Annotated in this window: 48 protein-coding genes and 1 riboswitch (2 of these 49 cut by a window edge); of the genes, 31 read left to right on the top strand and 17 right to left on the bottom strand. The window is 60.2% G+C overall.

The genetic code is table 11. The features are described 5' to 3' along the window. The 10 genes from DCC25_RS05110 to DCC25_RS05065 all read left to right on the top strand — a co-directional run. Nucleotides 1-220: the 3' end of a cation diffusion facilitator family transporter gene (locus DCC25_RS05110; protein ID WP_110100854.1), read on the top strand. It extends 710 nt beyond the left edge of the window; 220 of the gene's 930 nt are visible here — the last part of the coding sequence; the start codon falls outside the window, past its left edge; the stop codon is at nucleotides 218-220. 496 nt (nucleotides 221-716) lie between these two features. Beyond that, nucleotides 717-2,549, top strand: a complete 1,833-nt coding sequence (locus DCC25_RS05105; protein WP_110100853.1) for an ABC transporter substrate-binding protein — start codon at nucleotides 717-719, stop codon at nucleotides 2,547-2,549. A gap of 129 nt (nucleotides 2,550-2,678) precedes the next feature. Further along, a complete protein-coding gene (locus DCC25_RS05100; RefSeq protein WP_110100852.1) occupies nucleotides 2,679-4,202 on the top strand; it encodes an ABC transporter permease in 1,524 nt (507 codons plus the stop codon). Beyond that, nucleotides 4,199-5,305 (top strand): ABC transporter permease, encoded by a 1,107-nt coding sequence (locus DCC25_RS05095; RefSeq protein ID WP_110100851.1) that lies wholly within the window; start codon nucleotides 4,199-4,201, stop codon nucleotides 5,303-5,305. The genes DCC25_RS05100 and DCC25_RS05095 overlap by 4 nt, the downstream gene beginning before the upstream one ends. After that, nucleotides 5,302-7,218 carry an ABC transporter ATP-binding protein gene (locus DCC25_RS05090; protein ID WP_110100850.1) on the top strand — a complete coding sequence of 639 codons (1,917 nt, stop codon included), beginning with the start codon at nucleotides 5,302-5,304 and terminating at the stop codon, nucleotides 7,216-7,218. Before DCC25_RS05095 ends, DCC25_RS05090 begins: the two co-directional genes overlap by 4 nt. 520 nt (nucleotides 7,219-7,738) lie before the next feature. Continuing rightward, nucleotides 7,739-8,638 (top strand): ABC transporter ATP-binding protein, encoded by a 900-nt coding sequence (locus DCC25_RS05085; protein ID WP_110100849.1) that lies wholly within the window; start codon nucleotides 7,739-7,741, stop codon nucleotides 8,636-8,638. After that, nucleotides 8,638-9,357, top strand: a complete 720-nt coding sequence (locus tag DCC25_RS05080; protein WP_110100848.1) for an ABC transporter permease — start codon at nucleotides 8,638-8,640, stop codon at nucleotides 9,355-9,357. Before DCC25_RS05085 ends, DCC25_RS05080 begins: the two co-directional genes overlap by 1 nt. 15 nt (nucleotides 9,358-9,372) lie before the next feature. Continuing rightward, complete coding sequence (locus DCC25_RS05075; protein ID WP_110100847.1) at nucleotides 9,373-10,434, top strand: sensor histidine kinase; 1,062 nt, start codon at nucleotides 9,373-9,375, stop codon at nucleotides 10,432-10,434. Then, nucleotides 10,431-11,033, top strand: coding sequence for a response regulator transcription factor (locus DCC25_RS05070; protein ID WP_110100846.1), 603 nt, complete (start codon nucleotides 10,431-10,433; stop codon nucleotides 11,031-11,033). The genes DCC25_RS05075 and DCC25_RS05070 overlap by 4 nt, the downstream gene beginning before the upstream one ends. Nucleotides 11,034-11,146: 113 nt before the next feature. Next, entirely contained in the window at nucleotides 11,147-12,250 is a 1,104-nt protein-coding gene (locus DCC25_RS05065) for a serine hydrolase (RefSeq protein ID WP_110100845.1), read from the top strand. A 3-nt stretch (nucleotides 12,251-12,253) separates the two neighbouring features. On the opposite strand, the gene DCC25_RS05060 is transcribed toward DCC25_RS05065, so the two are convergent. Next, the gene (locus DCC25_RS05060; RefSeq protein ID WP_110100844.1) at nucleotides 12,254-14,197 is read right to left on the bottom strand and encodes an aconitate hydratase; all 1,944 of its coding nucleotides are present in this window, start codon (nucleotides 14,195-14,197) and stop codon (nucleotides 12,254-12,256) included. A gap of 405 nt (nucleotides 14,198-14,602) precedes the next feature. Here DCC25_RS05060 and DCC25_RS05055 point away from each other — a divergent pair, with 405 nt between their 5' ends. The 4 genes from DCC25_RS05055 to DCC25_RS05040 all read left to right on the top strand — a co-directional run bounded on the left by DCC25_RS05055 (nucleotide 14,603) and on the right by DCC25_RS05040 (nucleotide 18,281). Further along, entirely contained in the window at nucleotides 14,603-15,844 is a 1,242-nt protein-coding gene (locus DCC25_RS05055) for a Na/Pi cotransporter family protein (protein ID WP_110100843.1), read from the top strand. 36 nt (nucleotides 15,845-15,880) lie between these two features. Beyond that, complete coding sequence (locus tag DCC25_RS05050; protein WP_110100842.1) at nucleotides 15,881-16,192, top strand: hypothetical protein; 312 nt, start codon at nucleotides 15,881-15,883, stop codon at nucleotides 16,190-16,192. Nucleotides 16,193-16,194: 2 nt separating this feature from the next. Continuing rightward, a complete protein-coding gene (locus DCC25_RS05045; protein ID WP_110100841.1) occupies nucleotides 16,195-17,172 on the top strand; it encodes a PstS family phosphate ABC transporter substrate-binding protein in 978 nt (325 codons plus the stop codon). Between the two features lie 98 nt (nucleotides 17,173-17,270). Beyond that, nucleotides 17,271-18,281, top strand: a complete 1,011-nt coding sequence (locus DCC25_RS05040; RefSeq protein WP_110100840.1) for a dipeptidase — start codon at nucleotides 17,271-17,273, stop codon at nucleotides 18,279-18,281. A gap of 32 nt (nucleotides 18,282-18,313) precedes the next feature. Here DCC25_RS05040 and DCC25_RS05035 read toward each other — a convergent pair whose 3' ends face one another. From DCC25_RS05035 to DCC25_RS05025, 3 genes are read right to left on the bottom strand one after another with little or no spacing between them, the layout of a single operon-like run. Beyond that, nucleotides 18,314-19,969 (bottom strand): ABC transporter permease, encoded by a 1,656-nt coding sequence (locus DCC25_RS05035; protein ID WP_110100839.1) that lies wholly within the window; start codon nucleotides 19,967-19,969, stop codon nucleotides 18,314-18,316. Between the two features lies 1 nt (nucleotide 19,970). After that, on the bottom strand, nucleotides 19,971-20,909 hold the full coding sequence (locus DCC25_RS05030; RefSeq protein ID WP_110100838.1) for an ABC transporter ATP-binding protein: 939 nt from the start codon (nucleotides 20,907-20,909) through the stop codon (nucleotides 19,971-19,973). Nucleotides 20,910-20,924: 15 nt separating this feature from the next. Next, a complete protein-coding gene (locus DCC25_RS05025; RefSeq protein ID WP_110100837.1) occupies nucleotides 20,925-21,665 on the bottom strand; it encodes a TetR/AcrR family transcriptional regulator in 741 nt (246 codons plus the stop codon). An 880-nt stretch (nucleotides 21,666-22,545) separates the two neighbouring features. Here DCC25_RS05025 and DCC25_RS05015 point away from each other — a divergent pair. The 5 genes from DCC25_RS05015 to thiC all read left to right on the top strand — a co-directional run bounded on the left by DCC25_RS05015 (nucleotide 22,546) and on the right by thiC (nucleotide 29,333). After that, nucleotides 22,546-23,538 carry a D-2-hydroxyacid dehydrogenase gene (locus tag DCC25_RS05015; protein ID WP_110100835.1) on the top strand — a complete coding sequence of 331 codons (993 nt, stop codon included), beginning with the start codon at nucleotides 22,546-22,548 and terminating at the stop codon, nucleotides 23,536-23,538. A 31-nt stretch (nucleotides 23,539-23,569) separates the two neighbouring features. After that, the gene (locus tag DCC25_RS05010; protein ID WP_110100834.1) at nucleotides 23,570-24,982 is read left to right on the top strand and encodes an amidase; all 1,413 of its coding nucleotides are present in this window, start codon (nucleotides 23,570-23,572) and stop codon (nucleotides 24,980-24,982) included. A 368-nt stretch (nucleotides 24,983-25,350) separates the two neighbouring features. Beyond that, nucleotides 25,351-26,358 carry a putative oxygenase MesX gene (locus DCC25_RS05005; RefSeq protein WP_110100833.1) on the top strand — a complete coding sequence of 336 codons (1,008 nt, stop codon included), beginning with the start codon at nucleotides 25,351-25,353 and terminating at the stop codon, nucleotides 26,356-26,358. Then, nucleotides 26,355-27,383 (top strand): methionine synthase, encoded by a 1,029-nt coding sequence (locus DCC25_RS05000; RefSeq protein ID WP_110100832.1) that lies wholly within the window; start codon nucleotides 26,355-26,357, stop codon nucleotides 27,381-27,383. The genes DCC25_RS05005 and DCC25_RS05000 overlap by 4 nt, the downstream gene beginning before the upstream one ends. 89 nt (nucleotides 27,384-27,472) lie before the next feature. Beyond that, nucleotides 27,473-27,584, top strand: a riboswitch (TPP riboswitch). Beyond that, nucleotides 27,582-29,333, top strand: coding sequence for a phosphomethylpyrimidine synthase ThiC (gene thiC / locus DCC25_RS04995; protein WP_110100831.1), 1,752 nt, complete (start codon nucleotides 27,582-27,584; stop codon nucleotides 29,331-29,333). It overlaps the preceding riboswitch by 3 nt. Before the next feature lie 10 nt (nucleotides 29,334-29,343). Here thiC and DCC25_RS04990 read toward each other — a convergent pair whose 3' ends face one another. From DCC25_RS04990 to DCC25_RS04960, 7 genes are all read right to left on the bottom strand, one after another. Continuing rightward, on the bottom strand, nucleotides 29,344-30,597 hold the full coding sequence (locus tag DCC25_RS04990; protein ID WP_158524726.1) for a HAMP domain-containing sensor histidine kinase: 1,254 nt from the start codon (nucleotides 30,595-30,597) through the stop codon (nucleotides 29,344-29,346). Then, nucleotides 30,590-31,294, bottom strand: a complete 705-nt coding sequence (locus DCC25_RS04985; RefSeq protein ID WP_110100829.1) for a response regulator transcription factor — start codon at nucleotides 31,292-31,294, stop codon at nucleotides 30,590-30,592. The genes DCC25_RS04990 and DCC25_RS04985 overlap by 8 nt, the downstream gene beginning before the upstream one ends. Nucleotides 31,295-31,336: 42 nt before the next feature. Continuing rightward, nucleotides 31,337-32,536, bottom strand: a complete 1,200-nt coding sequence (locus DCC25_RS04980) for an ABC transporter permease (protein WP_233487909.1) — start codon at nucleotides 32,534-32,536, stop codon at nucleotides 31,337-31,339. Continuing rightward, complete coding sequence (locus DCC25_RS04975) at nucleotides 32,533-33,252, bottom strand: ABC transporter ATP-binding protein (protein ID WP_110100828.1); 720 nt, start codon at nucleotides 33,250-33,252, stop codon at nucleotides 32,533-32,535. The genes DCC25_RS04980 and DCC25_RS04975 overlap by 4 nt, the downstream gene beginning before the upstream one ends. After that, on the bottom strand, nucleotides 33,249-34,307 hold the full coding sequence (locus tag DCC25_RS04970) for an efflux RND transporter periplasmic adaptor subunit (RefSeq protein ID WP_110100827.1): 1,059 nt from the start codon (nucleotides 34,305-34,307) through the stop codon (nucleotides 33,249-33,251). Before DCC25_RS04970 ends, DCC25_RS04975 begins: the two co-directional genes overlap by 4 nt. Further along, nucleotides 34,304-34,840 carry a hypothetical protein gene (locus DCC25_RS04965; RefSeq protein WP_110100826.1) on the bottom strand — a complete coding sequence of 179 codons (537 nt, stop codon included), beginning with the start codon at nucleotides 34,838-34,840 and terminating at the stop codon, nucleotides 34,304-34,306. The genes DCC25_RS04970 and DCC25_RS04965 overlap by 4 nt, the downstream gene beginning before the upstream one ends. A gap of 206 nt (nucleotides 34,841-35,046) precedes the next feature. Next, entirely contained in the window at nucleotides 35,047-35,967 is a 921-nt protein-coding gene (locus DCC25_RS04960) for a 3-hydroxyacyl-CoA dehydrogenase (protein WP_110100825.1), read from the bottom strand. 316 nt (nucleotides 35,968-36,283) lie between these two features. Between DCC25_RS04960 and DCC25_RS04955 the strand changes: the two genes are divergently transcribed. Genes DCC25_RS04955 through DCC25_RS04940 form a run of 4 tightly spaced genes read left to right on the top strand, consistent with a single transcriptional unit; the run spans nucleotide 36,284 to nucleotide 42,367 of the window. Next, nucleotides 36,284-37,762, top strand: coding sequence for a class I adenylate-forming enzyme family protein (locus DCC25_RS04955; RefSeq protein ID WP_110100824.1), 1,479 nt, complete (start codon nucleotides 36,284-36,286; stop codon nucleotides 37,760-37,762). 45 nt (nucleotides 37,763-37,807) lie between these two features. Then, entirely contained in the window at nucleotides 37,808-39,676 is a 1,869-nt protein-coding gene (locus tag DCC25_RS04950; protein WP_110100823.1) for a DUF3556 domain-containing protein, read from the top strand. A gap of 8 nt (nucleotides 39,677-39,684) precedes the next feature. After that, a complete protein-coding gene (locus DCC25_RS04945; RefSeq protein WP_304529231.1) occupies nucleotides 39,685-41,157 on the top strand; it encodes an NAD(P)/FAD-dependent oxidoreductase in 1,473 nt (490 codons plus the stop codon). Continuing rightward, entirely contained in the window at nucleotides 41,117-42,367 is a 1,251-nt protein-coding gene (locus DCC25_RS04940; protein ID WP_110100821.1) for a CdaR family transcriptional regulator, read from the top strand. Before DCC25_RS04945 ends, DCC25_RS04940 begins: the two co-directional genes overlap by 41 nt. A gap of 275 nt (nucleotides 42,368-42,642) precedes the next feature. Here DCC25_RS04940 and DCC25_RS04935 read toward each other — a convergent pair whose 3' ends face one another. Continuing rightward, complete coding sequence (locus DCC25_RS04935; RefSeq protein ID WP_146206413.1) at nucleotides 42,643-43,302, bottom strand: hypothetical protein; 660 nt, start codon at nucleotides 43,300-43,302, stop codon at nucleotides 42,643-42,645. 145 nt (nucleotides 43,303-43,447) lie between these two features. Here DCC25_RS04935 and DCC25_RS04930 point away from each other — a divergent pair, with 145 nt between their 5' ends. The 4 genes from DCC25_RS04930 (at nucleotide 43,448) to DCC25_RS04915 (ending at nucleotide 46,365) form a co-directional block, all read left to right on the top strand. After that, nucleotides 43,448-44,053, top strand: coding sequence for a TetR/AcrR family transcriptional regulator (locus tag DCC25_RS04930; RefSeq protein ID WP_110100819.1), 606 nt, complete (start codon nucleotides 43,448-43,450; stop codon nucleotides 44,051-44,053). A 235-nt stretch (nucleotides 44,054-44,288) separates the two neighbouring features. Next, nucleotides 44,289-44,660 (top strand): GntR family transcriptional regulator, encoded by a 372-nt coding sequence (locus DCC25_RS04925; protein ID WP_370443906.1) that lies wholly within the window; start codon nucleotides 44,289-44,291, stop codon nucleotides 44,658-44,660. A gap of 32 nt (nucleotides 44,661-44,692) precedes the next feature. Beyond that, nucleotides 44,693-45,592: an ATP-binding cassette domain-containing protein gene (locus DCC25_RS04920; protein WP_110100818.1), complete on the top strand. Its 900-nt coding sequence runs from the start codon at nucleotides 44,693-44,695 to the stop codon at nucleotides 45,590-45,592. After that, on the top strand, nucleotides 45,589-46,365 hold the full coding sequence (locus DCC25_RS04915) for a hypothetical protein (protein WP_110100817.1): 777 nt from the start codon (nucleotides 45,589-45,591) through the stop codon (nucleotides 46,363-46,365). Before DCC25_RS04920 ends, DCC25_RS04915 begins: the two co-directional genes overlap by 4 nt. A 59-nt stretch (nucleotides 46,366-46,424) precedes the next feature. Here DCC25_RS04915 and DCC25_RS04910 read toward each other — a convergent pair whose 3' ends face one another. The 5 genes from DCC25_RS04910 to DCC25_RS04895 form a co-directional block, all read right to left on the bottom strand. Beyond that, entirely contained in the window at nucleotides 46,425-47,261 is an 837-nt protein-coding gene (locus tag DCC25_RS04910) for a dicarboxylate/amino acid:cation symporter (RefSeq protein WP_255410758.1), read from the bottom strand. Between the two features lie 44 nt (nucleotides 47,262-47,305). Continuing rightward, entirely contained in the window at nucleotides 47,306-47,686 is a 381-nt protein-coding gene (locus tag DCC25_RS11755; RefSeq protein WP_255410755.1) for a dicarboxylate/amino acid:cation symporter, read from the bottom strand. A gap of 266 nt (nucleotides 47,687-47,952) precedes the next feature. Then, on the bottom strand, nucleotides 47,953-49,167 hold the full coding sequence (locus tag DCC25_RS04905; RefSeq protein WP_110100816.1) for an acyl-CoA dehydrogenase family protein: 1,215 nt from the start codon (nucleotides 49,165-49,167) through the stop codon (nucleotides 47,953-47,955). 33 nt (nucleotides 49,168-49,200) lie between these two features. Beyond that, the gene (locus tag DCC25_RS04900; protein WP_110100815.1) at nucleotides 49,201-49,647 is read right to left on the bottom strand and encodes a thioesterase family protein; all 447 of its coding nucleotides are present in this window, start codon (nucleotides 49,645-49,647) and stop codon (nucleotides 49,201-49,203) included. Nucleotides 49,648-49,652: 5 nt separating this feature from the next. Beyond that, nucleotides 49,653-50,876 carry a CaiB/BaiF CoA-transferase family protein gene (locus tag DCC25_RS04895; RefSeq protein WP_233242943.1) on the bottom strand — a complete coding sequence of 408 codons (1,224 nt, stop codon included), beginning with the start codon at nucleotides 50,874-50,876 and terminating at the stop codon, nucleotides 49,653-49,655. Between the two features lie 430 nt (nucleotides 50,877-51,306). On the opposite strand from DCC25_RS04895, the gene DCC25_RS04890 reads away from it, so the two are divergent. From DCC25_RS04890 to DCC25_RS04875, 4 genes are all read left to right on the top strand, one after another. Then, nucleotides 51,307-52,872 carry a class I SAM-dependent DNA methyltransferase gene (locus tag DCC25_RS04890; protein WP_110100814.1) on the top strand — a complete coding sequence of 522 codons (1,566 nt, stop codon included), beginning with the start codon at nucleotides 51,307-51,309 and terminating at the stop codon, nucleotides 52,870-52,872. After that, on the top strand, nucleotides 52,869-54,065 hold the full coding sequence (locus DCC25_RS04885; protein ID WP_110123300.1) for a restriction endonuclease subunit S: 1,197 nt from the start codon (nucleotides 52,869-52,871) through the stop codon (nucleotides 54,063-54,065). Before DCC25_RS04890 ends, DCC25_RS04885 begins: the two co-directional genes overlap by 4 nt. Continuing rightward, nucleotides 54,062-57,199 carry a type I restriction endonuclease subunit R gene (locus DCC25_RS04880; protein WP_110100812.1) on the top strand — a complete coding sequence of 1,046 codons (3,138 nt, stop codon included), beginning with the start codon at nucleotides 54,062-54,064 and terminating at the stop codon, nucleotides 57,197-57,199. The genes DCC25_RS04885 and DCC25_RS04880 overlap by 4 nt, the downstream gene beginning before the upstream one ends. A gap of 363 nt (nucleotides 57,200-57,562) precedes the next feature. Then, nucleotides 57,563-57,671: the start of an amidohydrolase gene (locus DCC25_RS04875; protein ID WP_110100811.1), read on the top strand. 1,508 nt of this gene lie beyond the right edge of the window; 109 of the gene's 1,617 nt are visible here — the first part of the coding sequence; it begins with the start codon at nucleotides 57,563-57,565; its stop codon lies off the right edge, out of view.

Raw genomic sequence — 57,671 nt, 5'->3', positions numbered from 1 at the left:
GGAGGTCCATGACCTCCACGCCTCCACGGTCGCTACCGGGCTACCTGTCCTGTCCGCCCATGTCGTGGTCGACGAAGCCTGCTTCATCAACGGGTGCGCCCCTGAGAAGCTAGCAGAACTGCGGGCCTGTGTGGCTGAGCATTTCGATGTTCCGGTGGAACATTCCACCTTCCAACTCGAAACGGCCAGCCAAGCCCGCACTGAACAGCAGGGCCACTGAGTACCCGCGCTGAGATCCCACGGCCCGATGGTCTCGGTGGGCGTGATGTAGAAGGCAGGCCAGTATGAGGTACGTAACATAATGTCATATTTCGCATTCTGAAACGTTTCCTGAAAGATTCAGGTGGCATTCACCGACCATCCACGTCGCACTGTGCGGTACCTCCAATAACCCGCGAACCTTCAATGGGGCTGTCATTATTCTGAGACTTTCCTGGACGCCGAAACCCTTGTGATTCCGGGCTTCCGTTGTGACTAATACCATAAAATACCGGGTTGAACGGGGTATTTTTGGGATCCGTGAGGCTGGCGGGCCGGTTTCATCCGCACAGGTCAGGTGTGGATGACGCTCAGTGAATCGAATCGTCACGATTCGATTAAAGGCTCACAGGAGATTCACAGGAAGTTGCACATTTGTCGTAGCCTAGGGGTACCTGAAATCGATGTGAGATACACCACCTTATGTCGGTTGTTCGCACCTATAACTGAGGAGCAATATGAAAGTGCGCAAACTCTCCGCCGCCGTGGCCGTTCTGGCCTCCGGTGCACTGGTTCTATCAGCATGCGCCCCCGGTGACGACACCGAAAACGGAAATGGTAATGGTGGCACCAACGGTGATGCCGACCCCGGCATTGCTGAAGGCCAAGTGTTCACCGTTGAGCCCGAAGACGGGGGTCTGGCCGATCTCGGCGCCGACTTCGAAACCGCAAACGACGAAATCCGTGTGTCATTGGGTCCGCAACCGTTTAACAGCTATAACGGTCAAACACCCAGTAACTACAACGTCTACAACTCCACGATTGTCGATCGGCTCTTCTCCGGTTTCTCCTACGTCGGAACCGACCTCGAGATCTACCAGAACGAGGAGTTCGGGTCCTATGAAGTGATCAATGAAGATCCCTTCACGGTCGAGTACACCATCAATGACGAAGTTCAATGGTCTGACGGCACCCCGGTGACAGTGGCCGATTACGTGCTCGACTGGGCTCACCAGCGCTACCTGGGTGAAGGCCAGTTCGATGGTCTGTCCCCCAACCTTGGTACCTACGTCCCCGACGGACCTCAGGCTGAGTCCTACGACTCCAAGACCTTCACCGTGGAGTATCCCGACGGTCCCTATGCTGACTGGGAACTGATGATCGGGGCTGCCCATCCCTCCCATGTTGTCGCTGAGGAGACCGGCATCTCGCAGGAAGAACTGGTCACGGCCATTCTTGAAGGTGACGAAGATCTGATCGAGGACATTGCGGAGACGTGGAATACCATCTGGGATACCGACCCCGGAACCCTGCCTGATGCCGAGCTTATTCCCTCCTCTGGTCCTTACATTTTGTCGGACTGGCAGGATGGAGAGTACGTCACCCTGGAAGCTAATGAGGACTACTGGGGTACCCCGCCGGGCGTTTCCACCTTGATCTTCCAGTTCGTCGACAATGCCGCCCACGTTCAGGCACTCCAAAATGGCGACCTTCACGCCATCGTGCCCACCGAGACCGTCGACACTCGTAATGAGTTGGAGAACCTCGTCGAGCAGGGCGAACACGCCATGCACATCGGCGATAAGGCCACCTGGGAGCACCTGGACATCCAATATGGTGAAGGCAGCCCCTTCGCCGAAACCCCGGAGCTAGCCGAGGCCTTCGCGCTGTGTGTCCCCCGCGATCAGATCTTGGAGAACCTGATCCATCCGGTGAACCCGGACGCTGAGTTGCTCAACGCCCGCGAGGTGCTGAACTTCCAGCCCGACTACGACGAGATTGTTGCCGAAACCTACGATGGACGTTACGACACCGCCGATGTTGAGGCAGCAGCTGAGATCATTCAAGAACACGACGCAGAGGGTACCGAGATCCTCATCGGGCACAACGCTCAAGAGCGTCGCCACGACACGGTCGAGTTAATCCAGGCTTCCTGCAATGAGGCTGGCTTCGAGATTGTCGATGGCGGAGACGTCGACATCGATATCGCCGCCGGTGAATGGGATGTCGCCCTGTTTGCCTGGTCTGGTTCCGGTCAGATTGCATCCGGTCTGAACATCTACGGCTGGGACCGTGAGAACGACGAGCCGCGCCCGCAGAACTGGAACAACTACAACAACGATGTCGTCTCCGATGCCTTCGAGGCCATCGCCACCAGCGATGACGAAGACGAAATCCAGGAGCAAATCATCACACTCGAACAGGGACTGTGGGAGGACCTGCACGGAATCCCGCTGTATGTCCACCCAGGTATTACCGCCTGGGACTCCTCCATTGCCAACGTTCGTCCGACCCCGGCTCAAAGCCAGCTGGTCTGGAACATCGAGCAGTGGCAGCGGGTCTCCGAGTAATCACCGTGGAGTTCTGAGGCACCCCTGATGGGAAACCCTTCCCCAGACGGCGGGGTCCCGGCTGATGTAGCGTCGGTCGGGCCCCGCCGTCGTGTCCAGGGGTCGATACGGAAGGCGACCGTGTAGACCGTGCTGAAATACATCCTCAAGCGCCTGGGCAGTACTGTGCTCATTCTTTTTGGCGCGACCTTATTGTCCTTTGTCATCCTGATCAACACCGGTGACCCCTTAGCGGATCTGCGCGAAATTCAGAGTGACAATGTCGAATTCCTCATGCAGGAACGCATTGAGCGGATGGGCTTAGACCAGCCCTGGTACGTCCGGTACTGGGATTGGCTGTCCGGAGTCCTCGGGTGCTTTGCCGGAAGTTGCGACTTCGGCACCACCATCACCGGCGCCCAGGTCACCCCCGTGATTGCGGCTGCAGCCGAGCAGTCACTGCGATTGGTCTTCGTGGCTACCGTGGCAGCGATCCTCATCGGTGTCATGACCGGTATCGTCACCGCCATGCGCCAGTACTCGCTCCTGGACTACTTGGTGACGTTCTTCATTTTCCTGTTCTGGTCGCTCCCGATCTTCTGGGCGGCAGTGTTGGCCAAAGAATGGCTGGCCATCCGGTTCAACGACTGGATGCTGGACCCCCATTTCACCTGGCCCAATATTCTGATCTTGGCCACCATCCTTGCCATCGTCGTGCCGATGGTCCTGGGCGGTAGTCTTGCGCGTCGGCTGATCACCGGGGGCATGATGTTCGCCTTCGTCTGCGCGGTCTTGCCCTGGATGAACGCCGTGAACTTCATGACCCACCCCCGGCTGGGCCCGGTCATCATCCTCATCGGTTCCCTGGTGTTGGCAGCGGGCTTCACCGCGCTCTTTGCCGGTCTGCGACACCGGAGGGTTCTCTACTCTGGGCTTACCGTCGTTGCCTTGGGAATGATTGCCTACTACGCAACCTGGAACCTCTTGGAAGAACCGCCGGGAGGCTGGTTCTTCCTGGGTGCCATGTTTGTCCTGACTATCGCCATCTGTGTGGTTGTCGGTCGCAGTCTCGGCGGATACGCGAAAGGGCCAGCCACTGCGGTCTCGGTGCTGACCGGTGCGCTGATGTCGGGCATGATCTTACTGGACCACTTCATGTACCACTGGCCCGGTCTTCTCTCGGCTAAGCCCAGGCCGGTCAGCACCATTGGCTCGCACACCCCGACCCTAGACGAGAACTTCTGGGTCACCGCCTTAGACCAGCTGACCCAGCTTTGGTTGCCCTCGGTCCTAATGGCCTTGCTCTCGTTGGCCACCTATACCCGCTATACCCGGAGCTCCATGCTGGAAGTCCAGAAACAGGATTTCGTGCGCACCGCACGAGCCAAGGGCGTGGCTGAGCGGACGGTGATCCTCAAACACGCCTTCCGTAACGCCATGATTCCACTGGTGACCATTGTGGCTTTTGACTTCGCGGCCTTGATCAGTGGCTCCATCGTTGTCGAGCAGGTCTTCGGCTGGAATGCGATGGGCAATGTTTTCATTACCGGTATGCAGACCAATGATCCGGCTCCGGTGATGGCCTTCATTCTGGTGACAGGTTCCGTCGCCGTGATGTTTAACCTGCTGGCGGATATTCTCTACGCCGTCCTCGACCCAAGGATCCGAGTATGAGCAACGACAAGATTTCACAACAAATGGTCGACCTCGCCGAGGTTGAGGACACCAAACTCCAACAAAAGAGCCGGCACTCTTACTCACAGGGACAACTGATTCGACGCCGGTTTTTCCGCCACAAACCGGCTGTCATCTCGTTGGTCGTGCTCGCTGCGGTGGTGATCCTGGCATTTTCCTCCATCGGGTTCGGCCCGGTGCCGGGCTGGTGGGACCAGCACTATCAGGCCACCGGCTCGATCATTGACGGCGGGCGACCGATGATGTTCCAGGACGGCAACATCTTGGGCGAGCATCCCTTCGGGCAAGAGAACGTCGGACGTGACTATTTCGCCATGGTGATGCGCGGGGCACAGCAGTCATTGATCGTGGCCTTTGTGACCGCGCTGGTCTCCAGCATCATCGGTATTGCCCTAGGGGCTATCGCCGGATACTTCCGTGGCTGGGTTGAGTCCGTCATTATGCGACTGACCGACTTCGTGATTGTGGTGCCGACCCTGGTGTTTGCCGCGATGTTGGGAAATATCGCCGGTAGTAGCGTGGTGATGCTCGGTGTCCTGCTGGGTTGTGCCACCTGGACCGGGATGTGTCGTCTGGTTCGCGCCGAGGTGCTACGAATTAGAGAAATGGAGTACGTTTCGGCGGCCATCGCTATGGGTGCCGCCCCGTCCCGGATCATTATCAAACACATGATCCCGAACAGTATTGGCGTGATCATCGTCAACGCGACCTTCGCCTTCGTGGCCGCCATCCTGCTCGAGACCACACTGTCGTACTTGGGCATGGGTGTTCAGCGCCCCGAGGTATCACTGGGTCTGCTGATCGAGCAGTACCAAAATGCTTTCACAACCCGGCCCTGGCTGTTCTGGTTCCCGGGCTTGTTCATCATCATCATCGCCCTGGCCGGCAACTTCATTGGTGATGGCCTGCGGGATGCGTTCGATCCGCGTCAGGCTCGCACCCGGGATTCCCGGCCGTCACTGGGTGGCGTGCTGGGGCTGCGTAGCATCCAGCGGGCCTTCCGTTTGAAGAACGACGTTGGGATGTCCGAGGGCATCAAAGATCCCTACAGCGAAACCACCGGCTCCGGGAGGAAAAAATGAGCCTCAAAATTATTCTGGCAACGCAACCTGATATTGAGGACATTGTTGAGGAAACAGCCGGTACCGGCGAAGAATTCTCCGTCGCCCCACTGGTGGTGCTGGGTATCGCCGTGGCCATCGTGCTCGGCTATGCCCTGGTGCGATACATCCTGAACCGGGCCCGGGGCGGGTTACCAGACGTGGACACCTCGGCGGTGGTTCAGCCCGCGGAATTCCAGACCGACACGGCGTTGCGCTTTGACGACGTCAAAGTCAGCTTTGCCACCGAGTTCGGCACGGTGGAAGCCGTCAAGGGCGTCAGTTTCGATATCAAGCCCGGAGAAGTGGTCGCCGTGGTGGGTGAATCCGGTTCGGGCAAATCGGTGACCAGCTCAACCGCTATGGGGTTGATGTCCGATAACGCCACGGTTTCCGGCAGGGTGTTCCTGGACGGTACAGAGATCACCGACCTCTCCCCGGCTAAGCTCCGGAGCCTGCGCGGGGATGAGATTTCCATGGTCTTCCAGGAGCCGATGACCGCGTTGAACCCGGTGTTGAAGGTCTCCGACCAGCTGGTCGAGGCCCTACAGGTGCACAATAAGGCCTTCGGCCGGGAGGCCCTGGCCCAGGCGGTTCGTTTGTTGCAAGAGGTGGGGATCCCCGATGCCGAGCAACGGATCCACGAATATCCGCACCAATTCTCCGGCGGCCAGCGCCAGCGCATCGTGATCGCCATAGCGATTGCGTGCAACCCCAAGGTGATCATCGCTGATGAGCCCACCACCGCACTGGACGTCACAGTTCAGGCAGACATTCTGGACCTGTTGCGCCGATTGAAGGACGAGCTGAATACCGGCATCCTGCTGATTACCCACAACGTGGGCGTGGTGGCCGATATGGCCGACCGTGTGGTGGTGATGTTCCAAGGTGAAGTGGTCGAATCTGGCCCGGCGGAGCAGATCTTGTTGGAACCCGAGCACCCCTACACCAAGCGCCTGCTCGAGGCCGTGCCCACCTTACGCGAGACAGAAATCGAGGTCAACGAGCCCGCCCCGGCTGCCGACGACGACTCCGCTCTGCCCAGTGTCGACCCCGGTGCGCAACTGTCGCTACAGGCCAAGGACCTCGCATTGGCTTATAAGAAGAAGGGCCGGTCTATCCGCGTCGTGGAGGGCGTGAATTTCGCCGTGGCACGCGGAGAGATCCTGGGACTGGTCGGTGAATCCGGGTCCGGTAAGTCCACGGCGGCCAAAGCCGTCTTGGGTCTGCTGGAAGTGGAGGAAGGCGAACTGCTCGTCCGTGGTCAAAACCTGCCCGCATTGCCTCGGGCACAGCAGAAGGCGTTACGTCGTGAAATCGGGGTGGTCTTCCAAGACCCGGCGGCTTCGCTGGATCCCCGTTTCCCGATCGGAGAGATCATCACCGAGCCCATGGTGGTTCACAACCGGGGAACATCTAAGGAGCGGATAGCGCGGGCCGAGGAGCTGCTGGATGCGGTGAAACTGCCCCGAACCGTGATCAACCGGTATCCACATGAACTCTCGGGCGGTCAACGTCAGCGTATCTCGATTGCCCGGGCGATGGCGTTGAGCCCGTCCATCCTGATTGCCGACGAGCCTACATCCGCCTTGGATGTCTCGGTGCAAGCCCGTGTGCTCGACATGTTCGTAGACCTACAGGAACAATACGATTTCGCCTGCTTGTTCGTCACTCACGATCTTGCGGTGGTAGACCAGCTGGCGGATCAAATTATGGTGATGGAAAAAGGTCGAGTCGTCGAACAGGGGCGAAAAGAGGACATCCTGCGCAATCCGCAGGAAGATTACACCAAACGTCTGCTGGCCGCTGCCCCGGTTCCGCATCCCGAAGAACAACGGATTCGTCGCGAGGCTCGCCATGAGTTGCTCGCCTCCCAAGGTCGCAGACGTGGCTGAGCGGTCGTTGGAACCGGCTAGGTCTCGGCTTTGCGCCGTCTCGAAGGTGAACACCGCCCTGTCTTAAGGCGTTCGGAACCCGCCGAGTTGATTGGCGCTGTCCGGTCGCGTTCGGTAGGTGCGACCTTAAGTTCCAGGCTTGTCACGGGTGTGCCCAGGTGTTTCAGCGGGCTACCTCCGGCGGGTGGTACCTGGACTCCACAACGACGAGCGGATGCTTCGACGCGACAATGAGGTACATCGCAAGCCTTGATTCTCTGGGGTGGATCTTCGTGCAGGCATCACGATTCCCGCAATCATGACATTTGCCCTAAGTAGTCGTGCCGACGCAGCGCGATACTACAGACAGTAGTGAGCACGTCGCCCACACGCACAGGCATTTTTCTGCGTGTGGCCGCCCAGTGGAGGTAGCGAAACACATGATTGCCCCAAGCCGGAAGAAACCAGACACGGCCCCGCCCCTGTTGACGGTGCGAACGAACGCCACGGGTATCGCTGTGAGGGGAGAGAGGTGAAGACGATGAGTGGGACCGCGATCTCTTTGTGCGGTGTGGGCAAGAGCTACTGGGAGGTCACCGCCGTTGATGATGTCAGTTTAGAGATCCCGCGCGGACAGGTGGTGTGTCTACTGGGACCAAATGGTGCCGGGAAAACCACGCTGATCGACATCGTGTTAGGTCTCACGCCTCCTGAAACTGGCAGCGTCGAATTATTGGGTTTCTCGCCAGCCAGTGCCGTGCAAGTCGGGGCCATCGGGGCGGTGTTGCAGGCCACTTCGTTGCTCGATGACGCGACCGTCGGGGAACTGATCGCGATGGTCTCGAGGTTGCACAAGCATCCGCTCGGGGTTTCGCGGACGTTGCAGAACGCAGGGATCGCGGATCTGGCTCGCCGTCGCTCCACGAAATTGTCCGGCGGTCAACGGCGACGGGTGACCTATGCCCTGGCTATTGCAGGCAACCCGGATATTTTGGTGCTCGATGAGCCGACTGCCGCGATGGATGTTGCGTCCCGTCACGCTTTTTGGGCATCAATTCGTGACATCACGAGCGTGGGCAAGACGGTGCTGTTTGCGACTCATCATCTGGCTGAAGCCGAGAAATTTGCTGACCGGGTGATCTTTATACAAGACGGCCGGATCATTGCCGACGGCACGGTGACCGAAGTACAGGAGTTGGCGGCCGGACGAGAGATCTCGGCAACGATCCCGACCGGTGACCACGAACAGATAGCCACGTTACCGGGGGTGATCGAGGCCAGCTGGCGACACAATCGTGTCACCCTACTCAGTGCACGGTCGGACGACACGTTACGCGCACTGGTGCAACGAGTGCCCTCGGCGGAATCGATTGAGGTGGCTGGACTGTCACTCGAGCGCGCGTTCCTTACCCTCACGGCACAGCAGAGAAAGGTGTCGTGATGCTGGGCTACCTCACCCTGGAACTTCGCCGTGCCTTGCGCGCGTCAGGCACGCTACTTTTCACTCTGGTTTTCCCGGCGGTGTTCTACGCGCTCGAGAGCCTGCTCTTCAGTGATTCAGGCTCTGCGGTTGAGCCTCGACAGATCATGATCGGGATGAGCGTCTGGGGCACCGTGACCGCTGGACTGCTCGTGGGCACTCGCATTGTTGATGAGCGTGCGACCGGGTGGCAACGCGTCCTTCGTCTCACGCCACTGTCTGGGCGCGGCTACCTGACTACAAAAGTCATCGTCGGTGTCTTCGTGGGGCTTCCTGCCGTGATTGTCGTGCCTGTCGTGGCGGTTTTGCTCGACGGGGTCGCGCTGACGCCACGTGACTGGGCATTCGCAACGGTGGGCGTGTGGATCGGTTCGATCCCCTTCGCCGTCTTAGGCGTGACGATCGGGCTTTTCGCCCAGAAAGAGAACGTGCAGACGATCGTCATCGTGTTGATGCTCGCCCTGGCCACGCTCGGAGGACTCTTTCTTCCACTGAACCTGCTACCGGAGGTGTGGACCTCGGTTGCTCAGCTGATGCCGAGCTACTGGCTCGCCGAACTCGGGTTGGCAGGTACAGACCCGGTGCGCGCCGTCCCCGCGATCATCATCCTCACAGCGTGGTTCGGGGTCTTGGCCCTCATATCTCTGTGGCGGTATCGCCGTGTCGCTGAGAGAATCTAAGGAGGATCGGAGGAGATGATGAAGACACCGTGGGCCGCAGTACTGATTGTTACCGGCTTCATGGTGCTCACCATCCCTTCCTGGGTGTCGCTGTTAAGCGAACCCGAGTATGCGCCGTATAGCACCTTCCTCATTATTCTTGCCGTCGTCTACGGGATCACGACCATCGCCTCGGCGTTTCTGGTCAACCTCCGCAGGGCAGCGGCACTCCGAATCACTGCCGTGATTCTCGTCGGCTCCCTGGGGTTGATCCTGGTGGTGTTGCTCGGGGCGGGAAGTGCCCCCATTTTCGCGCCAGCGCTCTGTCTGATGCTTGTCCTCTTGCCCCGTGTGCCAGGGATCGTCACGGCCATGGTGGGCCTGCTTGTCCTGGGGGTGGTGAGCTTTGTTGAGGGGGTGGCCCATGAGAACGTTCCGAATTTCGTGATGCTACTTTCGGTAGCTATCGCCACGGTGCTCGTCCTGCAACTCGTGGAGGTCAACGAACAACTCGTTGACGCCAAAGATGCGATAGCTGATATGGCCGTGCTTCGAGAACGCGAACGAGTCTCGCGCGACCTGCACGATGTGCTTGGTCGCTCAGCGACCACGATTGCCCTCAAAGCCCGACTGAGTGCTGAGTTGCTCTCGCGTTCCGACCACCGTCGAGCCCTGGCTGAAGTCGAGGACATCAACCGGCTGGCTTCAACCATCTCTCGGGATACTCGAGACGCCGTGCGCAATCTGCGCCAGACGACGCTCGACGCAGAACTCCTTGCAGCGGAAGCGACCGCACACGCCGCGGGTATACGGCTTGATATTCACCGTATGGGAATCCCAGAACCTCGCGACGAACCTGTCCTGGCAATGGTCATTCGAGAGTCTGTCACGAACGCGGTGCGACATGCGAATGCGAGCCTGATATCCATCACCGTCGAGGCCAGTGGTGTGGAAATCGCCGACGACGGTCACGGCGGGTCTGTGATCGAAGGCGAAGGTATCCGAGGTATGAAAGATCGGATCTGCGCATGCGGTGGAACCCTCAGCGTCGACAGTGGCCAGAACCAGGGGACCGTGGTGACAGCGAGGTTGCCGTGATTCGTATCCTTCTTGCCGATGATCAGCTGATGTTTCGCCGAGCCCTGTCAACCTATATCGAGCTCACAACCAACTTCGAGGTCGTAGCTGAAGCATCCGATGCGGACCAGGCACTGCACTCGATTCGACACACGCAACCCGACGTTGCACTCCTGGACATCCACATGCCGGGAGACGGTCTCATGGTCGCACAAGAGGTGGCCCGATGGGGTGCGAAGACTCGAGTAATAATGTGTACAACATTCGATCGGCCCGGATACGTACTTCGAGCATGGCAGATCGGTTGCGCCGGATTCGTCACCAAGGACAAAGAACCGAGTGCACTCATCAGCGTGATCCGAAGGGTCGCTGCCGGGGAGCGCGTGTTCGATCCACAGCTTCTCCAAGAGGCTCGGACCTGGGGAGCGAACCCGCTGACGGCCAGAGAGCGAGACGTTCTGCGTGCAAGCGCCGACGGTGTGGCGGTGCGTCAGATCGCCGCTCGTCTCTTCCTGAGCAACGGAACAATCCGCAACCATTTGTCGTCGGCGATCGGAAAGACCGGGGCGTCCTCTCGAGCCCAGGCTGTCGAACGGGCCCGTGAACGCGGTTGGCTCTGAGATGGTCGCTGGCCTGTTACTCTCCAGGCCCGACCCTAGCCCGCTCATCAGTTGACTCAGCTGCTCACCAGAGGAGTTCTCCGGAAGAGGTACTGGATGGTAATGTTCATCACATGATCTCCCTCGGGCACATCGATGCTGAAGTGCAACGTGCCGACGAAAACGCCGTCACACCCCGCGTGGATGCCAAACTCTGCGCTGTGCTCAAACGCTTGACTGCACGGCGTGCGGTCCAACACGCCAGTCTCGCTTTGGCCAGTGGAGAGGGAACTCGCTACTGGGCGGGTGCCTCAGGGCCGGCAGATGAGTCGGGTACGCCCATGGGTCCGCAGACGCCCTTTTTTATCGCCTCGGTGACCAAAATCTTCATTGCCACACTGTTGTTGCAGGCTGTCGAACGGCAGGAAATAGAGTTGAACGCTCCCCTGACTCACTATCTCCCGGTGGAGGTGACTGAGGGTTTGCATCTCTACCGTGGCAAGGACTACAGCTCCCAGATAACTGTGGGCAATCTGGCCACCCATACCTCTGGGTTGCCCGATTATTTGGAGAAGCGCCGAGACGCCAGGAGCCTCTACGACTACCTAGCCTCCGGAGAGGATATTGGGTGGGATTTCACCCAGGCGTTGAAGATTTCCAAGGAGCAACAGCACCCACACTTCGCCCCGCAGGATCTCGATGCCAAACGACAGAAGGCCCGGTACTCCGATACCGGGTTCCTGTTGCTGATTCGTGTGCTGGAGGAGGCCACCGGCCAGTGCTATGCGGACCTGCTCAGGCAACGCATCACCGGGCCGCTGGGCCTGAAGAAAACTCAGCTACCCGGTGCGGTACCCGATGCCCAGTGTGCTCAGCTGAGCAGGAGGGGTCAGTGGGTCCGACTCCCAGAGCTGATCCGCTCCAGCCACGACCTCATCAGCACCCCCGCAGAACTCATCACCTTTCAGCGTGCCTTGCTGGGAGGGGAACTCTTCAACGATCCCGCTACCAGCGGTCTGCTGACTCAGTGGAGAAACCGGCTCCGGAACATTCCCATCCTGAGTTATGGGCTGGGGACGATGTATTTCCGCGAGCTGATCGGTCACTCGGGCGCCACCGGCACCTGGCTTTTCTATTCGCCAAAACGAGACCTCTACCTCGCCGGTACGGTCGATATCACCAGTGGCCAGTCGCTACCCTTCCGATTGTTTCCAACCTTGGTGCGTGCCTGGGGGTAGGTCTTAGGCCATCTGTGCGGTCATCGGGATCCGTCCTCCGGCGATCACCATCTGCACCTGCCGGTCTGAGAGCCGGTGACGCAACCGCACCTGGCGCTCGCCGATGGTTGCGGTCAGCTCTGACCCGTTCTTTAGGGCTTCATGGAGACCATCGAGCACGAGCACGTCGTCCTGGTTGACGGCATCATGATCGGCCGGATCGGCAAATTCGAGGGGAAGGATCCCGAAATTCGCCAAATTCTGCCAGTGAATCCGGGCGAAGGATGTAGCGATCACGACCCGCAACCCCAGGTAGCGGGGTGCCACGACAGCATGTTCGCGGGAGGAACCCTGTCCGTAGTTCTCGCCACCGATCACCGCGTGGCCACCCTGTTGCTGTTGGGCCCGGCGCGGATACGTCGCATCAATGCGTTCAAAGCAGAAATCGGAGATCCGGGGGATATTGCTGCGATAGGGGAGCACTCGGGAACCGGCGGGCATGATCTCATCGGTGGACACATCATCATCCATCACCAGCAGCACCGGTAGCTCGACGGTATCCGGCAGGGGGTCGAAGTCTGGCAACGAGGAGATATTCGGTCCTTTGATCAGCTCCACCTCACGGGCCTGATCCTCCGGTAGCGGGGCAAGGAGCATCGCGTCAAAGGTGCTGAAGCTCTCGGGCATCTCCGGGCGCGGATAGCTGATCCCGTGGCTATCGGCTAGCGTGCGGGGATCGGTGATCCGTCCGGTCAGGGCAGCTGCAGCGGCGGTCTCCGGGGAACACAGCCACACCGAGTCTTCTTCGGTCCCCGAACGGCCCGGGAAATTGCGCGGCATGGTGCGCAGTGAATTCCGCCCACTGGCCGGGGCTTGCCCCATGCCGATGCACCCCAGACAACCGGATTGGTGGACCCGCGCTCCCGAGGCGACCAGCGAGCTCAACCATCCGCCGGCCACCAAATCAGCGAGCACCTCGCGGGAGGTGGGGTTGATATCGACCGATACCCGCGGATGAGTTTGCCGATCGTGGAGAATCTCGGCGACGACCGCGAAGTCACGCAACCCGGGGTTGGCAGAGGATCCGACGACCACCTGGTAGACCTCCTCGTCGTCGACCTCGGCTACGGGCACCACATTGCCCGGCGAGGACGGGCGGGCAATGAGTGGCTCCAGGTTGGACAGATCGATGTGTTCGGTCACGTCATAGGAGGCGTCGTCGTCGGCGACGAGAGGCGTGAAATCTTCCTCACGGCCCACGGCCTGAAGATAAGTGCGGGCGGCATCATCGGCGGGAAACACGCTCGTGGTCGCGCCGAGTTCGGCGCCCATATTGGCAATGACATGCCGGTCCATCGCCGTCAGACCGGAAAGGCCGGGACCGTGGTACTCGATGATGCGACCGACACCGCCTTTGACCCCGTGCCGGCGCAACATCTCCAACACCACATCTTTGGCGGACACCCAGTCGGGGAGCTCCCCGGTCAGCTCGACTCCCCACACCTCGGGCATGGTGACATACAGTGGCTGACCGGCCATGGCCATGGCGACTTCCAAACCGCCGACACCAATGGCCAGCATGCCCAGTGCCCCGGCCGCGCACGTATGTGAGTCCGAGCCGATCAGGGTCGTCCCAGGTTTGCCAAAGTGTGCCTGGTGCACCGGATGGGAGACGCCGTTGCCGGCTTTGGAATACCACAGGCCGAAGCGTTGGGCCGCCGATTGTAGAAAAACGTGGTCATCGGGGTTCTTTTCATCGGTCTGGAGGAGGTTGTGGTCGACATACTGCACCGAGAGATCGGTGCGGATCCGGTCGAGGCCCAAGGCTTCCAGCTCCAGCATCACCATGGTGCCGGTGGCGTCCTGGGTGAGAGTCTGATCGACGGTCATCGCGATCTCTTCACCGGGGGTGAGTGTGCCGTCGACGAGGTGGGAGGCGATGAGCTTCTCAGTAACACTGCGAGCCATGACTATTCCTTCCGCAGGGTGCTCATACCTAGTTAGCTACTTGGTCAGCTATCTAGCCAGAGGGCGCACTTCCGTCTCGGGGCAACGATTCGATTGGCGTCGGGACGGAAGTGCGCCTGCGCCGGATTAAGCTTTCACTCTTGATCCTATCCCGGACGTGACCGGCGGCATAGTGGTGACTCAGCGGTAGCTACGAGACAGCCTGCGACGACAGAAAGGCATGCCATTCCGACACCACGTTGCGTGCCCAGTTGCGCTCACCTCAGGTGATATGTGCACCTGTTCATCACGTATTTACCCAATGGTTCAGGAAAGTATAACCTGATCATTTAGTCTCCCTGTACGGATCGCCGGTACTGGCCGGTAGAACTCACACCTCACGCGATACCTTCAGGAGCAGGAGAGATGTCACAGACCACCGTCGACCGTGGTACAGAGAGAGAAAAAGAGGCTGAGGTACAGTCTGAAGAAAGTCAGCCCAAACGCAGTCCTTTTGAGAGAATGGGGCTGACCGGCACCGCTCTGAGTGTTGCCAACTGGCTGTCAGTCATTGCAGCGATCTACGTGCTGATCACTGCGGTGAACGTCATCGGTTCCGGTTTCAAGATCGCCACCGGAGACCAGGCTGAAGACCTGTTCAGTTTCGCCTCCAACCCCATCGTGGGGCTGATGATCGGTGTGGTAGCCACCGCCCTGACACAGTCCTCGTCAACCACCACTTCGGTGACGGTAGGTATGGTGGCCGGCGGGATGCCACTGGACGTGGCCGTGCCGATCATTATGGGTGCCAACCTGGGGACCACGCTGACCAATACCTTGGTCTCGCTGGGTATGGTCCGCGATAAGGAACAGTTCCGGCGCGGTTTCGCTGCGGCCACCGTCCACGACTTCTTCAACTTGCTCGCCGTGCTGATCTTCCTGCCGTTGGAAATGATTTTCGGCCTGTTGCAGTCGGTCGCCACTGCAGTTGCTGATGCCACCGTCGGCAGTGACGTGACCATCATCAACGCGATCTTCGAAGGTATTGGGGCGGTCGTCTCCGGGGCCACCGAACCACTGGCCAACGGTATTGAATATGTCTTGGGCTTCCTGCCCGAAACCTGGCAGGGGGTCGTGATGATTCTGGTCGCCATCGGATTGATCCTGCTCGTGATCAACTTCATCGGCAAGATGCTCAACATTCTGATGGTGGGTAAGGCCAAGCAGGTGTTGCACACCGCCATCGGTCGCGGTCCGGTCACCAGCATCGCTTCCGGTACTGTGATCACCGTGATGGTCCAGTCCTCCTCGACCACCACCTCGCTGGTGGTGCCGCTGGCTGGCTCCGGTGTCTTCACCCTGAAACAGATCTACCCCTTCACCCTGGGTGCCAATATCGGGACCACGATCACCGCGCTGGTCGCAGCGTTTGCCTTCGAGGGAGTTGAGGCTGCTGCGGCACTGACCGCGGCTCTGGTTCACCTCTCTTTCAACCTTTTCGCCACCATCGTGATCTACGGTTTGCCCTTCCTACGCAACCTGCCGCCGCGGGGATCGACCTGGTTGGCCAACCTCGCCGCCGAGCGCAAGATCTACGCGGTGATCTGGGCAGTGGGCGTCTTCCTGGTGCTACCACTGATCCTGATCTTCGCCACCAGCGCTTTCTAACCGGTGCCACCCTTTCGAGAGACGAAGGACTGACTCATGAGCGAAAACAACGAGCTAGACCAAGACATTGAAACCCGTCTGGAACGTGTGTTGGCCGACACCGAGACCTCCATGGCTGAGTTGCGGGAGGAACTGACCCGGATCCAGACCGAACGTCGCCAACACCAAGAGGTCGACAGACTCGAAGAACACCTGGCCAACGCCACGGTCCGCTGGTCCAAGATCAAAGAGTTCCTGCAACTGATGGTTGCTGAACTGCGCGGCGCCCAGATTCACGCTGAGGACGCATCGGCCGAGAGCGCTGAGCAGGCCAGCGGACAGCAGGACAGCGGGGAGGAGAAGAACTAACTATGCGCAAAGTGTTTGCACTCAGCGCCGTGGGCGCTCTAGCCCTGACTGCCTGCTCAGCCGAAGCTGAGGAGGCCACCAACCCCATCGTGGCCCGCGGTTCGACCACCGTCGCTCCGATCACCGAGCTGATTGCCAACGACGGTGGATACAACGTCGAGATCACCGCGGAGGGCACCACCAACGGATTCGATGCCTTCTGCACCGGCGATGTCGCGATCAACAACGCCTCCGAGGCCATCCCTGGCGAGGATGCGGAGACCGACTACCTCAGTTTGTGTGAGGAGAACGGTGTGGAGTTCATCGAGCTACCCATCGCGCTGGACACCCTGGCTGTGGTGCGAAACTCCGCCAACGACTTCGCCGGTGACTTGACCATGGACGAGTTACAGGCCATCTGGGAGCCGGGTTCGGACGTGACCACCTGGTCTGATGTGCGCGAGGACTGGCCGGATGAGGAGATCGAGCTGGTCGGTCGTCCCGCCGGGTCGGGTACCTTCGACTACTTCACCCACCACGTCAATGGTGAAGCCGGAGAGATCCGCGATGACTACCGCAAAACCGATAACCTCGATCAGCTGGCCACCTGGATCTCTGAGGACGACAACGCCCTGGGGTTCATGGGTATCGGTAACTACTTCACCTCTGCCGATGACGAGGTGCGCGATGAGCTCGCCACCGTCAGTATTGAAGGTGTCGACCCCAGCCTGGAGAACGCCCAGAACGGCACCTACACCCCGCTGACACGGCCGCTATTCATCTACGTCAACCTCGACTCCCTTGAGGAAGACGAGAACCTGGAAGAGTTCGTCACCTACTACGTGGACAATGCTTACGAGATCATGCCACGGACGTTCTTCTACCGCCTCGGCGAGGACGACTACGAGAATGTGCGGGCCCGTCTTGAGGACCGCACCACCGGTTCCATTTACGAAGGTGACCCCTTCCGGTCCGAACCAGTCAGCGACCTGCTCGACTAGCTCGACTAAGACCGGTTCGAGTCAGTCGGCTACTACCGCCCGACTGCCACTGCTGACTGCCACTGTCAGACACGGCCACGGTCTGGTTGAATGACTTTATGAGTACTTCAGCGCAGACCGTGGCCGATGTTCTTGATCAGGCACCTATCTGGGATGGGCATAATGATCTGCCCATCGCCCTGCGGGTGCGATATGGCTATTCCGTGACCGAGGCCGGACTAGCCGAAGGCAATACCTCTCTGCACACCGATATCCCCTCCCTGCAAGCCGGTGGGGTCGGCGCCCAGTTCTGGTCGGTCTTTGTTCCCTCGACCTTCAGCGAACCCGAGGCCGTGGCCGCCACGCTGGAACAAATCGACTGCGTCTACCGGCTCGTCGACCAGTTCCCGGACGTATTCGCCCTCGCCGACTCCGCTGATGGAGTCCGTGTCGCCTGGAAGCAGGGCAAGATCGCCTCGTTGCTCGGGATGGAAGGCGGGCACTGCATCAATGAATCCCTGGCTGTCTTGCGGATGATGCGCCGGTTGGGAGTCACCTATATGACCCTGACCCATAACGACAACACCTCGTGGGCGGCCTCAGCCACCGGAGACCCGGTGGAATTCGGGCTCACCGAATTCGGCCGTGAGGTGGTGGCGGAAATGAACCGGATCGGCATGCTGGTCGACCTGTCCCACGTCGCCTCCCAAACCATGCGCGATGCCCTGGACGCCTCCACGAAACCGGTGATCTTCTCCCATTCCAGCTGTCAAGGCATCCACGACCACCCGCGCAATGTACCCGACGACGTGCTCGGCCGGCTGGCCACCAACGGGGGAGTCCAAATGGTGACCTTCGTGCCCGAGTTCATCGCCGCCAACAAGGACCATGCCGGCATTGATGATGTTGTCGCCCACCTGGAACACGCCCGCGAGGTCGCCGGAATTGATCACATCGGTCTCGGTGGAGACTACGACGGCATCCCGTCGGGCCCGAAGGGCTTGGAACGGGTTGATGGCTACCCGCGGTTGCTTGAGGCACTGGTGGACAAGGACTGGTCTACCACCGACCTGGTAGCACTGACCAGCGGAAATATTCTCCGGGTTCTCGGTGATGCCCAGAGCCAGTGACCATAGCGAGCTGCTACATCCGCTGTCGTCGCTTAGACACAATTAATCTGTCGCCGGTTCCAGCCGATCAATCCGATGACGATCCCGCCAACAGCGATAGCCAGGAGCACTCCGACGGGACCTAGTTCAACCTGCTCCACCGGATATTCAGCCAGATGACCAAAAATATCAAGGTTTGCGAGCGCATCGGGAAGTTCCAGGAGCTGACCGAAGGTGGACATCACTGCGCCAAAACCGACGAAGAACCATCCGACTCCAAGAGCAATTTTCGGTAGCCATCCCAGTAATCCAACGACAACGCCGATCAAAGCCAGGACCGCGGGTACCTGCACAATACCAGCCAGCAACAGGTCCGCGAAGTACTTGCCACCTTCGGTATCTAGGGAGGCCAAGGCCCCCAAGCCCATACCCACGCCGACCACCACCTGAATAAGCAAGACCCCGAGGATCAGCACTCCCAGATGCGCGCCAAGCCAGGCGGTTCGACTCACCGGCGCCGACATCGCGTATTCAGCACGGCCAGAGTTTTCCTCACCGCGCACTTGGTGGAGTCCGCTAACCCCGGCAGCGCCGATGAAGACAGTCATAAACACAGCTATATAAGCCAAGTAACCTCGCAACATGTCCTCTCCGGCAAAGACTTGGGCCATCTCCGGCGGGAGGTCATCGGCAACGTCAACAACCGTCTGAGCGAAACTGCCAAACATCAACGAGGCCAGCAACAGCGCGATGACCCACCCAGTCAACGTGCCCTTGAGGGTGTGAAGAGCTAAGCCCTGCGGGGTACCCAGCAACGGTCGAGCCACCCGGGGTCCCAACCGGGTCGGCACGAGGCTTGCTCCGACGTCACGGGTTGTAGAAAGCCAGTAGCCTAACCACACCAGGAGTATCGCGAAACCAGTCGGAATCAAAAGAGGCCACCAACGGTCGTCAACATAGGGTGCAGTTTGTTGAGCCCAGGCCAGCGGAGAAAACCAGGACAGTGTGCTACCGCCAGGTTCAGCGGCATCACCTCCCATCCGGACGAGAAAGGCAAGGCCGAGCGTGGCTCCGGCGATGCCCGAGGCTGCTCGGGAGGACTCGCTCAATTGTGCAGCCACGGTAGCTATACCAGCGAAAAAGAGGCCGACCGCGCATGCGCCGATGGCGACCAGCAGGGAGCCTTGCACAGCATAGTCGGCTGACAGTGCTGCGATCCAGATCAGCAGGCCAACGACAAGATTGCAGATTCCGGCCAACAGCAATGCTGCGGTCAGGGTGGCATGGCGGCCCACAACGTTGGCCCGGATCAGCTCAGCACGTCCGGTCTGTTCCTCCAATCGGGTGTGCCGTACCACCGTAAATATGCTCATCAGCCCAACGAGTAGATAAAGGTAAAGAACGTATCCGCCGGAGAATAACCGTTCATGGGTTGGGTTTTCCATCCCGAAACCGGGACCACTGATCATCCTTCCCAGTGGATCAGTAAACATAGTGGTCATTGTCCGCAATTCGTCCTCGGTTTCGGCCAAAAACTGGATCGCATGGGCAAAGTAGAAGCCCAAACACCCAATCCCCACAATCCATGCTGTCGCGCGAATTCGGTCGCGACGCACCATGAAACGGAGCAGAATGGCGGTACCGGAAAAAGGCGCCTGCCTCCTCGCGGGCTTGAGAGCATACTGGGCTCGGCCTGATTTAACACTCATCTCAGGACACCTCCTTCGGTGTGCCGGAGCTTGCATCACGTGCGGAGAGACCATCTCCATAGTGGCGCATCAGCAGTTCCTCCAATGTTGGCGGATGCGCCATAATGGACCGAACGCCCAGTTCAGCCAGGTCGCTCATCACCTCGTGAATGTGGTCGCCATCCACCTGGAAGATGGCGCGTTGTCCCTCAGTGCGGAAGTCATGGACAAAGCTTTGATTGGCAAGCGGTGCGGCCGAACGGGCGGTTTCAACCTCTAGCGTGGTTCTGCTCATCAGGCGCAACTCGGTCAGTGAACCAGACTGTACGATACGGCCAGCGCGGATAATCGACACCCGATCAGACAGCGCCTCAACCTGAGCCAGAATATGACTCGAAAGCAGTACTGAGCGACCCTGGTCTTTGATCTCGTGGATGACTTTCTGGAAGACTGCCTCCATTAAGGGGTCAAGCCCTGCAGTGGGTTCATCTAAAAGTAACAGGTCCACGTCCGCTGCCAGGGCAGAGATCAATGCCACTTTCTGCCGGTTGCCCTTGGAATAGGTTCGAGTCTTTTTCCGCGGATCGAGGTCGAACCGTTCGATCAGTTCATCGCGCCTGGTTGGGTGATAAGTTCCTCGCAGGCGGAGGAACATATCGATGACCTCACCTCCGGTCAGGTTTGGCCAAAGCTCCACGTCACCGGGCACATAGGCCAAGCGCTCGTGTAAGGCGACCGCATCACGCCATGGGTCGCGCCCGAAGAGTTCAATATGTCCGGCATCGGCGCGCAGTAAGCCTAGCAGTACCCGCATGGTGGTCGACTTACCTGCACCATTCGGGCCCAGAAAACCATGCACCTCACCGGGTTCCACAGACAGGTTTAGGCCATCCAGCGCTCGGACCGAGCCGAACGTCTTGACGAGATTTTTGGCATAGATCACCGCAGTATTCTCGTTCATCGCACCTTCCTTTGATTAGTCCTCAGGTGAGGAGTACCTTTCAACAAAGTCCACGAGGTCAGGATTTGCCTCGGGAATAAGCACGCCCTGCAGAAAAATCTCAGACACGGCGGCGACATAAGGGCCCCACTGCTCGGGAGGGTCGTCTATCGGAGAGCTTCCCAAAAGCCGTTTCATCTGCTTGTGGAGGACCAAGGAACCAAACGACATCAACAGGAGTAGGACCGCACGATGACGCCTATTCTGGCTGGAGCGCATTTGCCCGAGTTCTTCGGCTTCCCCTGCATAGACCAAAAAGTCCTCAATCAACTGATCAAAAAGTTCATCGACTTCCTCTCCACCTTCAGCAAAGGCTCTAACGACGTAGCGGGCAAGGTGGCTCGACTCTTGGATGGCATCGAAGATGTAGCTCTGCGGAAAATGTCCTTCACGGTAGACCGCATTGAGTTTTGCGGCCCGAATCCGTTCAGCGGCGTATCTGTCGCAAGCTTTGCGCAGCTGGGCCTTGGAACCGAAATGGTGGACCACTAACGGAGCAGAAACTCCGGCTCGGCGCGCAATAGTCTTGAGCCCCACGTTATTCAAGCCGTGCTCGGCGAAGAGCACGAGCGCTGCATCTCGGATACGTTCTTTGGCCGATTTTTCCTGTTCAGAGCAGGACGAATTGTCGTCGCTGGCGAGGTGATCCGTGACAGCAGTGGAGTGCTCGTGATGTCCGATGTGGGGATTGGAGGCTCCGTAACGGTAGACCATCATCGCCGTCTCCCTTCGCTATAACCAGGGCGCCTCAATTAGTGTTGAGCCCCGGTATGAAAGACGGTAGCTGAACGGTCATTTAGCCCACAAGAACACTGAATACAAGGTGTTCAGCGTTCAGTGGGAATTCCCGACAGCGAGCTTTGCATCGACCAGACCCTCGAGATTTTGCAATGCTTGCGACTCGATGGTCGTCAGTAGTCCTTTAAGCGAATAGTGCGATAACGACGGGAGGTTACCGTTCCGGTACCGGGCAACGGCCGGTTGCGATCTGGTGATACCGCAAGGGCTGAAGGAGCCGCCCAAAGTAAACCTTGAGGAACATGTTCCCGACACAACGCCGATCCGGCCTGTTCGGCTTAACGTGAATGTCCCGGGAGGAGGGCACTTCCAGAAAGGTCACCTAGGGACTCGTTTCGTCCGTTTTGTGGCTTGAGCTTGGCGGCATGGAGAGCGGAGAGACCAACTAGAGCGAGGTATCTCGTTGCAAGGGGCTCTTCGTCAAGCACTGAGGCTCGAAAAAGTACTTGCGGACGACCCGTCGCGACACCGGGAGAGTGACATCGGTATGAGGTGACGGCGACCCAGGGGAAGAAGACCTTACGCCCATTGTCCAGGGTCCGGTTCGAGACCCCGCTCTGACTTAGGGTGGTGAGCTCCCCTCCGGTGCGCAAATACGTCAAGTCCAGCGACACAGCGAGATGAGGGATTGGGACGAATCCCGTCGTGGCATTTCGGTCAGGCTTGAAACGAAGTCGCAGCATGCACATGAACAACTCAGGATCGTAGAAACCCACCGCGGTTTCTGAATATGTCTGTGAAACTGGCTTTGACTCAGCCTTGTTGACAGCCTCCACACAGGGTTTTTAGTGTGTAATGTATGTCACAGTCGCGTCCGGTGTTGACCATTCTCATCCCCTCCGACCGGGACCATCCCAGCCCGGTCCCTGCCGGTCTGGACAGGATCGAAGACCGAGTCGAGATTCGGTTGTCCGTCGCCGAGCAACTGCCCGAAAAACTCGCCGGAGCCCACGGACTACTGTTGTGGGATTTCTTCTCCGATGCGATCCAGAATGCCTGGCATACCACCGAGCAGCTGGAATGGATCCACGTCGCCGCAGCCGGCGTGGACAAGTTGCTCTTTGACGAGCTCCGTGACTCCGAGGTGACCGTCACCAACGCCCAAGGCATCTTTGACCGGCCTATTGCCGAGTGGGTTCTGGGCGCTATTCTCGCCGAGGCCAAGGACTTTGCCGGCAATTACCGGTTGAAAAACACCAAGTCGTGGAAGCATCGGGAAACCACACGGGTCGAAGGCGCCAAGGCCCTGGTGATCGGCACCGGCGCGATCGGACGAGAGATCGCCCGAATGTTGCGCGCCGCCGGACTGAACGTCACCGGTGCGGGCCGACGCGCTCGCGACCACGATGAGGACTTCGGCGAGGTCGTGCTTTCAGAAGATCTCATCCGCCACGTCGGAGAGTTCGACGTCATGATCAATGCGGCACCACTGACCCCGGCCACCACCGGGCTCATCGACGCCGAGGTGCTCGCCGCGGTCAAACCAGGGGCTCATGTGATCAATATCGGTCGCGGGCCCAGTGTGGATGAATCAGCACTCATCACAGCATTGCGTGAAGGTCCCTTAGGTTTTGCCTCACTGGATGTGTTCACTGAAGAACCCCTCCCACAGACCTCAGAACTGTGGGAGTTGGACAACGTGATGATCTCATCGCATATGTCCGGGGATGTCACAGGCTGGCGCGAGGCACTGGCCGAACAGTTCCTCGACAACGCCGAACGCTGGTTGGCCGATCAGCCGTTACACAATGTCGTGGATAAGACCGCCGGCTACGTACCGGGTGTGGGCTAGCAACCGGTGGGGCGATGTGACAGGAGCAGGCATGACCGATCTCGCCGAACTCAGCGCCAGCGAGTTAGTGCAAGGGTACGCCCAACAAGACTTCACCCCGGTGGAGGTCACCGAAGCGGTGCTGGACCGGATTGACCAGGACAACGGGGATCTGAATGCCTTCGTGCTTGTTGCTCGGACCGTGGCCCTGTCGATGGCCGAAGACTCTACCCGACGCTGGAAAAACGGGGAGCCCCTGGGCCCCGGTGATGGTGTGCCCACCTCAATCAAAGATCTGCTCCTGACCAAGGGGTGGCCCACGCTGCGCGGTAGCCGGCTCATCTCCGAAGACGGGCCCTGGCCCGATGATGCGCCCGCCGTGGCACGGTTGCGCGAAGCCGGTGCGGTCTTTATCGGAAAGGTCACCACCCCCGAGTTTGCTTGGAAGGCCCTCACCGACTGCCTTCGCCACGGAGTCACCACCAACCCGTGGGATATTTCGCGACACGCCGGAGGATCCTCCGGTGGGGGAGCAGCAGCGGTCGCCGCCGGGATGGGGCCTTGGTCGGTGGGCACCGACGGTGGTGGCTCGCTACGTATTCCGGCGTCCTTTACCGGCACAGTCACCCTGAAACCGACCTACGGCACGGTGCCCCTCTACCCCTCCTCACCCTTTGGAACCTTGGCCCACGGTGGGCCAATGACCCGCACAGTCACAGATGCCGCGGTGATGATGGACATCATCTCCGGTTTCGACTCCCGCGACTGGTCGGCCCTGCCGACCCCCATCGGATCATTCACCGAAGGACTCGACGACGGGGTCCGCGGCGTGCGGATCGCCTATTCTCCCACCCTTGGTTTCGGGCGCAACGACCCTGAGGTGCAACGCCTGGTCGAGAACGCGGTGCACGTGTTTGAAGACCACGGAGCTCACATCGAGCAGGTGGATCCCCCGATCAGTGATCCGATTGAGCCGTTTCAGCTGTTGTGGTTTACCGGAGCCGCCAAAGTGCTTGAAGCCTACGGCCCCAACGCCCTGGAGGCTATCGATCCTGGGCTGCGTCAGGGAATCGAGAAATATCACCACGCCTCTGCACTGGACTACCTTAGCGCCCAAGCCGTCCGGATGGATCTGGGCATGACCATGGGTGCTTTTCACGAGACCTACGACCTGTTGGTGACACCGACCATGCCGATCACCGCCTTCGACTGCACCTCTCAGATGCCGGTCGACTGGGAGGGCGAATTCTGGACCTCGTGGACCCCCTATACCTACCCCTTTAATATGACCCAGCAACCGGCAGCCTCTGTTCCCTGCGGTGTGTCACCGGCCGATGGGCTCCCGGTGGGGTTGCAGATCATCGCGGCCCGCACCCAGGACCGGCTGGTGCTACGCGCTGCCCGAGCCTACGAACAGGCCGCAGGTGAGCAATTCGTACGGCCGATCCGGCCTCACGCGGCCTAAAACCCGCGTCGAAGCGCGTTATGCAACGACATGTTACTGCCCAAACGGCGAGAACTGGCCGGGGCTGACATGATCGAAGAGACCGTTGAGCGTTTGTGTAGGCTGGTGCCCAGCAGCGCGCATGCGAAGCCTCGCGCCTGGCGATGAACTGACCGGGCACCGCTGCGAACACTCTTGTACACAGCCGTGTGCTCCTAGTGTGTGTTCACAGATGCGAGGGCGCTCTAGGGGCAGTGACCTATGAAAGGACAGGAGCCCGGGCTTCGCGTCCAGCGCTTGGCCTCGGGCGAGTGCATTATGCGTCTGATCTCTTCTTCACACCTACTGATTCACCGCGAGGCTCCGGGTGCTGTGGTGGTGTTGCCACGATGACAGCGATAACTTTCACCCTGAATCACACTCGCTTTGACGAGAACTACCAGCCACTGGACGGTACCCGGCTGACCACCAACTTCGCCAATCTGGCCCGTGGTGAAAACCGTGAGCAGAACCTGCGCACTGCCCTGCGTATGATCGATGATCGGTTCAATGAGTTGATCACCCAGGGTAATGCCAGTGGCCAGCGCTACCGAGTCCAGCTCGAGATTGTCTCGGTGGCCATCGATCTGCCGTCCCAGGACGCTGAGGAATCCTCTTTCCCGGTGATCGAAATGCTACAGACCACCGTGATCGACACCCAGACGCGGCAACGCATCCCTGGGGTGGTGGGGAATAACTTCTCCTCTTACGTGCGTGACTACGACTTCAGCATCCTGGCCCGCGAGTACGCCGAACGCGATGAGCCGTTACCGGAGGACTTCGGGGTACTCCACGGCAATATTTTCAAGGGCTTCGTAGAGTCCGAGGCCTATCAGCAACAGTTCAGCAAGCTACCGGTGATCTGCATTAGTGCCTCGACCAAGAAGACCTATCACCGCACCGAGCACCAACACCCGGTGCTGGGGGTGGAGTACCGGCAGAATGAGTTCTCGCGCACCGATGAGTACTTCGCCAAGATGGGGATGGCAGTCCGCTACTTCATGCCACCGAAGAGTGTTGCCCCGCTGGCGTTCTACCACTTCGGTGATCTGGAAGCCGACTACACCGATCTGGAACTAGCCTCCACGATCGCGACCATGGAGACCTTCCAGCGGATTTATCGACCCGAGATCTACAACGCTCACACCCCGGCTGGCGAGGTGTATCAGCCCGGCCTGGAACACACTGACTTCTCGCCAACCCAGGTGGTCTATGACCGGGAGGAACGCTCCCGGCTCGGTGTGGAACAGGGCCACTTTGCCCTGGAGAAGCTCATCACCCCGCACCGGGAGACCTTGGAACAGTGGTCGTCGCAGTACGCCGACCACCACCCGCACGCACAGGGAGCCACACGATGACGAAACTTCTACCCACCACCTCCGCCGGAAGTCTGCCCAAACCCTCCTGGCTGGCCGAGCCAGAAAAACTTTGGTCACCCTGGCAACTGGCAGACCAGGCACTGGCCGAAGGCAAACGCGACGCGCTCTTGCTGGCCCTGGCCGAGCAACGCGGTGCCGGCATCGATATCGTCAGCGACGGCGAACAGACCCGCCAGCACTTCGTGACCACCTTCATTGAGAATCTCAACGGTGTGGATTTTGAAAACCGCAAGGTGGTCCAGATTCGGGAGCGCTATGACGCCTCGGTGCCGGTGGTTGTCGATGAGGTCACGCGCAAAGGGCCGGTGTTCGTCCAGGACGCCCGGGAGCTACGGGCCCACACCGAGGCAACGATCAAATGGGCGCTGCCCGGCCCGATGACCATGGTCGATACGTTGTATGACAACTACTACGGTAGCCGGGAGAAGCTGGCCTGGAAATTTGCCGAGATCCTGAATGAAGAAGCCAAAGAACTCGCCGAAGCCGGAGTGGATATTATCCAGTTCGATGAGCCGGCCTTCAACGTGTTCTTTGACGACGTCAAGGCCTGGGGCGTGCAGGCGCTGGAGCGGGCTGCCCAAGGGCTGAGCTGTCAGACCGCCGTGCATGTCTGTTATGGCTACGGGATTGAGGCCAATACCGAGTGGAAGAAGACCCTAGGCGAGGAATGGCGTCAGTATGAGGAGATCTTCCCCCAGATCCAGCAGTCCAGCATTGATATTGTCTCGCTGGAAGCTCACAACTCGCACGTGCCGATCGAGCTCATTGAGCTGGTGCGTGGCAAGAAGCTGATGGTGGGGGCGATCGATGTGGCCAGCCACACCGTGGAGACCCCCGAAGAGGTCGCTGACACGTTGCGCCAGGCCCTGAAACACGTGGATGCCGAAAACCTCTGGGCCTCCACCAACTGCGGGATGGCCCCGTTGCCACGGGATGTGGCCCGAGCCAAGCTCCGTGCCTTGAGCGCTGGGGCCGCGATCCTGCGAGAAGAACTGAGCTCCTAACCCCATACCGGCAACGCTGTGCACGCGGTCGTCCGGGGTGTAACAACCTCGGCCACCGCGTGTGATGGGCCTGAACTTCGGTAGGATGTGGGTGACCTCACGGGCGCTCTGAGCACAGAGCTGAGATCGGACCAAGGCTGTCCGAGCACCGTTTGAACCTGTCCGGGTCATGCCGGCGAAGGAAGAAGGAGTTCTTGCATGACGCATACCTCACCCCTGAACTATTCCACCCACAGCGCTGACTACCTCGTTGACGAAGAGCACGGGATTAAGGTCCCGGTCACCCGCATCCGCCAGGATGATTCTCCCAACGGTGAGCGCAATGAACCGTTCACGGTCTATCGCACCACCGGGCCCGGCTCGGATCCGGTCCGGGGTTTGTCCGGGTTGCGCGAGCAATGGATTGCTGCTCGCGAGGATATCGAGACCTACCAGGCCCGCGGCCGGAAGCTGGAAGATGACGGCGCCAAGGCGCTACGTCGTGGGGCGGCCAGCCAAGAGTGGCAGGGCGCCCAACGGGCCCCGCTGCGGGCCAAGCCCGGGCGTCGGGTGACCCAGATGCACTACGCCCGCAACGGGCAGATCACCCCGGAAATGCGGTTCGTGGCCCTGCGCGAGGGCGTGGATGTCGAGCTGGTGCGTTCCGAGGTGGCCGCCGGTCGGGCGATTATCCCTAATAACGTCAACCACCCCGAATCCGAGCCGATGATTATCGGTAAGGCCTTCAGTGTGAAGGTCAACGCCAATATTGGAAATTCCGCGGTGACCTCCTCGATCGCTGAAGAGGTCTCCAAGATGCAGTGGGCCACCCAGTGGGGTGCTGATACCGTGATGGATTTGTCCACCGGCGATGACATTCACACCACCCGTGAGTGGATTATCCGCAACTCGCCGGTACCGATCGGTACCGTGCCGATTTATCAGGCGCTGGAGAAAGTCAACGGCGACCACCAGGCGCTGACCTGGGAGATCTTCCGCGACACGGTGATCGAACAGTGCGAACAAGGTGTGGACTACATGACGATCCACGCCGGTGTGTTGTTGCGCTACGTGCCGTTGACCGCCGAGCGGGTGACCGGGATTGTCTCCCGCGGTGGCTCGATTATGGCCGGCTGGTGCCTGGGCCATCATCAGGAGAGCTTTTTGTACGAGAACTTTGATGAGCTGTGCGAGATCTTCGCCCAGTACGATGTGGCCTTCTCCCTGGGAGACGGGTTACGCCCGGGCTCGTTGGCCGATGCCAACGATGATGCGCAGTTCGCCGAGTTGGAGACCCTGGCCGAGCTGACCCAGCGGGCCTGGGAGTACGACGTGCAGGTCATGGTCGAAGGCCCCGGCCACATTCCGTTGCATTTGGTGCGCGAGAATGTCGAGAAACAACAACAACTGTGCCACGGTGCCCCGTTCTACACGCTCGGGCCGCTGGTGACCGATATTGCCCCGGGATATGACCATATCACCAGCGCCATCGGCGCCACTGAGATTGCCCGGTACGGGACCGCGATGCTGTGCTACGTGACCCCGAAGGAACACCTGGGGTTGCCGAACCGGGATGACGTGAAAACCGGGGTGATCACCTATAAGATCGCTGCCCACGCCGCGGATGTGGCCAAGGGCCACCCGGGGGCTCGGGACCGGGATGATGCGCTGTCGAAGGCACGGTTCGAGTTCCGGTGGCGCGATCAGTTCGGGCTGTCGTTGGACCCGCAGACCGCCGAGGAATTCCACGACGAGACTCTGCCGGCCGAACCGGCTAAGACCGCGCATTTCTGCTCGATGTGCGGGCCGAAATTCTGCTCGATGCGGATCTCGCAAGATATTCGGGATGAGTTCGGCAATGTCGATGAACAAGCCCGGATCGTGCAACAGGGCATGGCGGCCAAGGCGCGGGAGTTTCGGGAGGCCGGGGGCACCGTATACCTTCCGGACCCGGCGTTCCCGGCCCGCTAGGAGGACCCCGTTACGTAGTCTGCCCGGTGGTGGCGCGTGGAAGCGTGACGGTCACGATCAGTCCACCACCCGGGCGGGCCGTGAGCTCCAGCGCACCGTGGGAACGTTCCACGATGGCGGCCACAATCGCCAGGCCGAGCCCACGGCTGGCGCCACCGGCGCGGCCCCGGGCAGTGTGGAAGGGCTCGGTCAAATGGGCAAGGACCTCGGGATCAATGATCTCACCGGCACCCTCCACCTGAAGCTGTACATCACCGGTCTCATCCGTGTCGACCGGGGGCTTAGCGGGGCCCAGGGTTGCGGTGCGCACGGTGAGCACACCGTTGTCCCGATTGTGCCGGATCGCGTTTTCCACCAGATTCTGCATCAATTGCACGAGCAATCGCTCGTCGGCGTCGGCCACCGCCGGACCCAACTCGGTGGTGACCTGTAGCCCGCGCTCGTCGGCGGCGACGGTGTACTGGTCGAGCACCGTCTCGGCGACCTCGGCAAGATCCACCGGGCCGGTCTGAATTCCGCCGGCTTCGGCCTCGGCCAAGTCCAGCAGGGATTCCACGGTGCTACTACTGCGCGCATTGAGTTCGGCCAATCGCTCGAGTACTTGGCGATCCACGACCCCGGGGGTTGCCCGGGCCACATCCAGGATGGTTTTGGAGGCAGCCAGCGGGGTGCGTAGCTCGTGGGAGGCATTGGCGGCAAACCGGCGTTGGGCGGTGTTATAGCGCTGAATGTTCTCCAGCATCGCATCGAAGGTCTGGGCTAGATCGACGATCTCATCGCGGGGCCCGGTCAGTCCGATCCGATGGTCCAACCGGCCACTGGCAGCGATCTGGGCGGCCTCGTTGATCTGGGCCAGCGGACGCAGCATCCGACCGGCCAGCCACCAGGCGACCAGCGAACTGAGTACAGCCAAGATCAGCAGCACAATAACCGAGACGGTGATCAGCAACGTGATGAGATCTTCGCGACTGTGGACCTCGACAGAGAAACTGCCGCCGGGGCTCTCGGCGCCATCAGCCACCTCTGATCCCTCGGTCCCGGCCGGTGGGTGGGTGCTATCGGGGACGATGAGCACCGAACCATCCTCGCCGGTAGCACCGACGCGTCCGAAGGAATAGTCCGGCCCCAGCCCCAGGTAGGTCACCAGCACCGTCAACAGCACCGCCCCGCAGATGATGACCAGCACCGCGTAGGAAAAGGCCAGGCGGGTCCGGGCGCTGAACCGGTGGGCCGGGCGCAACCGTTGGGGCGGCTGCTCAGTCATGATCGGCCCGCGGGCTGGTCGTGGGGGCCGGCTCGGGGTCGGCATCCACCGTGTAACCCACCCCGGAGATGGTACGGATCACCCAGGGCTCGCCGAGCTTGCGGCGCAGGGAGCTGATGGTGACCTTCACCGACTGGGTGAACGGGTTGGCGTTTTCATCCCAGGCTTCGGCCAACAGCTGTTCGGCGCTGATCACCCGGCCAGGCTCGCACATCAGCGTTTCTAACACCGCAAATTCCTTGGGGCTGAGCCGAATGTTGCGCCCCGATCGGGTGACCTCGTGCCGGAAAGGGTCCAGGGTTACCCCGCCGGCACGGTATTGGGCCGGGCGCGGGGTGAAGCGACGACGCCCCAAGGCCCGGACTCGGGCCACCAGCTCGTCGAATTCAAAGGGCTTGGTCAGATAGTCGTCGGCGCCTAAGGACAGTCCGTCGACTTTCTCCTCGACTAGCCCGGCGGCGGTGACCATCAGGATCGCCGGCCGATCCACCTCGGCGTCCAGGCGCTGGCAGACCTCGTCGCCGTGTACGCCGGGGATATCCCGATCCAACAGCATCACGTCGTAGTCAATAGTGGCCACCGCGTGTAACGCCTGGTGGCCATCGGTGGCGATATCGGCCGAGATGGACGATAGCGCCAGCCCGTCTCGGATCGCTTCGGCCAGATACTGCTGGTCTTCAACGATCAATACCCGCATGAACGGCTCCCGGTAGTTGTTGTGGTGGTGTGGTGGCGGGGATCATGTGCTCAGTGCCGCGGTCGGAGAGGTGTTCGCTGCGCGCATGGCCGGCAAGACCCCGGCGATCGCCCCGACCAGGATGGTTACGGTGATCCCCAATAGTGGAATCAGCGGCGGGAGCGTGGGCGTCCACCCGTTGACCAGGGAGACGACCAGGGTACACAGCCCGCCTAACACGATGCCGGCGACGCCACCGTAGCTCGCCAGTAGCACCGATTCAACCATAAACTGGCGCCGAATGTGGACGCGGGTGGCACCCAGTGCCCGGCGCAAGCCGATCTCGCGACGGCGCTCCATGACGGTGATGACCATGATATTGGCCACCCCGATCCCGCCGACCAACAGCGCGATCGAGCCCACACCCACCAGCAGTCCGGTAAAGGCGGTATCGATGGCATTTTGGGCCGCCAGTGTGTCGGAGGGGCGACTGACGCTGACCTCATTGGGCCGTTGCGGGTTGATGGTCGAGGGGATCAGATCCCGGACGGCAGTCACCGCCTCGTCGGTAGAGCGTTCAAACAGTGTGGTCGGTGAGCCGGAGAACTCCAGCTGCTGGTGGGCCTGCTCGGCGCCGACGAGCACCGAGGTGTTCAACTCCGCAGCCAGGGGTGAGGGGTTGAGGATGCCCAGCACCGTGTAGGTGATTCCGTTGAGACTCACCGTTGCACCCGGGGTGGCGATGCCGAGGCGTTGGGCGGCGGTGGCCCCCAGCACGGTGGTGGGGTACTGGCCGGTGGCCCGATTGAACCAGGTGCCGTTACGCAATGAGGCGGAGGTGACCTCCAAGAGTTCCTCATCGGCGGCGGCCACGGTGAGCCCATTGGTTTGGCCCGGATCGATGTGGGAGTTGCGGTAGGCGTGCACACCGGTCAGTTCGGCTAACCAACTGACCTGTTCGACCCCGTCGACCCGACGGAGCCGAGCCGCGGAATCGGCCGGTAGCACGGTCTGTTCCCCGGAGAAAGACTCGCCCGGGGTCACGGTTAGCATATTGGTGCCCAGGGCGGCCAGGCGTTCTTGCACCTTGGCCTGGCTCGACAGCGAGATCCCGATCACCGCGATCATCGCAGCGATCCCAATGGCGATCCCCAGGGCCGACAGGGTGGCCCGAGCCGGATGGGCACGCACCCCGTTCCAGCCCAGACGCAACAGGTCGGTCAGGCGCAGCCGGGAGGCATGGATGGTGGTCGGTGCGCTCACGTCATCTCACTTTCAGCTGTGATCGGTGCGTGCGTGCCGGTATCGGATTCCACCGCGCCATCGCGGATCGCGATCTGGCGGGGGAACCGGGCGGCAACGTCGCGGTCGTGGGTAATGACCAGCACCGTGGTGCCGGATTCGTTGAGTTGTTCCAGGATGTCCATCACCTGCGCGCCGGAGCGGGAGTCTAAGGCCCCGGTCGGCTCATCGGCCAGCAATAAAGGGGGGTTGCCGACCACTGCCCGGGCGATGGCCACGCGTTGACGTTGCCCGCCGGAGAGTTGTTTCGGGGTGTGGCCCGCTCGGTCAGCCAGGCCCACCCGGGCCAGGGCGTGATGGGCGCGTTCGCGCCGTTCGTCCAGCGGTAGCCCTCGGTACAGCAAACCGGTGGCAACATTATCGACAGCGGTCTGGGACTCATCGAGGTGGTACTGCTGGAAGACGAACCCGATCAGCGTGGCCCGTAAGGCGGACAGCTCGGCGTCACTGGCGGCCGAGGCGCGGTGCCCGGCGAGGATCACCTCGCCACTGGTGGCCCGATCGAGGGTGCCGATTAGATTCAGCAACGTGGTTTTGCCCGAACCACTCGGCCCAATGATCGCCACGCGCTCGCCGGGGTGCACGTCAAAACTCACCCCGTCTAACGCCACGGTGGGCGGGGACCCGTAGGTACGGCAGACCTGTTGCAGGGACAATAGGGTCTCGGCGGTACTCACTCGGCCACCGCCACCTTATCGCCGGCCGCAAGCTCACCGGAGGTGACCTCCACCATCTCATCGGCGAACTTTCCGACCTTGATCGGCACGCGCTGCACGGTGTCCCCGTCGACGACGTCAACGGCGTAGCCGCCACCGGATTGGGCCAGCAACGCGCGCACCGGAACGGTCAGCACGTCCTCGGCCACCGTGCGGGTCGCCACGACCGTGACGGGAACATTGGCATAGGAGGCGGCCACGGACGGGTCTTTTAACGCCACCCGGACCGGAATCGTCACGCTGGTCTTGCCGGAATCGTCCTCTTTTTCCACGGCGGGATCGACCTGTTCGACGACTCCCTCGGCTTCGTCACCGTTGGGTAGCCGCACGGTGACCTCTTGGCCGGTGGTCAGTAAGTCTTGCTGGGCGGTTTGCACCTCTGCGGTGGCAAATAGCCTGGTGTCGGTGACTTCCAGCACCCCGTCACTGGCGGGGCTACCGGCTTCGGACAGGCGTTTATTGACCCGCACATCGCTGGGCAGAAAGACCACGCGACCACGCTCGATTTGCTGAGTCTGGGGCAGGCCGAGATCCTTTTGCCACCGTCCGATCGCCGTAGCGGTGGCTGCATCGAAGCGTTGATCCGGTGTACCGGAGAAGTAGTCGAGATCCGCCAGGTTCTGCTCGAGTTGTTCCACATCGCGACCGTTGGGCATACCCAACTCAAAGGTGCGCCAGGCCGGCAACTTGCCGCGCATAGCTACCACCGGGCGGTCGTCGAGACGCATCAGCTCCTCGCCTGGTTTCACGGTGCTACCCGGTGAGGCCACCGAGGTCAGCGTGCCGGAGAGTTCGGTGCCCACCGTCTGGGCGGGACCATATCCCAGGGTGCCTTTGACCTCAACGCGTTCGTGCAGGTCGGTTTGTTCAGCATTGGCGGTCTCGACTTCAGCGGCTGCGGGAGCCGGAGCATCGTCGTGGACCGCATTGGCGACCACAAAGCCACCGGCTCCGGCTGCCAAGACACCGGCGACGAGCACAGAGCCGATGACCGCCCGAGATTTCAGGGTACTCACTGGCCCACCTCTGCTCCGGGGATCAGGCCGGCTTCATTCGAGCACTGTTCGACATCGGCTGGATCGGCATCCGGCACGCCACTGACGACCGGCCCCTGGCCCGAGCTGAAGTCCGGATCCGGTACATCGTAGCCGGCTTCGCGCATACACCGGGAGAACTCCAGCATCATGGCTTCCAGCTCCGAGTTATCGGCGACATTGGCGTCCTGCGGTGGCGGACCGATCTTTTCCTCGCAACTCTGCAAGGCCGCGTCGAAAGCGGCCGGGTCTTCACTGCCGCCAAAGGAGCCGTCGGGGTTGACCGGAATCGCACCACCGTCGCCGAGCTCGATCCCCTCATCGTTCATGCACTGGGTGAAATCGTGTTGCCACTGTTCCACGCTCGAGGCGCTACCGGCATTGAGCTCCGTCTCGGCGCTCGCCTCGGAGTCGTTGTTCTGATCTTTGCCGTCACCGCAGGCACTCAACACCAGAGTTGCCGCACACAGAGCGGCCGATACCTGGAGCACACCGGGCTTGATGAGTTGACGCATCTGATAACCTCCGTCGTTGGCGTCGGGGCCGACCGGCTGATTGTCCTCGCCGTCGGCGTCCTGAACAACAGGACATGTTCCAGTCTCGAAGATCGAAGGTTGTCAGAAGGTAAAGAGATGTTCTCGCGGTGTCACCAGTCCGTACACACACATCGCCCGCCGACACACCGGGTGCCGACGGGCGATGAGCTACAGCGGAGTAGCGATTAGCTCTCGGAGGACCAATCGCGGGTAGCCAGCTCGGATAGGCCGGTGGGTTCACCGTTGTCGTCGTAGAGGTAGAAGCCCTTGCCGTTTTCGGTGCCGAGGTAGTCGTTGTCCAAGGCCCACTTCAGCCGACGTGCCATTTCCTGGGAGTCCTCGTCATCGGTCTTATTGGACTCGATGGCGTAGGAGACACCGAAGCCGACCACGTCGAATAGGCGGAACGGAGTGAAACGGTCGCCTTCGGTGATGATCCGGGCCACCTTCTCGACGGTTGCCACGTCGGTGATGCCACGGGTCCACAGCTTGGCACCGTTTTCCAGCCAGGGCACGAACAGTGTGTTGATCACGTAGCCCGGGTGCTCCTTGTTGAGCTCGATCGGCACCATGCCGAACTCCTCAGCGGCCTCCACAGCGGTCTTGAAGACCTCCGGATCGGTCTGGCCGGTGGGCATGATCTCGACAATGTTCTGCTTGTGAATGTCATTGGCGAAGTGCATGGCCAGGTACTTCTCGGGGCGACCGGTCAGCTCGGCGAAGTCCGAGGGGCGGAAGGTCGAGGTGTTGGTGGCCACGATGGTCTTCTCGGGCAACAGCTCAGCGAGCTTGCCGTACAAGTCGTTCTTGATCTCGGTTTTCTCCGGAACGGCCTCAATGATCAGATCGGCGTCCTTGACGGCTTCTGCCAGATCAGCGGTCTGGGTAATGCGCTGGCGACCCTCGGTGATCTTCTCTTCGGGCTGATCGGTGAAGTACTGGCGGTACTTCTTCGCGATGTTCTCGAACCGGCCCTCAGCGGCCTTGAGTGCGTCGTCGTTAATGTCGTAGCTCACCACGTTCTTGCCGTTGTACGCGGCGAACATAGCGATCTGTGCGCCTAGGTTTCCGGCGCCCAACACGGTCAAATTCTGAACATCAGACATTATGTCTCCCATCTGCAGTTATGGAGCGGTTACATCGTATGGTCAACTCCGTTCCGTACAGTTGCGATGCTACGCCCCGCCCCGCGGGATGTGTAGGGGCTACTGGCGCCAGCACACCAGGCAACCGATCGCCCAGAGTGAACCGCGGGTTAAGGCGGTCGGGACCGTGTCAGCCAGCAGTCATAGTGCAGACTGCACAAGCGCCGCTGCGAAGTTTGTGGTCACAGGCTATGTGATCTAGCTCACAACCGGTTTAGAGTGAAGGCACACAGACACCATCGACGACGAGAGTCATCAGTAGCAGGAGGTTTCCCCGATGTCTACCTACTTCCCGTGGCTAGCCCCGTCCGAGCGAGCAGATCAGACCTGTTTGACCGATGCGAACCACTCACTGTCGTATCGAGAATTATCGGAGAGTTCTCGGGCGTTTGCCTCCCAGCTGGCCGACCACGGTATCGGCCACGGCGATGTGGTGGCCATCATGTTGCCCAATCGCATCGAACTGGTGGTCGCGATTTTTGCTGCCTGGCGTCTGGGCGCTGCCGCCACGCCGATCAACCCAGTGTTTACCGACCGGGAGGCCACGCATCAGCTCACCGACTCCGGGGCGAAGGTGATCGTCACCGCAGAACCGGATCGCTTCGCTGAGCTACTGGCCACCATTGATGTCAACGACGTGCTGGCTGAGGACAAGACGACCGAGAACCCCGCCGCCGACCACGAGCCCGATCCGGAATCGGCTGCCCAAGATATTGCCTTGCTGATCTACACCAGTGGCTCCACCGGTCGGCCCAAGGGCGTGATGCTCGATCACGCGAATCTGCACGCCATGACCGAACAAATGATGGGGGCCTTTAATTTCACCGGCGACGAGCACTGTCTGCTGGTGCTGCCACTGTTTCACTCCAATGCGTTGCTGGTCAGTGTCCTCACCCCGCTACGGGCCGGGACCCGGACCACCATTCTGGAGCGCTTCCACCCGGTGGACTTTTTGGAAGCGATTGCCACATACCGGCCCACCTATTTCTCGTGCGTTCCCACCATTCTGGCTCATCTCACCGCCCTACCGGCCGAGGCCATCCCGGACACCAGCTCGTTACGCTTTGCCGTCTGCGGTGCGGCTCCGGCCTCGGCGGAACTACTCCAGCGGGCCGAGGAGATGTTCGATATCGCCATTGTCGAAGGGTACGGGCTCACCGAAGGCACCTGTGCCTCCGCTTCGAACCCCATCGAGGGGGTCCGTAAGCCCGGCACCGTCGGTACCGCGCTCCCCGGCCAACAGATCCGGATTGTCGACCCCGAAGGCAACGAAGTGCCCACCGGTGAAACCGGCGAAATCATCATTAGTGGTCCCACCGTGATGCGGGGCTATCTCGGCAAACCCGAGGCCACCGCCAAGACCGTGGTCGATGGCTGGTTGCACACCGGTGATGTTGGCAAGCTCGACGAGGACGGGTATCTCACCATTGTCGACCGCATCAAAGACATGATTATCCGCGGTGGAGAGAACATTTACCCCAAGGAGATCGAATCCGTGCTCTACGGCGTCGAGGGTGTGCTGGAAGCCGCGGTGATTAGTAAACCCGACCCTTCCCTGGGCGAAGTCCCCGTCGCCCGCGTTTCGCTGTACTCCGGCAGCACCCTCACACCCGAGGACTTGCTGGCCGAATGTCGCAAGCACCTGACCAAGATCAAGGTGCCCGTTGAGCTGACGATCATCGACGAGATTCCCAAGAACCCCGTCGGCAAGATCGATAAGCCTCGTCTGCGCCAGGAGGCCTCGGCAGCCTCCTAGCCAGTCCCCTCATAGCTTTTTCGACCCACGTTTCAAGGAGGAATCATGGGTTTCCGCACTCCGGATCTGCCGCCGGCGGGTCCCGTTCCCCTGTCACAGATGCCTTTCCGAGACCGAATGAAGACCCTCACTCAGCATTGGGGTGAGTACGGATTCGGAGTCCCGAAGTACATCCTGCTGTTCTATATCGTCAAAATGGCCCTCTACATCGCCCTCGGTGTGGTTGTCGTGGGGCTTACCACCCCGGCGCTGGGCGGTTTTGGCGCGTTCACCGAGTGGTGGACCGAACCGATTGTCTACCTGAAACTGATGGTCTGGACGATCCTGTTCGAGATTACCGGCCTGTCCTCGTCCTCAGGGCCATTGGCGTTCAAGATCAGCCCACCGATCGGTGGCATTCTCTACTACCTGCGTCCCGGCACGCTGCGCGTACCGCCGTGGCCGGATAAAGTCCCCGGCACCTCCGGAGACCACCGCACGGCCTGGGACGTGGGTGTGTATATCGCGCTCTTGGTCAACCTGGTCTTCCTACTGGTGCACCCGGGTGCCCGCACCGAGATGGTCCCCGACGCCCAAGCCGGGCTGTTGCCGGTTTGGGCGATGCTGACCTACTTGGGCCTGCTGGGTTTGATGGGGTTGCGCGATAAGGTCGTGTTCCTCACCTCACGAGCCGAACAGTACCCGCCGATCTTGCTGGCCTTCGCAGTCCTGGCCAGCTTCACCGATATGATCATCGCCGCCAAGGTCGTGATCGTCGTGGTCTGGGTCGGGGCAGCGATTTCGAAGTTCGGACGTCACTTCACCCCGACGGTGGCAGCGATGATGGCTAATACGCCCTGGATCCCCACGCGGGCGGCCAAACGGGCGCTGTACCGAGACTTCCCGCGAGATATGCGGCCCTCACGGTTCACCACCATCATGGCTCACGGACCCGGGACCTTGGTGGAGGGTGTGGCACCGCTGGTCTTATTGTTCTCCACCAACCGCACCCTGACCTTGATTGCGCTGGTGGCCATCATCGCCTTCCACGTGTTCATCATCTCGACCCTGCCGCTGGCGGTCCCGCTGGAGTGGAATATCTTCTTTATCTTTGCCGCCTACTTCCTGTTCTGGAATTACCCGGCTGAAGCCGGCTACGGGGTCTTCGACTTCAGCTCGCCATGGGTCGCTGCCGCGGTGATTGGCGGTATGGTGATCTGGCCCATTATCGGTAATATTCGCCCGGACTGGATCTCCTTCTTGGTCTCCTACCGTCAATACGCCGGCAACTGGGCCTGCACCGTGTGGGCATTCCGCGACGAGGACGCCGAAAACAAGCTGGAGACCCACATCACGAAGTCCAATCAGATGCACTCCACCCAGCTCAAGGCAACCTTCGGTGAAGAGCTGGCTGGGATATTCACCGAGAAAGCAAATGCTTTCCGCGCCATGCACAGTATGGGACGGGCGTGCTACTCGATGCTGTACCGGCACACCAACAATATCGACACCTACCGGTTACGAGAAGGCGAGACGATTTGTTCGCCGCTCATCGGCTGGCAGTTCGGTGACGGTCACCTCCACGATGAGCGGCTGATCAGTGCCGTGCAGAAACGGTGCAACTACGAACCGGGCGACCTGGTGGTGGTCTTCACCGAATCCGAACCCATCCACCGTAACCGGACCGAGTACCGCGTGATTGATGCGGCCTTGGGCGTGGTGGAGCGTGGCTGGTATTACACCCGGGACTCCTCGGAGACCCAGCCGTGGCTACCCGATGGCCCGATCCCGCACACCGTGACCTGGACCCGTCCGGGCTACCAGGCACCCGGTGATGCGATCTATGGCCGTCACGACAGTGACGCGGAGATCACGGGTGACCCGCAGGTCAAGGTTGTACCCGTCACAGTTGACCGTGAGAAAATAACCGAATGACGACAGCGATGGTGGTTGGCAGCGGGCCCAATGGGCTCGCTGCCGCCGTGACCCTGGCCCGTGCAGGACTGGAAGTCACCGTGCTGGAAGCCGCCGAACAACCCGGCGGCGGAACCCGCTCAGCGGAACTCACGGTGCCTGGAGTTCTCCACGACGAATGCTCCGGCTTCCACCCCCTTGCTGTAGAGACCGCCTTTTCCGCGATCGCCAACCTGGATCGCTACGGCTTGCAGTGGCGGCACCCCCAGGTGCAATATGCCCAACCGCTCGATGACGGCACCGGGGCGGCTGCCTGGCAGGATGTGGCCACCACAGCAGAGCATCTGGGCAGTGACGGACCAATGTGGCAGCGGGTCTTTGGGCCACTGTCCGAAAACTTCCCGGAGATCACCGAGGACTTTTTGCAACCGATGTTGCACCTGCCACATCACGTGTGCAAGCTGGCCCACTTCGGAGCCTTTGCCGGCATGCCGGCTACCCTGCTCGGAAAACTGTGGCACACACCTCAGGCACGCGCCCTCTTCGCAGGGGTGGCCGCCCACGCCTTCCGCCCCTTCGGCTCTCTGGCGTCTTCGGCTATCGGGATTGCGTTGGGCACCGCCGCTCACACCTACGGGTGGCCGGTGGCAGCCGGAGGATCTCAGGCCATCTCGGCGGCGATGATCGCGGCACTGGAGGATCTCGGCGGGCGGGTAGAAACCGGGCTGCGCGTACGGTCCTTGTTGGATCTACCGCCAGCCGATGTGGTCATGCTCGATATCAGTCCGGCCGCCGCGCTGGAAATCGGCGGGGCGCAGATCCCATACCCAGTCCGGTGCGGGTTGCGGTCCTTCCGGCACGGGCCCGGAGCATTCGTGGTGAACTTTGCCGTGGAAGGTGGCATCCCCTGGCGGTACGAGCCAGCCCGGTCTGCCGGCACGGTACACGTGGGCGGGACCTATCACGAGGTCGCTACTGCAGAGCGAGAAATCCACCGAGGAAGGATGCCCGACCGGCCCTTCGTGCTCTTGGGCCAGCAGTATTTGGCGGATCCGGATCGCTCTGCCGGCACGGTTCATCCGGTGGATGCCTACGCACACGTACCGGCCGGATTCCGCGGAGATGCCACGGTCGCGATCGAGGAACAGATCGAACGGTTTGCCCCCGGGTTCCGCGACCGGATCGTGGGCCGATACGTCCGGTCAGCCCAGGACCTAGAATCCCACAACGCCAACTATGTGGGTGGGGACATCGTCACCGGCGCCAATTCAGCCTGGCAGTTGCTGATGCGGCCCCGGCCGAGTATCAACCCCTATTCGCTCGGTGCACCGGGACTCTACCTCTGTTCGGCGGCCACCCCGCCCGGAGCCGGTGCCCACGGGATGTGTGGCTATAACGCGGCCCAGTCAGCCCTGGCTGAACTCCGGCGGGCCGGCAGAATTGAGGAAAGGAGCCCGGTGCGTGGAGACCGAGATCTCGCTGGTCGGCCAGAGAATGTCTGAGCGACTCGAGGAAATCAGTTCGGAGACGACCAAAACCATCGCCCGGAACGTGGACTATCTCGACGAGCCCGAGTTACTCACGTCCTTGGCGGCCAGTGTGGAAGGCAATGCCACCACGATTGCCTCCATGCTGTGTAACGCCATCCCGCTCGAGCGAGTCCAGGCTCATCCGGCTACCATTGAATATGCTCATCGCCTCGCCCAACGGGGGATCCCCTCGGATTCGTTGCGCAGGGCCTACCACGTGGGAACGTCAGCGTTTCGTGCCTTTGTTTTTGAAGAAGTGTTGGCTTTGGATAGCCCGCCCGAAGCCAAGCTGGAAATCCAGCACTATATCGATGGGTTCTTTCACAGCTATATTGACTGGATCACCCAGGAAGTGCTGGCTGTCCACGCGGAGGAAACACGGCACCGGTTAGAAGATAGCGCTTCGGCCACCTCGAGTCTGGTCCGCCAGGTGCTGGACCAGCAGCCCGTGGCTCCCAGTACCTTTGAGGCACGCGCCCACTATCGGCTGGATCTGATTCACCGGGCGGCAATGGTTTGGGTGGATGACGCCAACCCGGGGGTGGATTCCACGCCGGCCCTGCTGGCGCTGACCTCGCAGGTTGCTCGTGCCTTCGGACGTGGCACCCCGCACCTGTTTACTGCTGTTGACCGGGGATTAGCGTGGGTCTGGTTCGGGGTGGGACGAGCCCAACGACCCGACCCCGCCCAGCTTGACGCCGCGCTAGCAGAATTGCCGGGTAGCAAGATTGCCTTTGGTAGTACCGAAGCCGGTGTCGTCGGTTTTCGCTGTTCCCATGTGCAAGCCGAGGCCGCGATGCGCGTGGCGTTAGCCTCGGGGAAGACCACACCACGGGCTATGTTCTACGGCGACCCCGGTGTAGCCATTACCTCGGTGCTGGTCCATGATCTGCCGGCGACGCAAGCGTGGGTGGCCGATCAACTCCGGGGATTGTGTGAGGCCAGCGAGAACGCGGAGCGGTTGCGAGAGACGTTGAGCTGTTTTCTGGCAAATGAGAGTAGCCATACCCGCACCGCAAACGCGATGAACTTACACCGCAATACCGTCCGCTACCGGGTGGAGAAGGCCATCGAGCTGCGCGGAAAACCTTTGGCCAGCACCCCCACCGACTTGGCGATGGCCCTGCAGGTCTGCGAGATCCTCGGGCTAGCCGCACGACAGTTCAGTGAACAGTCCGGATGAATCGCTGGAGGTGAAGGGCCGAGTGCGGTGAGATTAGCAGTATCAGCGACTGCACCGCCGGCTGGATCAAGGCCTCTTCTGCAACACGCATGAAGGGACCCATCGACGCGGAACTGAAGATTGTCGTGTCAGCTACTTCATATCTCAACGCGTGAGCTGACTGTGTATTGGTACATACTGCGTAGCGACTTGGAATGTGGTGGTGCAGTTGAGCAAACCGTGGGTACGGCACGAATTGAGCACCCGTGCGTCGGAGTATGGCCACCACAGAAAACCTAGTTGGACGGGGCATGACGGAACTGCTGTCTGTCCCCGCGGTCGCGCACAATCACGCCTCGATCGCTCAACTGCTCGCGCAAGGATTCAGCCTCTCCGGCTTTGCCGTCCGCAAGTGCACGACGACGGGCCCTCAGCAACGCGTGGACAGGCTCATCCAGATCCGCGCTACGGTCCACCCACTCCACAAATTCCGACTCCCGCGGGTCACCGATGCCCCGCCAGGGATATCCGAACGCACTGAATGCTACCCCCAGCTTGGTGGCCAGTCCGCTATCCGAACCAGTGCGGGAAAGCTCCCGTGAAGTAGCATCCGTCAGCACCAGCTCCTCCTTGTCCATGAAGACCTGTGAGATCTCCTGCCGGGAGAATGTGGAAGAGCCGGTCTTGGTGTCAACCCGGACTTCGTCGCCATCGATGACAACTCGGCCCACCTCCTCATTCCAGATGCCGAAGATGATCCAGCCGCCGACTGCTCCGAGCACAGTCATCAGTGGAAGCGACCAAACCAGCGGGAGTTGGTCAATCAGCCGTAACGGTGTCGGAGCCGAGTCCACGCGCTCCAGAAGCCAGGAGACCACCGGGCCGATCATAAACGTTGCGACCGCTCCGACTACCGCGCCTACCGTGGCGAACACTGGCATCAGTTTCGAGTTCACAGTGACCGTGATGCTCGATTCGGACGTGACTGTTACTCCTCAGGTAGCGCGGATGGATCGCTCCGGCAATGCGGGAGCAACTACCATGGTATCCTAAAACCGAGCGTTCGCTCTACTAATTTGTTGACAACGAGGCGAAGGTGGCATGGCACGCAGGACCGACCCTGAAAAACACGCCGCTAGGCGGCAACACATTCTCAACAGTGCTGCGGTGCTGTTTGCCGAGCAGGGTTACGAACGAACTACCACCGCACAGTTGTGCTCCCAGGCAGGGATCGGCCTCGGCACTCTGTACCACTACTTCTCGGGGAAAAAGCGGATTTTCCTGGAAGTGCTCACGCAGGACGAACAGGATACCCGTGCACTGCTGGATAGGCTGATGAGCGCCCCCGAGCCTCTGGAGGCTCTGCTAACGTTCGTTGCCTATCTGGCAGAACCTGCCACCGAGCACCCGATCGTGCCCAAGCTTGTGCTGGAAGCGATGCTCCAAGCACATCGGGATTCTAAAGTGCTTGAAGTTCTCAACAATCAAGAGGCTTCTGAGGCAGAGGGTATCAAAGCGCTCCTCCAGCGTGCTGCAGAGGCCGGCCATGTTGACGCGGAGCTAGACCTGGATGAGGCGGCTGCCTGGATTGGTAGCCTCATCGGGGCTCTATACCTGCAAGCTGCCGTCCACCCCGATTTCGATCCGGCTACGCATCAGCCCCATCTGATCCGGTCTGTGCGAACTTTTCTGCGCCCACTCGAATAGGTCGAACTTTCCCTCTTCGCGACGAATAAGTCTGCTTGCTGCAAGCGGCAAGGATATTGCTGGGGCCGGTGGCAACGTCTTCCCCGGCGCGGCAGACCTCATCTCGATCCACCCCAGTGTAGTGCTTGGGTGGAGTCGATCGTAGAAGGGGTTGACGCCCTCGACCCTCTATGGTTAATTAGTGGAGTAATGAACCACTGAGGTAGTAGAGGTGGTAACCGGGGCTGTTTCAGCGATGGAAGAAAGTGGTGAGCTGATGGTGGACGGACGACCGCTGTTCGTGCAGATCGCTGAAGAGATTGAGGGGTCTGTGATGGACGGTTCGCTCGCAGAGGGCGAGCGTGCTCCTTCCACCAATGAGCTTGCAACCTTCCACCGAATCAATCCGGCTACCGCAGCCAAGGGCATCAACCTGCTAGTGGGCCGCGGGATTCTTATCAAGCGGCGCGGAGTGGGCATGTTCGTCGCCGAGGGTGCTGCCGAGCGACTGCGTGAAGAGCGCCGCCAGAGCTTCGCCGACCACTACCTCACACCGATGCTTGCCGAGGCCCGCCACATCGGGCTCTCGGTGGAGAACGTCATCGAGTTGCTGCGCGAACGGGCGTGAGCAGACCACCGACAACGAGTGAGAGGAACACGATGAGCAACGTCATCGAAACGCGCGGCCTGACCCGACGCTACGGCAGCACGGTGGCTCTGCATCCCACCGATCTGACCTTCGAGAAGGACACGATTCACGGGCTGCTGGGTCGCAACGGCGCCGGCAAGACCACCCTGATGTCCATCATCACCGCCCAGGAGTGGCCCTCTGAGGGCGAGGTGAGAGTCTTCGGGCAGGTGCCGCACGAGAACGAGCAGGTGCTGCCGAAGATCTGCTTCGTCCGCGAGGACCAGAAATACCCCGACGACGCACGGGCCCATCATGCCTTCAACGCCGCCTCCCAGGCATTCGCCAACTGGGACTGGGAGCTGTGCCACCGGCTCTGTGAGGACTTTGCAGTCCCGAAGAAGACCAAGGTGAAGAAGATGTCGCGGGGGCAGCGTTCGGCGGTGGCCGTGATCATCGGCATCGCCTCCCGCGCGGAGGTCACCTTCTTCGACGAGCCCTATATGGGCCTGGACGCAGTGGCCCGCAAAGTCTTCTACGACCGGCTGCTGGAGGACTATGCCGAGCACCCACGGACCATTGTGCTCTCCAGCCACCTGATTGATGAGATCGCCCACCTGATCGAGAACGTGGTGCTGATCGACAAAGGCCGGATCGTATTGGACGAGCCCGCCGAGTCGCTGCGCGAACGTGCGGTGACCCTGGTGGGCCGTGCCGATGCGGTTCAGGAGATCGCTGCTGGGCGCGAAGTGCTGGCGCACGAGTCGCTGGGACGCATGGTGCGCACCACTGTGATGGGCGCACTGACCGATGACGAACGACAGCGGTTGCGCGAGCTGGACCTGGACGTGGTGCCGGTCTCGCTGCAGCAGCTGGTCGTCCACCTGACCACACAGACCACCGACCAGACTGCTGAGGAGGCTGCCCGATGAGCGTTGCAACTGTTTCCCCCACCGAGACCGCCACCGTCCCCCGAGCCAACAGCTTCGCCCGGGTGCCTGCCGCCTTCCGGCTGCAGTTCGCCGTTCCCACCATGCTGATCGGCGTGCCGGTCATGGTGTTCCTGATCGCCTGGGCCATCGCCCTGGGCCTAGGGGCCACCATTCATGTCATGGCGGATGAGACGATCGAGGATCCGATCTACACCGGGGCCGGCCAGGCCACCCTGTGGTCCCTGGGGTTCATGGCAGCCTATGCGGCCTCTCACACCTTCCCGTTCTCGCTGGCACTGAGCTTCAGCCGGCGTACCTTCGTCATAGGAGCTATTCTCTCCTTCGCGGCGGTCTCGGCAGGCTTCGGGCTGGCGGCCTCGCTGATGGCCTGGCTGGAACGGGCCACTGACGGGCTGGGTTTCAACACCTACGTGTTCGATCTGCCGTTCCTGACCCAGGGCGAGGGCAGCAGCATCCCGCTGCTCGGCGTGGTGGCTGCCCTGCTCTGCCTGGTTGTCATGCTCTTCGGCTTCGGCGTGGTGCTGCTCTACCTGCGGCTGGGCTTGGCCCGGCTGTGGACGCTGATCCTCTCGGTGATCGTGGTGATCGCGGGTGCGGCAATACTGGTGACCCTCAACGAAGGGTGGTCGCGAGTCTGGGAGTGGCTGGTCCAACAGAACGCGCTGAGCATCTCTGGCTGGCTGCTGCTGGTGGCAGCGGTGCAGTCGGTGGTCACCTACCTGATGATCCGCAAAGCTACCTCCCGTGGCTGAGCACAGATAACTCCGCGCTGGGTTGAAGTAGCGAGAAAATCCCCCCGCACGTCGAGTGTTCAGGCTTCTTGCCTGGCGCGGGCTTTCTTCCGTTCCCGGCGTTTTTCACTCGCATCAACCCCGACAGTTCCAGCCAAGTCGCCGGTAATGTTATTCATGGTCCGCGCCATGTCGAGGATGGCGTCAATACCGGCAACGAGTGCTACTGGTGCCATGGACAGCCCTGCCGTATTAACGGCCATGGTCAACATGATGATCCCTGCTCCTGGAACACCGGCAGTGCCAATGGAAGCCAGGACACCGACCAAGATCACCGAGATGATTTCCGCAACAGACAGCGTCGTTCCCATAGCATCCGCAACAAAGACAACGGAAGCACCCACATAGATCGCGGTGCCGTCCATATTGATGGTGGCACCCAAAGGCAACGTGAGCGAATAGGTACTCTGTGGGATGCCGAGTTTTTCAGCAGCACGGCTAGAGACCGGAAGCGTCCCTGAGCTAGAACGGGTGACAAATCCGGTCAGCATGGGTTCTTTGGCGGCCTTGAAGAATTCGAGGGGCGAACGTCTCATCGCAAGAATGAAGACGGCATACACCACGAGCATGACCACGACCGCGCCATAAATGACCAGGATGAGCTGTCCCAGTGGCACCAACGCTGAGACACCGATGTCACCGATCGCCACGGCTATCAGTGCAAAAACACCAATGGGGGAATACTCCAGCACACCACGAATAATCAGGAACAAGATCTCTTGCCCGGTCACGCAGATCTTGCGAATCGTCAAGGCCCCGTCGCGGATGCTCTCGTTATGGCTATCGATCAAATAGGCCAGGGCAAAACCGACGATCAGCACGACAAACATAATGGCCAAGATGTCGCCCTCGGCCAGTGCCTGGAAGATGTTCTCCGGAAAAATATTGACAAATACGTCCGCTAAGGGTGGGGCTTCCTCACCTTCTTAGCGTTCTCCGGGGCTGACAGGCCGCTCCCCGGGTTCACGAGCAGAGCTAGTCCCAGTCCAATGGAAATAGCAAAGCAGGTCGACAGCAGATAGTAGATGAAGATTTTTCCGCCAATACGACCGAGCTTTTGCGGGGTCACCGACGTAATTCCCACGATGAGTGTGGCCACGATGAGGGGAATGACCAGCATGTTGAGCAGGCGGAGAAAGATTTCGCCGAACGGCTCTAAGACCGTTGCGTCTTCGCCCCAGATCAGGCCGACGATGAGTCCAGCAAGAAGGGCTATGGCCAGTTTCCAGATCAGTGGGAAATCTAGATACCGTCTCCACCACGATTTCTTTGTGGACATCATCGACTCCTTGAAAATTCAGCCCAGGGTGTGCGACTGTCAGACGCACTGTCTCAAGGCTTGTCTCCTCAAGATCAGTGTTCCCCGGTGCGTAACCGTCAACACCCCTCCTCGCCGTGGATCTCGCGAGGAGGGTCTGTATATATGTGCTTACAGGGATCGTACACAGCCGAACGGGTTGCGTGGCTCACAAGGCTAAACATGAACCAATGCTGGTCGATATACCTTCGTATATCTCCAGCTGAGGGTAGCGCTGGGGATAGGCAGAGCTAGCCGCGGGCTTTGCGGGTGAAGGCCGAGATGCCGGTGATATCCCGGCCGACGATCAGGGCCTGGATGGAGTCGGTGCCTTCGTAGGTGGAGACGACTTCCATATCGGTCAGGTGCCGGGCGACGTGGTGTTCCAGCAGTAACCCGTTGCCACCCATCATGTCGCGAGCTTCACGGCAGATCGCCAACGCGGTGCGCGCTGTGGTCATTTTGACCAGAGAGCCCATGGCCTGGGTGAGCTGGTCTTGTTCTTGGAGTTCGGCCATCCGGGTGGTGAGTAGCTGGATTTGGGTCAACTCGGCGAGCATGGTGGCCAGTTTTTCTTGCACCAGTTGGAAAGAGGCAATCGGGGAGCCGAATTGTTCGCGCTGCAGGGCGTATTGGGCGGCGAGTTCGAATCCGGCCATCGCGTGGCCGACAGCTTCCCAGCTGGCCCCTCCTCGAGTGGCGTTGAGCACGCGGGTGACGCCGGCGAAGGACTCGCAGTGCGCCAGTCGGTTCTCCTCGGGGACGACGACATTGTCGATGATGATATCGGCCTGCACGATGGCGCGTTTAGCCATCTTGCCCTCGATCGGGGTGGGCCGATATCCGGGTGGGAAGGTGCCGTCGGGCTGTTTTTCGACGACGAAGGCTTTGACCTCGCCGTCGGCGACATCCCGGGCGTAGACCACGGTGCGATCGGCAGCGTGGCCGTTACCGATCCAGCGTTTCTGGCCGTTGAGCACCCAGGTGTTCCCCTCACGGCGAGCCGAGGTTTCCAGGGCGACGGAGTCGGAGCCGTGGGCGGGTTCGGTCAGGGCGAAGGCACCGGTCTTTTTCAGCTGAGCCATGTCCGGCAGCCAGCGTTGGCGCTGTTCTTCTGAACCCAGCAGGTAGATCGAGCCCATCCCGAGATTGGAGTGCACGCCCAGGAAGGTGTTGATCGACCCGTCGATACGTCCGAATTCTCGGGCGACGATGCCGGCGCCGAGGCGGGAGAGCCCGGGGCAACCGTAGTCGGGGATGTAGGTGCCGACCACACCGAGTTCGGCCAACGGCTCCAGCACCGCGGTGGGTAGTTCGGCCCGCTCCCAGTGCTCGTTGATGACCGGCAGGATGTGTTCGTCCCCGAAGGCACGGATGCGGTCGCGTAAGTCGAGGAGCTCCGGGTTGAGGCTTGCGTCGAGCTGAAAGTAATCGGCGTGGTGGATCACGTCGTGTGGTGTTGCCATGGTTGGTCCTTGGTGGCTGCTCTGAGAGCAGAGCTAGTTGGTTTGGGCTAACAAGAGGTCGCGCAATGGTTCCGGGATCGGGGTGGGGCGGTTGGTTTCGGCGGAGAGCACCACCAGTACGGCTTCGGCGTAGACGCAGGGGTGGGGTTGGCTGAGTTCGTGGCCGAGGGTGAAGGAGGTGTTGCCGACCTTCGTGACCCACACGCGGGCGTCGACGGCGTGGCGATAGCCGGGGTCGTCGGGGAGATAGTGCACCGGGGCAACGTAGTCGATCGTGGTCGCCCGCACCAGCCGGTACGTGCCGGCGACATTGCCATCGGTGGAGTCGCCGGTCCAGGACTGATTGGCCAGCACCCGGGCCTCTTCGATCAGGGTCAGCAGCGTGGCGTTATTGACGTGATGGTTGAGGTCTTGGTCGGCCCAGCGTAGTTGCAACCGGGTGTGAAAGGCATTGGAGGGGGCGCGGGATTCTGCGGGCACGAGCGTTAGCTTTCTGTGTGGTGGTGCGGGTTTTTGGGTTCGGTGGTGCGGATAAACTCCAACGCCCAGTCGTGGGAATCGCCCAACTCGGGTGGCAGGTGTCGGTAGGAGATCGGGGAGCGGGAGAAACTCATCGGGTTGGCAATCACCGGCACGGCGCGCTCGGGGTTGTTCTCGTCTGTCATGGTCACGATGGGGTTTAGGCCAAGGTCTTCGGCCAGTTGCACGCCACCATCAATGCCCAGAATAGGCCCGCAGGGTAGGCCCACGTTGCCGAAGACATCCGCCCAGTTTTCGGCGGTATCGGTGGCCAAGGCCTCTTCGAGCAAGACGCGGAGTTCTTCCCGGTTGGCGTTGCGTTGGGACATGGTCTCAAAACGGGGGTCGGTTGCCAGGTCGGGGGTGCCCAACGCGGTGACCAGACGCGAGAATTGGGCGTCGTTGCCACAACAGATGATCAGCGGGCCGTCGCTGGCGTGGAAGGGCCCGTAGGGAAACAGGCTGGGGTGGTCATTGCCCATCCGGGTGGGCACGTTGCCGGCCGCGGCGTAGCCGCCGGACTGATTGGCCAATCCCGATAAGGCGGAGGAGAACAGGTTCAATGCCGCGTGTTGGCCGAGTCCGGAGCGGTCTTTTTCACGCAGCCCGGCCAAGATGGCCAGCGCAGCGTGCAGGCCGGTCATGATATCGAAGATGGCCACACCGGAGCGTTGGGGGTCACCATCGGGCTCACCGGTCAGCGACATCATCCCGGACATCGCCTGGACCAGCAGGTCATAGCCAGGCATGGTTGCCCCACCGGCAGTGCCGAAGCCGGTAATGGAGGCGTGCACCAGGTGGGGCCACCGCTGGGCGACCGTTTCGGGGTCGAGTCCGAATTTCTTCAGGCCGCCGGCCTTGAAGTTCTCGATGAACACATCGGACCGGTCCAGCAGATCGTAGGCGGTCTGTAAGTCCGTTGCCTCGGTCAAATCCAACACCATGGAGCGCTTATTGCGGTTGACGGAGAGGTAATAGGTGGAGATACCCTCGCGCATCGGGGGTTTCCAGGTGCGGGTCTCATCCCCGGAGGGCGCTTCGACCTTGATGACGGTAGCACCCAGGTCGGCTAGCAACATGGTGCAATAGGGGCCGGCCAGGACCCGAGAGAAGTCGGCGACCACCACCCCAGCCAATGGTCCTTCGGTGGGGGTACTGGAATCATGCGTTGCGGAGTGCTCAGACATCATCGGCGGTGTCCTCTACCTTGGGTCGTCGAAACAACAAATGTGGCTCAGTTCATATCTATAGCACGGAGGACTCCAACGGCGACCTATTTGACGACCAAGACCACATTGATGGTGATTGATAAGCGACGCACAATAATCAGCTATGGGTCGGGCTTGACGGCGGTCACGCGGTCATGCAAGGCAAGGTGCAGGACCGTTAATGTGAGCTAGTGACCTTGGAAGGGGGCTACCGTGGTTCACCGGGTCGTGCTGGAAACGGGACCTAGCAACGGTCATGTAGGTACTTGTGTCGAGATACCGGTTCAAGCATCATGAGGCCGAGCCTGATGCTGAGGCGGGCGTCCTGTTACAGCCGACATATTTAGTTGGGCTGAGATAAAGTTGAATCAAGAAGTGGAAGCTGACCTGTGGGAACTAAAAGAGGGAGTTCATGGCGACGACAAAGGCGCGATCAAAGCCTAAGAAAAGCTTGGAGCAGACTCTCTGGGAAGCGGCCGACAAATTACGGGGAAATCAAGAACCCAGTGAGTACAAGCATGTCGTCCTTGGCCTGGTGTTCCTGAAGTACGTATCAGACCGGTTTGAAGAGCGGCGCGAACAGCTGAAAGTTGAGCTTTCAGAGGAAGGTATTAAGCCGGAGCGAGCCGAGTCATTTCTCGAGGACCGCGACGAATACACCAGTAAGAACGTGTTCTGGGTGCCAGAGAAGGCTCGGTGGGACTCGATACAATCGGACGCAAAACAAGCCGACGTGGGGCAACGGATCGACCAGGCGATGGATCTCATCGAAAAAGAGAACCCCTCTCTTCGTGGCGTGCTACCCCGTAATTACGGCCGTGAAAGCTTAGACAAGCGGCGTCTGGGTGAGCTCCTGGATCTTATCGGCTCAATCGGATTCACTGAAGCAGACGACCACGGCGCGGATGACGTCCTCGGGCGAGTGTACGAATACTTCCTCGGGCAGTTTGCAGGTAAAGAAACCGGTAAGGACGCCGGGGCGTTCTACACCCCGCGTTCCGTAGTCAAGACACTGGTAGAGATGCTGGAGCCCTATAAGGGTCGTGTTTATGACCCCGCTGCCGGCTCAGGCGGCATGTTTGTCCAGTCCGCAGAGTTTGTGAAGGCACACGGTGGTAAACGTACTGACATCTCCGTGTATGGGCAGGAATTCACCGATACGACGTGGAAACTGGCGAAGATGAACCTCGCGCTCCGGGGTATCGAAGCGGACATGGGATCGCACTCGGCAGACTCATTCACCGAGGACCTTCACCAGGATCTCCGCGCGGACTATGTGATCGCGAATCCACCATTCAATGTTTCCGACTGGTGGGATGAGAAGCTGAAAGACGACCCACGGTGGAAGTTCGGAACCCCGCCCAAAGGTAATGCCAACTTCGCCTGGGTCCAACACTTCATCTATCACCTCGCGCCCAACGGCACCGCGGGCTTTGTCTTGGCAAATGGCGCTCTCAGCTCCAAAGAAGGGACCAACGGAGAGATCCGCCGCAACCTCGTCCGAACGGGTCTCGTCGACTGTATCGTCGCGATGCCCGATAAGTTGTTCTTCAACACAGGCATCCCGGTGTCGCTGTGGTTCGTGTCCAAAGGTCGGGACGGCAACGGGCATCGCGCACGTAGGGGCGAGGTGCTGTTTATCGACGCCCGGAAACTCGGGGATATGGAATCACGCAGCCTGCGCGTGCTGTCGGATGGTGACATCGCTCAGATCGCGGACACGTACCACGAGTGGCGCAACCACGACGGCAACTACGAGGACGTCCCCGGCTTCGCCAAGTCAGCCACGATCGACGAGATCGAGAAACACGACTTCGTGCTTACCCCAGGCCGATATGTCGGTAGCGAGGAGGCGGAAGTCGACGACGAGCCGATCGACGAGAAAATCGAGCGATTGACGAGCGAGCTGTTCGCCGAGTTTGAGCGCGGACGCGAGCTTGAAGGTGAGATCCGGCGACGGTTAGGCGGTCTTCAGTGAGCCGCGTGACTCTTGGCGAAGCGTTTGTTCTAAACCCGACAGTGAAACTGTCTAAGGGAACGCATGCTCCTTTTGTTGACATGGCGAGCCTTGTGCCCTTCACCAGAGACGTGTCCGCAGCACAGGAAAAGCCCTACGGCGGCGGAATGAAGTTTTGTGACGGTGATGTTCTGATGGCGCGGATCACTCCGTCCTTGGAGAATGGAAAAACGTCGGTTTATCGTGCGGCTGCTAACCAGCGAAATGCTCCGGCTTTCGGATCCACGGAGTTCATCGTGATTCGCGGAAAAGAGGGAATCTCCAGTACTAGCTTTGCCTACTACTTGTTTACCTCGCCTGAGATCCGAGACTATGCGATTGGTTCGATGAATGGGAGTTCCGGCAGACAAAGAGTTCAGTTCGATTCTTTAGCCTCATTCGAGATTGATCTTCCCGAACTGCAGGAGCAGCGCTCGATCGCGGCGACGCTTGGCGCACTCGACGACAAGATCGAGTCGAACCGGCGGGCGATCAACTTTCTAGGGGAGCTCTTTAATGCAGAGTTTTCTCGTACGCTGGAGTCCACAGAGACTATTTCCACTCGGCCGCTCGACGCTATTGCAACCATCACAAAGGGACGATCCTACAAAAGTGCCGAGCTGCAGGATTCACCAGTAGCGCTAGTGACACTGAAGAACATCGACCGTAATGGCGGGTACAAACATGATGGACTGAAACCTTACATCGGTCCCTACAAGCCCGAACAGATTGTATCCCCCGGCGAGATAGTTGTGGCGCAGACTGATCTCACGCAGGGAGCAGAGGTCGTAGGACGGGGCGTTCGCGTTCCTGCGAGCGGGAACCACGACATCCTGGTCGCTTCGCTAGACCTTTCCATCCTGCGCCCAAAGGACGGCATGCCGAATGAGTACCTGCTCGGGCTGTTGAGTAGCGAAGCGTTCCGCCAGCATTGCCGCAGTCGTGTGACAGGGACGACGGTTCTTCACCTAGCCAAAGATGCGATGCCGACTTGGTTGGCACCGGTCGTCTCTCCAGAGAAGCAAGAGGGTTTTGCGGCTACCGCGAGGGCGCTGCTCTCTCGCATGGATGCGTACACAACTGAAAACAACCGATTAACATCTACTCGCGACGCCCTCCTCCCCGAACTTCTCTCCGGCCGTATCCGTGTTCCTGTGGAAGGTGCTGATGTATGACCAGTTTTAACGAGAACACCGTCGAGCAAGCCGCTCTAGAGTATTTCGCCGATCTGGGATATCGGCGAGTTCATGGCGTTGATATCGCCCCCGACGGGCCTAACGCGGAACGTGACTCTTATGAAGACGTGACCTTATGGGGAAGGTTGCGTGAGGCGCTAGAACGGATCAACCCTGGCACCGATGCCGCGCTTATCGATGAGGCGGTCAAGACTGTCCAGCGGGCTGAGTCGCAGAGCCTGATCGATGAGAATGCACGCCTGCATCAGCTCATCATCGACGGCGTGGCCGTCGAGTATCGTAGCGACGACGGTCAGCTTCGAACCACCCGACTCGGCCTCGTAGATTTCGAGCAGCCTGAAAATAATGACTGGGCCGTGATCAACCAGTTCACGATCGTTGAGAACGGCAAGACGCGTCGGCCCGATGTTCTCGTGATGGTCAACGGTATGCCTCTGGCGTTGCTGGAGCTGAAGAACCCGGCCAATGAACAGGCGACCTTGAAATCCGCGTGGAACCAGATACAGACTTACCGCAACGACATTCCCTCCGTGTTCGTCCCCAATGCCGTTACCGTGATCTCAGACGGCACCTCAGCTGCGTTGAGTAGTTACTCGGGAGCATTTGAGCACTATGCCCCCTGGAAGACCATTGGGGGACGTGATGTCGTGACTGACCGTCCCTCTCTGGAAGTTCTCATTAGAGGAGTCTTCGAACCACACCGATTCCTTGATCTGCTGAAGAACTTCATCGTCTTTAGCGATGAGACCGTCACCGACAAGGCAACCGGACAGCCCACTCGGGCGCTGGTGAAACGTGTGGCGAAGTACCATCAGTATTGGGCAGTCAACACCGCTGTTGAGTCCACGGTGCAAGCCTCGAGCCCCGATGGCGACCGTCGCGGTGGCGTCGTATGGCATACCCAAGGTTCGGGCAAGAGCTTCGAGATGCTGTTTTATGCAGCGAAGATTATGCGCGACCCACGCATGGCAAACCCCACTCTGGTGTTCATTACCGACCGGAACGATCTAGACGATCAGCTCTACGGCGAAACCTTTGCGCCCGCAAGAATTTTGCCGGAGACGCCCGTGCAAGCGACAACGCGTTCCGACCTTCGGGATAAGCTCAAACGTGCCTCCGGTGGGATCATTTTCACCACTTTGCAAAAATTCGCACCCGGTGAAGACGGGGATAATAACTCCGTGCTGACTGATCGGCGGAATGTCGTGGTGGTTGCTGACGAGGCCCACCGCAGCCAGTACGGGTTCGGTCAGACGCTGGACCGCAGTGGCCGTCTCAAAGCGGGGCTGGCCAAACACATGCGTGATGCTCTACCCGGTGCGACATATCTAGGGTTTACCGGGACCCCCATCGAGTCAAATGACAAGTCCACGCGGGCGGTGTTTGGCGACTACATTGACGTGTACGATCTCACCAGGGCTGTCGAAGATGGTGCTACCGTCCGGATTTTCTACGAATCACGGCTGGCGAAGGTGACGCTATCGGAATCCGACCTTGACGCGCTTGATGAGCTTGCTGATGAGATTACAGAGGGTGTTGACGAAGATGAGGCAGAAGCCGCGAAATCGCGCTGGTCACGCTTGGAAGCAATTGTCGGCTCTGAGTCGAGACTAGACCTGATAGCCCACGATATCGTTGAGCACTGGGAGAAACGACGGGAAGCCTTATTCGGCAAGGGCATGATCGTCACGATGAGCCGTCGTATCGCGGTGAGACTTTACGAGAAAATCGTTGCGCTACGTCCTGACTGGCACTCGGACGATCCTGATCAAGGCAAGATTAAGGTCGTCATGACCGGATCGGCTTCTGATCCTGCTGAGTTCCAGCCCCATATCCATTCCAACGAGGTCCGCAAGGAGCTCAAGCTCCGGGCGAAGAATGCCGACGACCCGTTAGAGCTGGTCATTGTTCGTGACATGTGGCTGACCGGATTCGATGCGCCCGCCATGCACACCATGTACGTGGATAAAACCATGCGGGGCGCAGGGCTGATGCAAGCCATTGCTCGAGTGAATCGAACCTTCCGGGACAAGCCGGGTGGCCTCATCGTGGACTATATTGGTCTGTTCTCCAACCTGCAACAAGCCCTCAAAGAGTATTCACCATCGGATCAAGACCAGACAGGGGTTCCACTTGAGGCGATGGTGCGGGTGATGTTGGAGAAATACGATATTATTCGTGGAATTCTTCACGGTGTTGAATATAACTCCTCCCCCTCGCTATCGGCCTCCCAACGACTCAACGAGTATGCGAAAGTCCTGGACTTTGTCATGGCCGATGATGATCGAACCTCGCGATTCAACGATCAAGTACTCGCATTGGCAAAGGTCTTCGCCCTTGTTGGCGCGCACGAAGAAGCCACCAAAATCCGGGACGATGTCAGATTGTTCACCGACGTGAGGGCCGCGATCCTGAAAATCCAGAACCCAGATTCGGGTCTGGGCGGTTCCGGGTCGGTGGAAATAGACACAGCATTAGGACAGTTGCTCAATGAGGCTATTGCTTCTGACCAAGTCCTCGATGTTTATCAACTGGCTGGTGTAGAGACCCCTGAAATTTCCCTGCTGAGTGACGAGTTCTTGGACTCCCTCGCTGATCAGGACAGGCCCAATTTGCAGATTGGTCTGTTGCGACGGATTATCAACGACCAGCTTCGCACGATTAGACGGCGGAACGTCGTGCAAGGTCGGAAGTACTCCGAAATGCTCGATGCGGCCGTGAACCGGTATACAAACCAGTCACTTACCGCTGCGGATATTATTGCTGAGCTCGTCAAACTCGCTAAGGAAATGCGAGATTCAGATCAGAGGACAGAAAACCTCGGTCTGAGTGTCGCCGAAGTAGCCTTTTATGATGCTATTGCTCAGAACGATGCTGCCGTCCTACAAATGGGCGATGACACGTTGAAGCAAATCGCCATCGACCTCGTGCAGGCCGTTCGAAACAGCGTGGTCATCGACTGGGAGCATAAGGAGAGCGTGCGTGCCGCAATGCGGTCCAAAGTCCGACGTTTGCTGGCGAAGTACGATTACCCGCCAGATGCCGAAGCCAAGGCGATCGAACTTGTCCTAGAGCAGGCACAGGTACTTGCTAGCCAAGAAAACGCTGCTTAAAAGCGCTGTAAAACATCGGGCAATTTCCAAGGGTGGACGAGAGCACCCGACACGACAGTGCCCTTTTAGAGATGACTGGCCACTACTGCCTTGGGTGGACAGCTTCGTCGAGAACCAAGAGCCTTAGTACCCCGCGCATTGTGAGTTTTAAACATCAACAGCGTGATTCAAAACCGCCACCCGTCTTGGTCATTCTCAGTGCCGTCTTCACCGCCCTGGGTTCTGGCTCACCTTGGGATAGCGAGAACCGGACGATTTGCTATTGGTTGGAGTTTGATTTACCCGCCCGTGGTGTGCTTGTGCGAGGAGGAATACGAGCTAACATCTATGTGAGATAGATCACTTCATGGGGAGGGCTCGTTCGTGTCGCAGACGCTGTTCATTCATCACCGCATCTACACCTTGGCCGGCGTGACGCCGATTGACGGGGCGATCCTTGCTGCAGATGGGAAGATCCAATTTGTCGGTGCGC

Source organism: Auritidibacter sp. NML120636 (assembly GCF_003185945.1).
GTDB lineage: Bacteria > Actinomycetota > Actinomycetes > Actinomycetales > Micrococcaceae > Auritidibacter > Auritidibacter ignavus.
The sequence above is the reverse complement of the archived record's forward strand: the minus strand, read 5'-3'. Positions and strand labels throughout refer to the sequence as shown.

Bases quoted from the DNA above. Each gene is read 5' to 3' on its own strand.
- thiC (WP_110100831.1), top strand. From the start codon at position 27,582: ATGACGCATACCTCACCCCTGAACTATTCCACCCACAGCGCTGACTAC.
- DCC25_RS05065 (WP_110100845.1), top strand. From the start codon at position 11,147: ATGATCTCCCTCGGGCACATCGATGCTGAAGTGCAACGTGCCGACGAA.
- DCC25_RS05015 (WP_110100835.1), top strand. From the start codon at position 22,546: ATGTCACAGTCGCGTCCGGTGTTGACCATTCTCATCCCCTCCGACCGG.
- DCC25_RS05075 (WP_110100847.1), top strand. From the start codon at position 9,373: ATGATGAAGACACCGTGGGCCGCAGTACTGATTGTTACCGGCTTCATG.
- DCC25_RS05090 (WP_110100850.1), top strand. From the start codon at position 5,302: ATGAGCCTCAAAATTATTCTGGCAACGCAACCTGATATTGAGGACATT.
- DCC25_RS05085 (WP_110100849.1), top strand. From the start codon at position 7,739: ATGAGTGGGACCGCGATCTCTTTGTGCGGTGTGGGCAAGAGCTACTGG.
- DCC25_RS05025 (WP_110100837.1), bottom strand. From the start codon at position 21,665: ATGATGGTCTACCGTTACGGAGCCTCCAATCCCCACATCGGACATCAC.
- DCC25_RS05060 (WP_110100844.1), bottom strand. From the start codon at position 14,197: ATGGCTCGCAGTGTTACTGAGAAGCTCATCGCCTCCCACCTCGTCGAC.
- DCC25_RS04905 (WP_110100816.1), bottom strand. From the start codon at position 49,167: ATGGCAACACCACACGACGTGATCCACCACGCCGATTACTTTCAGCTC.
- DCC25_RS04895 (WP_233242943.1), bottom strand. From the start codon at position 50,876: ATGATGTCTGAGCACTCCGCAACGCATGATTCCAGTACCCCCACCGAA.
- DCC25_RS11755 (WP_255410755.1), bottom strand. From the start codon at position 47,686: ATGATGTCCACAAAGAAATCGTGGTGGAGACGGTATCTAGATTTCCCA.
- DCC25_RS04985 (WP_110100829.1), bottom strand. From the start codon at position 31,294: ATGCGGGTATTGATCGTTGAAGACCAGCAGTATCTGGCCGAAGCGATC.
- DCC25_RS05005 (WP_110100833.1), top strand. From the start codon at position 25,351: ATGACAGCGATAACTTTCACCCTGAATCACACTCGCTTTGACGAGAAC.
- DCC25_RS04890 (WP_110100814.1), top strand. From the start codon at position 51,307: ATGGCGACGACAAAGGCGCGATCAAAGCCTAAGAAAAGCTTGGAGCAG.
- DCC25_RS04965 (WP_110100826.1), bottom strand. From the start codon at position 34,840: ATGCGTCAACTCATCAAGCCCGGTGTGCTCCAGGTATCGGCCGCTCTG.
- DCC25_RS05080 (WP_110100848.1), top strand. From the start codon at position 8,638: ATGCTGGGCTACCTCACCCTGGAACTTCGCCGTGCCTTGCGCGCGTCA.
- DCC25_RS04880 (WP_110100812.1), top strand. From the start codon at position 54,062: ATGACCAGTTTTAACGAGAACACCGTCGAGCAAGCCGCTCTAGAGTAT.
- DCC25_RS05000 (WP_110100832.1), top strand. From the start codon at position 26,355: ATGACGAAACTTCTACCCACCACCTCCGCCGGAAGTCTGCCCAAACCC.
- DCC25_RS05035 (WP_110100839.1), bottom strand. From the start codon at position 19,969: ATGAGTGTTAAATCAGGCCGAGCCCAGTATGCTCTCAAGCCCGCGAGG.
- DCC25_RS05050 (WP_110100842.1), top strand. From the start codon at position 15,881: ATGAGCGAAAACAACGAGCTAGACCAAGACATTGAAACCCGTCTGGAA.
- DCC25_RS05030 (WP_110100838.1), bottom strand. From the start codon at position 20,909: ATGAACGAGAATACTGCGGTGATCTATGCCAAAAATCTCGTCAAGACG.
- DCC25_RS05010 (WP_110100834.1), top strand. From the start codon at position 23,570: ATGACCGATCTCGCCGAACTCAGCGCCAGCGAGTTAGTGCAAGGGTAC.
- DCC25_RS05040 (WP_110100840.1), top strand. From the start codon at position 17,271: ATGAGTACTTCAGCGCAGACCGTGGCCGATGTTCTTGATCAGGCACCT.
- DCC25_RS04920 (WP_110100818.1), top strand. From the start codon at position 44,693: ATGAGCAACGTCATCGAAACGCGCGGCCTGACCCGACGCTACGGCAGC.
- DCC25_RS04955 (WP_110100824.1), top strand. From the start codon at position 36,284: ATGTCTACCTACTTCCCGTGGCTAGCCCCGTCCGAGCGAGCAGATCAG.
- DCC25_RS04990 (WP_158524726.1), bottom strand. From the start codon at position 30,597: ATGACTGAGCAGCCGCCCCAACGGTTGCGCCCGGCCCACCGGTTCAGC.
- DCC25_RS05105 (WP_110100853.1), top strand. From the start codon at position 717: ATGAAAGTGCGCAAACTCTCCGCCGCCGTGGCCGTTCTGGCCTCCGGT.
- DCC25_RS04950 (WP_110100823.1), top strand. From the start codon at position 37,808: ATGGGTTTCCGCACTCCGGATCTGCCGCCGGCGGGTCCCGTTCCCCTG.
- DCC25_RS04960 (WP_110100825.1), bottom strand. From the start codon at position 35,967: ATGTCTGATGTTCAGAATTTGACCGTGTTGGGCGCCGGAAACCTAGGC.
- DCC25_RS04945 (WP_304529231.1), top strand. From the start codon at position 39,685: ATGGTGGTTGGCAGCGGGCCCAATGGGCTCGCTGCCGCCGTGACCCTG.
- DCC25_RS04915 (WP_110100817.1), top strand. From the start codon at position 45,589: ATGAGCGTTGCAACTGTTTCCCCCACCGAGACCGCCACCGTCCCCCGA.
- DCC25_RS05055 (WP_110100843.1), top strand. From the start codon at position 14,603: ATGTCACAGACCACCGTCGACCGTGGTACAGAGAGAGAAAAAGAGGCT.
- DCC25_RS05095 (WP_110100851.1), top strand. From the start codon at position 4,199: ATGAGCAACGACAAGATTTCACAACAAATGGTCGACCTCGCCGAGGTT.
- DCC25_RS05045 (WP_110100841.1), top strand. From the start codon at position 16,195: ATGCGCAAAGTGTTTGCACTCAGCGCCGTGGGCGCTCTAGCCCTGACT.
- DCC25_RS04930 (WP_110100819.1), top strand. From the start codon at position 43,448: ATGGCACGCAGGACCGACCCTGAAAAACACGCCGCTAGGCGGCAACAC.
- DCC25_RS04925 (WP_370443906.1), top strand. From the start codon at position 44,289: ATGGAAGAAAGTGGTGAGCTGATGGTGGACGGACGACCGCTGTTCGTG.